The organism is Sutcliffiella sp. NPDC057660 (assembly GCF_042800035.1).
GTDB lineage: Bacteria > Bacillota > Bacilli > Bacillales > Bacillaceae_I > Sutcliffiella_A.
Window position 1 is genome coordinate 57672 of sequence record NZ_JBHVHV010000013.1, and the last position, 57671, is coordinate 115342.

The 57671-nt window shown below is 46.9% G+C and carries 58 protein-coding genes (2 of these 58 cut by a window edge); 55 read left to right on the forward strand and 3 right to left on the reverse strand.

Annotated features, from left to right (window positions below; genetic code table 11):
• The 5 genes from ACFVAD_RS15935 to ACFVAD_RS15955 form a co-directional block, all read left to right on the forward strand.
• Positions 1-866: the 3' portion of an acyl-CoA dehydrogenase gene (locus tag ACFVAD_RS15935; protein ID WP_386642092.1), read on the forward strand. It extends 274 nt beyond the left edge of the window; only the last 866 of its 1140 coding nucleotides appear in the window; the start codon falls outside the window, past its left edge; it ends in the stop codon at positions 864-866.
• A gap of 16 nt (positions 867-882) precedes the next feature.
• Positions 883-1539, forward strand: a complete 657-nt coding sequence (locus ACFVAD_RS15940) for a TetR/AcrR family transcriptional regulator (RefSeq protein WP_386642095.1) — start codon at positions 883-885, stop codon at positions 1537-1539.
• Complete coding sequence (gene icmF, locus ACFVAD_RS15945; protein ID WP_386642097.1) at positions 1517-4762, forward strand: fused isobutyryl-CoA mutase/GTPase IcmF; 3246 nt, start codon at positions 1517-1519, stop codon at positions 4760-4762. Before ACFVAD_RS15940 ends, icmF begins: the two co-directional genes overlap by 23 nt.
• 391 nt (positions 4763-5153) lie before the next feature.
• Positions 5154-5732 (forward strand): DNA-directed RNA polymerase subunit delta, encoded by a 579-nt coding sequence (gene rpoE / locus ACFVAD_RS15950; RefSeq protein ID WP_386642100.1) that lies wholly within the window; start codon positions 5154-5156, stop codon positions 5730-5732.
• Between the two features lie 584 nt (positions 5733-6316).
• Positions 6317-7933 carry a CTP synthase gene (locus tag ACFVAD_RS15955; RefSeq protein ID WP_386642103.1) on the forward strand — a complete coding sequence of 539 codons (1617 nt, stop codon included), beginning with the start codon at positions 6317-6319 and terminating at the stop codon, positions 7931-7933.
• A 30-nt stretch (positions 7934-7963) separates the two neighbouring features.
• Here ACFVAD_RS15955 and ACFVAD_RS15960 read toward each other — a convergent pair whose 3' ends face one another.
• Together ACFVAD_RS15960 and ACFVAD_RS15965 are read right to left on the reverse strand one after the other, a co-directional pair.
• Entirely contained in the window at positions 7964-8512 is a 549-nt protein-coding gene (locus ACFVAD_RS15960; RefSeq protein ID WP_386642106.1) for a GNAT family N-acetyltransferase, read from the reverse strand.
• A 62-nt stretch (positions 8513-8574) separates the two neighbouring features.
• Positions 8575-9132 (reverse strand): DUF2529 domain-containing protein, encoded by a 558-nt coding sequence (locus ACFVAD_RS15965; RefSeq protein ID WP_386642108.1) that lies wholly within the window; start codon positions 9130-9132, stop codon positions 8575-8577.
• Positions 9133-9441: 309 nt separating this feature from the next.
• On the opposite strand from ACFVAD_RS15965, the gene ACFVAD_RS15970 reads away from it, so the two are divergent.
• The 11 genes from ACFVAD_RS15970 (at position 9442) to prmC (ending at position 20956) form a co-directional block, all read left to right on the forward strand.
• Positions 9442-9819, forward strand: coding sequence for a response regulator (locus ACFVAD_RS15970; protein WP_204413068.1), 378 nt, complete (start codon positions 9442-9444; stop codon positions 9817-9819).
• A 336-nt stretch (positions 9820-10155) separates the two neighbouring features.
• Positions 10156-11013 carry a class II fructose-bisphosphate aldolase gene (locus ACFVAD_RS15975; RefSeq protein WP_204413066.1) on the forward strand — a complete coding sequence of 286 codons (858 nt, stop codon included), beginning with the start codon at positions 10156-10158 and terminating at the stop codon, positions 11011-11013.
• A gap of 154 nt (positions 11014-11167) precedes the next feature.
• Positions 11168-11812: a fructose-6-phosphate aldolase gene (gene fsa / locus ACFVAD_RS15980; protein ID WP_386642112.1), complete on the forward strand. Its 645-nt coding sequence runs from the start codon at positions 11168-11170 to the stop codon at positions 11810-11812.
• A gap of 186 nt (positions 11813-11998) precedes the next feature.
• A complete protein-coding gene (locus ACFVAD_RS15985; RefSeq protein WP_386642115.1) occupies positions 11999-13291 on the forward strand; it encodes a UDP-N-acetylglucosamine 1-carboxyvinyltransferase in 1293 nt (430 codons plus the stop codon).
• Between the two features lie 377 nt (positions 13292-13668).
• On the forward strand, positions 13669-14637 hold the full coding sequence (glpX, locus tag ACFVAD_RS15990) for a class II fructose-bisphosphatase (protein ID WP_386642119.1): 969 nt from the start codon (positions 13669-13671) through the stop codon (positions 14635-14637).
• A gap of 492 nt (positions 14638-15129) precedes the next feature.
• Positions 15130-16401: a transcription termination factor Rho gene (rho, locus tag ACFVAD_RS15995; RefSeq protein WP_386642121.1), complete on the forward strand. Its 1272-nt coding sequence runs from the start codon at positions 15130-15132 to the stop codon at positions 16399-16401.
• A 424-nt stretch (positions 16402-16825) separates the two neighbouring features.
• On the forward strand, positions 16826-17071 hold the full coding sequence (locus ACFVAD_RS16000) for a type B 50S ribosomal protein L31 (RefSeq protein WP_204413054.1): 246 nt from the start codon (positions 16826-16828) through the stop codon (positions 17069-17071).
• A gap of 318 nt (positions 17072-17389) precedes the next feature.
• Positions 17390-17995: a thymidine kinase gene (locus tag ACFVAD_RS16005; RefSeq protein WP_386642125.1), complete on the forward strand. Its 606-nt coding sequence runs from the start codon at positions 17390-17392 to the stop codon at positions 17993-17995.
• Positions 17996-18092: 97 nt separating this feature from the next.
• Complete coding sequence (locus tag ACFVAD_RS16010; RefSeq protein ID WP_386642128.1) at positions 18093-18527, forward strand: hypothetical protein; 435 nt, start codon at positions 18093-18095, stop codon at positions 18525-18527.
• Positions 18528-19019: 492 nt separating this feature from the next.
• Complete coding sequence (prfA, locus tag ACFVAD_RS16015) at positions 19020-20090, forward strand: peptide chain release factor 1 (RefSeq protein WP_386642131.1); 1071 nt, start codon at positions 19020-19022, stop codon at positions 20088-20090.
• Between the two features lie 8 nt (positions 20091-20098).
• On the forward strand, positions 20099-20956 hold the full coding sequence (prmC, locus tag ACFVAD_RS16020; protein ID WP_386642384.1) for a peptide chain release factor N(5)-glutamine methyltransferase: 858 nt from the start codon (positions 20099-20101) through the stop codon (positions 20954-20956).
• A gap of 81 nt (positions 20957-21037) precedes the next feature.
• On the opposite strand, the gene ACFVAD_RS16025 is transcribed toward prmC, so the two are convergent.
• On the reverse strand, positions 21038-21343 hold the full coding sequence (locus tag ACFVAD_RS16025; protein ID WP_386642134.1) for a hypothetical protein: 306 nt from the start codon (positions 21341-21343) through the stop codon (positions 21038-21040).
• Positions 21344-21558: 215 nt separating this feature from the next.
• Here ACFVAD_RS16025 and spoIIR point away from each other — a divergent pair, with 215 nt between their 5' ends.
• The 39 genes from spoIIR to ACFVAD_RS16220 form a co-directional block, all read left to right on the forward strand.
• The gene (spoIIR, locus tag ACFVAD_RS16030; protein WP_386642137.1) at positions 21559-22296 is read left to right on the forward strand and encodes a stage II sporulation protein R; all 738 of its coding nucleotides are present in this window, start codon (positions 21559-21561) and stop codon (positions 22294-22296) included.
• A gap of 66 nt (positions 22297-22362) precedes the next feature.
• Positions 22363-22803, forward strand: a complete 441-nt coding sequence (locus ACFVAD_RS16035) for a GNAT family N-acetyltransferase (RefSeq protein ID WP_386642140.1) — start codon at positions 22363-22365, stop codon at positions 22801-22803.
• 211 nt (positions 22804-23014) lie between these two features.
• Entirely contained in the window at positions 23015-24064 is a 1050-nt protein-coding gene (locus ACFVAD_RS16040; protein ID WP_386642143.1) for an L-threonylcarbamoyladenylate synthase, read from the forward strand.
• Positions 24065-24165: 101 nt separating this feature from the next.
• Positions 24166-24720: a manganese efflux pump MntP gene (locus ACFVAD_RS16045; protein ID WP_386642146.1), complete on the forward strand. Its 555-nt coding sequence runs from the start codon at positions 24166-24168 to the stop codon at positions 24718-24720.
• A gap of 130 nt (positions 24721-24850) precedes the next feature.
• Positions 24851-25279: a low molecular weight protein arginine phosphatase gene (locus tag ACFVAD_RS16050; RefSeq protein ID WP_386642149.1), complete on the forward strand. Its 429-nt coding sequence runs from the start codon at positions 24851-24853 to the stop codon at positions 25277-25279.
• Positions 25280-25339: 60 nt separating this feature from the next.
• A complete protein-coding gene (locus ACFVAD_RS16055) occupies positions 25340-26629 on the forward strand; it encodes a methyl-accepting chemotaxis protein (RefSeq protein WP_386642152.1) in 1290 nt (429 codons plus the stop codon).
• A 522-nt stretch (positions 26630-27151) separates the two neighbouring features.
• Positions 27152-27589 carry a ribose 5-phosphate isomerase B gene (gene rpiB / locus ACFVAD_RS16060; protein ID WP_386642155.1) on the forward strand — a complete coding sequence of 146 codons (438 nt, stop codon included), beginning with the start codon at positions 27152-27154 and terminating at the stop codon, positions 27587-27589.
• Positions 27590-27669: 80 nt separating this feature from the next.
• Positions 27670-28233: a TIGR01440 family protein gene (locus ACFVAD_RS16065; RefSeq protein ID WP_386642158.1), complete on the forward strand. Its 564-nt coding sequence runs from the start codon at positions 27670-27672 to the stop codon at positions 28231-28233.
• Positions 28234-28548: 315 nt separating this feature from the next.
• Complete coding sequence (locus ACFVAD_RS16070; protein WP_386642161.1) at positions 28549-29790, forward strand: serine hydroxymethyltransferase; 1242 nt, start codon at positions 28549-28551, stop codon at positions 29788-29790.
• Between the two features lie 163 nt (positions 29791-29953).
• Positions 29954-30583, forward strand: coding sequence for a uracil phosphoribosyltransferase (gene upp / locus ACFVAD_RS16075; RefSeq protein ID WP_386642163.1), 630 nt, complete (start codon positions 29954-29956; stop codon positions 30581-30583).
• A 389-nt stretch (positions 30584-30972) separates the two neighbouring features.
• On the forward strand, positions 30973-31380 hold the full coding sequence (locus ACFVAD_RS16080) for a hypothetical protein (protein WP_386642165.1): 408 nt from the start codon (positions 30973-30975) through the stop codon (positions 31378-31380).
• Positions 31381-31414: 34 nt separating this feature from the next.
• Positions 31415-32185 carry a hypothetical protein gene (locus ACFVAD_RS16085; protein ID WP_386642167.1) on the forward strand — a complete coding sequence of 257 codons (771 nt, stop codon included), beginning with the start codon at positions 31415-31417 and terminating at the stop codon, positions 32183-32185.
• Positions 32186-32243: 58 nt separating this feature from the next.
• The gene (locus ACFVAD_RS16090; protein WP_386642170.1) at positions 32244-32693 is read left to right on the forward strand and encodes a hypothetical protein; all 450 of its coding nucleotides are present in this window, start codon (positions 32244-32246) and stop codon (positions 32691-32693) included.
• Between the two features lie 122 nt (positions 32694-32815).
• Complete coding sequence (locus tag ACFVAD_RS16095; protein ID WP_386642172.1) at positions 32816-35131, forward strand: S8 family serine peptidase; 2316 nt, start codon at positions 32816-32818, stop codon at positions 35129-35131.
• Positions 35132-35530: 399 nt separating this feature from the next.
• Positions 35531-35752, forward strand: coding sequence for an AtpZ/AtpI family protein (locus ACFVAD_RS16100; RefSeq protein ID WP_386642175.1), 222 nt, complete (start codon positions 35531-35533; stop codon positions 35750-35752).
• Between the two features lies 1 nt (position 35753).
• Positions 35754-36137: an ATP synthase subunit I gene (locus ACFVAD_RS16105; RefSeq protein WP_386642178.1), complete on the forward strand. Its 384-nt coding sequence runs from the start codon at positions 35754-35756 to the stop codon at positions 36135-36137.
• Between the two features lie 6 nt (positions 36138-36143).
• Positions 36144-36896 carry a F0F1 ATP synthase subunit A gene (atpB, locus tag ACFVAD_RS16110; RefSeq protein WP_386642387.1) on the forward strand — a complete coding sequence of 251 codons (753 nt, stop codon included), beginning with the start codon at positions 36144-36146 and terminating at the stop codon, positions 36894-36896.
• A 58-nt stretch (positions 36897-36954) separates the two neighbouring features.
• Positions 36955-37170, forward strand: a complete 216-nt coding sequence (atpE, locus tag ACFVAD_RS16115; RefSeq protein ID WP_386642181.1) for a F0F1 ATP synthase subunit C — start codon at positions 36955-36957, stop codon at positions 37168-37170.
• A gap of 197 nt (positions 37171-37367) precedes the next feature.
• Entirely contained in the window at positions 37368-37919 is a 552-nt protein-coding gene (atpF, locus tag ACFVAD_RS16120) for a F0F1 ATP synthase subunit B (RefSeq protein ID WP_386642184.1), read from the forward strand.
• Positions 37916-38458 carry a F0F1 ATP synthase subunit delta gene (locus ACFVAD_RS16125; protein ID WP_386642186.1) on the forward strand — a complete coding sequence of 181 codons (543 nt, stop codon included), beginning with the start codon at positions 37916-37918 and terminating at the stop codon, positions 38456-38458. The genes atpF and ACFVAD_RS16125 overlap by 4 nt, the downstream gene beginning before the upstream one ends.
• Before the next feature lie 18 nt (positions 38459-38476).
• Positions 38477-39988: a F0F1 ATP synthase subunit alpha gene (atpA, locus tag ACFVAD_RS16130; RefSeq protein WP_386642189.1), complete on the forward strand. Its 1512-nt coding sequence runs from the start codon at positions 38477-38479 to the stop codon at positions 39986-39988.
• 114 nt (positions 39989-40102) lie between these two features.
• The gene (locus ACFVAD_RS16135) at positions 40103-40963 is read left to right on the forward strand and encodes a F0F1 ATP synthase subunit gamma (protein WP_204413008.1); all 861 of its coding nucleotides are present in this window, start codon (positions 40103-40105) and stop codon (positions 40961-40963) included.
• Positions 40964-41008: 45 nt separating this feature from the next.
• A complete protein-coding gene (gene atpD / locus ACFVAD_RS16140) occupies positions 41009-42427 on the forward strand; it encodes a F0F1 ATP synthase subunit beta (protein ID WP_386642192.1) in 1419 nt (472 codons plus the stop codon).
• A 25-nt stretch (positions 42428-42452) separates the two neighbouring features.
• Positions 42453-42854 (forward strand): F0F1 ATP synthase subunit epsilon, encoded by a 402-nt coding sequence (locus ACFVAD_RS16145; RefSeq protein ID WP_386642195.1) that lies wholly within the window; start codon positions 42453-42455, stop codon positions 42852-42854.
• A gap of 518 nt (positions 42855-43372) precedes the next feature.
• A complete protein-coding gene (locus tag ACFVAD_RS16150) occupies positions 43373-43693 on the forward strand; it encodes a TM2 domain-containing protein (protein ID WP_386642198.1) in 321 nt (106 codons plus the stop codon).
• A gap of 176 nt (positions 43694-43869) precedes the next feature.
• Entirely contained in the window at positions 43870-45051 is a 1182-nt protein-coding gene (locus tag ACFVAD_RS16155) for an endonuclease (RefSeq protein WP_386642201.1), read from the forward strand.
• Positions 45052-45582: 531 nt separating this feature from the next.
• The gene (locus ACFVAD_RS16160; protein WP_386642204.1) at positions 45583-45957 is read left to right on the forward strand and encodes an NADH-quinone oxidoreductase subunit A; all 375 of its coding nucleotides are present in this window, start codon (positions 45583-45585) and stop codon (positions 45955-45957) included.
• Positions 45948-46460: a NuoB/complex I 20 kDa subunit family protein gene (locus tag ACFVAD_RS16165; RefSeq protein ID WP_386642207.1), complete on the forward strand. Its 513-nt coding sequence runs from the start codon at positions 45948-45950 to the stop codon at positions 46458-46460. Before ACFVAD_RS16160 ends, ACFVAD_RS16165 begins: the two co-directional genes overlap by 10 nt.
• Positions 46461-46462: 2 nt before the next feature.
• Entirely contained in the window at positions 46463-47725 is a 1263-nt protein-coding gene (locus ACFVAD_RS16170) for an NADH-quinone oxidoreductase subunit C (protein ID WP_386642210.1), read from the forward strand.
• Between the two features lie 3 nt (positions 47726-47728).
• A complete protein-coding gene (locus tag ACFVAD_RS16175) occupies positions 47729-48829 on the forward strand; it encodes an NADH-quinone oxidoreductase subunit D (RefSeq protein WP_224839742.1) in 1101 nt (366 codons plus the stop codon).
• On the forward strand, positions 48829-49842 hold the full coding sequence (nuoH, locus tag ACFVAD_RS16180; protein WP_386642213.1) for an NADH-quinone oxidoreductase subunit NuoH: 1014 nt from the start codon (positions 48829-48831) through the stop codon (positions 49840-49842). Before ACFVAD_RS16175 ends, nuoH begins: the two co-directional genes overlap by 1 nt.
• A gap of 240 nt (positions 49843-50082) precedes the next feature.
• Positions 50083-50502, forward strand: coding sequence for an NADH-quinone oxidoreductase subunit NuoI (gene nuoI / locus ACFVAD_RS16185; RefSeq protein ID WP_204412996.1), 420 nt, complete (start codon positions 50083-50085; stop codon positions 50500-50502).
• On the forward strand, positions 50499-51020 hold the full coding sequence (locus tag ACFVAD_RS16190) for an NADH-quinone oxidoreductase subunit J (RefSeq protein ID WP_386642217.1): 522 nt from the start codon (positions 50499-50501) through the stop codon (positions 51018-51020). Before nuoI ends, ACFVAD_RS16190 begins: the two co-directional genes overlap by 4 nt.
• Positions 51017-51331 carry an NADH-quinone oxidoreductase subunit NuoK gene (nuoK, locus tag ACFVAD_RS16195; protein ID WP_386642220.1) on the forward strand — a complete coding sequence of 105 codons (315 nt, stop codon included), beginning with the start codon at positions 51017-51019 and terminating at the stop codon, positions 51329-51331. The genes ACFVAD_RS16190 and nuoK overlap by 4 nt, the downstream gene beginning before the upstream one ends.
• A gap of 220 nt (positions 51332-51551) precedes the next feature.
• On the forward strand, positions 51552-53420 hold the full coding sequence (gene nuoL / locus ACFVAD_RS16200; RefSeq protein ID WP_386642223.1) for an NADH-quinone oxidoreductase subunit L: 1869 nt from the start codon (positions 51552-51554) through the stop codon (positions 53418-53420).
• Positions 53417-54949, forward strand: coding sequence for a complex I subunit 4 family protein (locus ACFVAD_RS16205; protein ID WP_386642226.1), 1533 nt, complete (start codon positions 53417-53419; stop codon positions 54947-54949). The genes nuoL and ACFVAD_RS16205 overlap by 4 nt, the downstream gene beginning before the upstream one ends.
• 6 nt (positions 54950-54955) lie before the next feature.
• Positions 54956-56485: an NADH-quinone oxidoreductase subunit NuoN gene (nuoN, locus tag ACFVAD_RS16210; RefSeq protein WP_386642229.1), complete on the forward strand. Its 1530-nt coding sequence runs from the start codon at positions 54956-54958 to the stop codon at positions 56483-56485.
• 239 nt (positions 56486-56724) lie between these two features.
• On the forward strand, positions 56725-56955 hold the full coding sequence (locus tag ACFVAD_RS16215) for a DUF1146 family protein (RefSeq protein WP_386642231.1): 231 nt from the start codon (positions 56725-56727) through the stop codon (positions 56953-56955).
• Between the two features lie 695 nt (positions 56956-57650).
• On the forward strand, positions 57651-57671 hold the 5' end (the start) of the coding sequence (locus tag ACFVAD_RS16220; RefSeq protein ID WP_386642234.1) for a YwmB family TATA-box binding protein. It continues 783 nt past the right edge of the window; the window shows 21 of its 804 coding nt (coding positions 1-21); its start codon is at positions 57651-57653; its stop codon lies beyond the right edge, outside the window.

Here is a 57671-nt window from a genome sequence, read left to right on the forward strand (position 1 = left end):
CACTTGCGAGCTGGCCGATCTATAAATACGGAACAGAAGAGCAAAAGCAGAAATACTTGGTGCCACTTGCGCAGGGAACAAGCATCGGCGGCTACGGCCTGACTGAGCCGGGATCTGGATCTGATGCGGGCGGAATGAGAACGACTGCGAAGCTTGATGGCGATCATTATGTGCTGAACGGTTCGAAAATTTTCATCACAAATGGCGGCATTGCCGATATCTATGTGGTGTTCGCGGTAACAGACCCATCGAGCAAGCATAAGGGTACAAGTGCATTCATCATTGAAAGCGGCTTTGAAGGCTTCAGCGTCGGGAAAAAGGAAAAGAAACTCGGTATCCGCTCTTCACCGACAACAGAAATCATTTTTGAAGACTGCCGTGTGCCGGTAGAGAACATGCTCGGTGCAGAAGGGGAAGGCTTCAAGATCGCAATGATGACGCTTGACGGCGGACGTAACGGAATTGCCGCGCAAGCAGTCGGGATTGCACAAGGTGCCTTGGATGCAGCGGTTGGCTATGCAAAAGAGCGCGTGCAGTTCGGCAAGCCGATTGCCGCTCAACAGGGCGTAAGCTTCAAGCTGGCAGACATGGCGACATCGGTTGAAGCTTCCAGACTATTGACCTATCAGGCTGCATGGCGCGAGTCAGAAGGATTGAGCTACGGAAAAGAGTCCGCCATGTCGAAGCTTTTTGCAGGAGACACGGCAATGAAGGTGACAACCGAGGCGGTCCAGGTATTCGGCGGCTATGGCTACACGAAGGACTATCCGGTCGAGCGCTATATGAGGGATGCAAAAATCACGCAAATCTATGAAGGAACACAAGAAATTCAACGTCTCGTCATCTCCAGAATGCTTACCAAGTAAGTAGGTGGAATAATAGATGAAAAAACGTCAAGTACATGCATCCGTCAAAGATGAAAAGCTGATTGAAAAACGGCGCGACCAGATGATCAAGGGTGCGGTGAGCCTATTTAAGGAAAAAGGCTTCCACCGCACAACCACCCGTGAAATTGCCAAGGAAGCGGGCTTTAGCATCGGTACGCTTTACGAATATATCCGCACGAAGGAGGATGTGCTCTACCTTGTATGCGACCGCATCTATGACCAGGTGGGGGAGCGGCTTCAGGAGGAGCTTGATATGAAGCGTGGCAATCTTGAAAGCTTGAAGGCTGCCATCTCCTTCTATTTTCGTGTAATGGATGACATGCAGGATGAAGTATTGGTGATGTATCAGGAGGCAAAATCGCTATCCAAGGATGCCTTGCCATATGTTTTGAATAAAGAGCTTGAAATGGTCGCGATGTTCGAGCAGGTGATCCGCAACTGCATGGAGGCGGAGGGGATGAAGCTTCCGGAACAGGAAATCCAGCTCATGGCCCACAACATCTTTGTCCAGGGACAGATGTGGGGCTTCAGGCGCTGGGTGCTGCATAAGCATTTCAAGCTCGAGGATTATATCTCAGGCCAGATTGAACTGTTATTAAACGGACTTACAAAGGGGGAGAACGTGAAGCATGGAAGTATATCGTCCAACTAACCATATCCGATTTGTCACGGCTTCAAGTCTATTCGATGGGCACGATGCATCGATCAACATCATGAGACGCATTCTGCAGGCGAGCGGGGCAGAGGTGATCCACCTCGGCCATAACCGTTCGGTGGAGGAGATCGTCAACGCCGCAATCCAGGAGGATGTCCAAGGAATTGCGATTTCATCCTACCAGGGCGGGCATGTCGAGTATTTCAAGTACATGTTTGATCTGCTGAAAGAAAAAGGTGCTTCCCATATAAAAATCTACGGCGGTGGCGGTGGCGTTATCATCCCGAGTGAAATCAAGGAACTGCATGAGTACGGAATCGCCCGAATCTTCTCACCTGAGGACGGCCGCGAGCACGGTCTTCAAGGCATGATCAATTCGATGCTGAAGGATTGCGATTTTGTGACAGCCAAGAGTTTGGGCGATGAAGTCGAGCGCCTGACAGCAGATGACCACCAGACAATTGCGAAGCTTATCACGCTTGCCGAGCTTCAGGTAACAACGAACGAAGAAGTGGCAGCAACCGCACAGGCTGCTTTAAGCAAGGTAAAAGAAATGCAGAAAACGGTACCGGTCCTGGGGATCACCGGAACCGGGGGAGCAGGGAAAAGCTCGTTGACCGATGAACTGATCCGCCGCTTCATCAACGAAGTACCGGACAACAAGGTCGCGATTCTTTCCATCGACCCGACAAAACAGAAAACCGGCGGCGCACTGCTTGGGGACCGTATTCGCATGAACGCGATATTCAACCCACGCGTTTATATGCGTTCCCTTGCAACCCGCGGATCACGCTCTGAATTGTCCTTGGCAATCAAGGATGCGATCTCCGTTACGAAGGCGGCTGGCTTTGACCTGATTATCGTCGAAACAAGCGGTATCGGGCAAGGGGATGCAGGAATCACGGAAATCTGTGACATCTCGATGTACGTCATGACAAGCGAGTTCGGTGCTCCGTCCCAGCTTGAGAAAATCGACATGATCGACTATGCCGACCTGATTGTCATCAACAAATACGAGCGCAAGGGATCCGAGGACGCAAAACGCCAGGTGCAGAAGCAGTATCAGCGCAGCCGTCTTTTATGGGATAAAGAGCTCGATGAAATGCCGGTATTCGGCACCATCGCGAGCCAGTTCAACGATTTGGGCACCAACACGCTTTTCGCGGCGCTGCTTAACCTGATCAATGAAAAAACAGGCTCCAGCCATACAACGAATCTGCCTACATCCAAGGACGTGGAAAAGCAGAACATCATCATCCCGAACGACCGCCGCTACTATCTGCGCGAAATCAGCGACACGGTCCGCAACTACCATAAAGAAGCACAAGAGCAGGTGGAACTGGCGCGCAAGCTGTTCCAACTAGACGGTGCGATGGAGGCAGCAACAGATAAAGCGGAACTGGTCGAGGCGCTTCAGGCGATCCGCAACGAATACGAAGAAAAGCTGACCGCCGACTCCCGCAAGATTTTAGCAGGCTGGGCTGAAAAGAAAGAAAAGTACAGCGGCGACCAGTTTGTCACGGTGATCCGCGACAAGGAAATCATCACGAAATTGACGACCAAGAGCTTATCGGGCCTTGCGATTCCAAAAGTGGTTCTTCCGAAATATATGGACTACGGGGAGATTCTAAAGTGGGTCTACCGCGAGAACGTACCAGGAGAATTCCCTTACACGGCCGGCGTATTCCCGTTCAAGCGTGAAGGCGAGGATCCAAAGCGCCAGTTCGCAGGAGAGGGCACACCTGAGCGTACCAACCGCCGTTTCCATTATTTAAGTAAAGATGACGACGCAAAACGCTTAAGTACCGCATTCGATTCGGTTACCCTTTATGGAGAAGACCCTGCACCACGTCCGGACATCTACGGAAAAGTAGGGAACAGCGGAGTAAGCATTTGTACACTTGATGATATGAAAAAGCTTTATGCAGGCTTTGACCTGTGTGCACCAAGCACATCGGTATCTATGACAATCAACGGACCGGCACCGGTCATCCTGGCAATGTTCATGAACACGGCCATCGACCAGCAGGTTCAGAAGCGCGAGGAAGAGCTTGGCCGCGTCTTGACAGTGGAGGAGTTTGCCGAGGTTCGTGCGGTGACGTTGCAAACGGTGCGCGGAACCGTACAGGCAGACATTTTAAAAGAGGACCAGGGCCAGAACACCTGCATCTTCTCAACCGAATTTGCGCTTCGCGTGATGGGCGACATCCAGCAGTACTTTATCGATAAAAAGGTGCGAAACTATTATTCCGTATCGATCTCCGGCTATCATATTGCCGAAGCCGGTGCGAATCCGATCACGCAATTGGCGTTCACTCTGGCAAACGGCTTCACCTATGTCGAGTACTATTTGAGCCGCGGTATGAACATCAATGACTTTGCACCGAACCTGTCGTTCTTCTTCAGCAACGGGCTGGATGCAGAGTACACCGTGATTGGCCGTGTCGCTCGCCGTATCTGGGCAACCGTCATGAAAAATAAATACAAGGCCAATGAGCGCAGCCAAAAACTGAAGTATCATATCCAGACATCCGGCCGATCCCTGCACGCACAGGAAATCGACTTCAATGATATCCGTACGACACTTCAGGCTTTGATGGCATTGCAGGACAACTGCAACTCGCTTCACACGAATGCCTACGATGAAGCAATCACGACACCGACAGAGGAATCCGTCCGCCGCGCGATGGCCATCCAGATGATCATCACAAAAGAGCATGGCCTCGCGAAAAACGAAAATCCGCTGCAAGGATCGTTCATTGTGGAAGAGCTGACAGATCTAGTAGAGGAAGCGGTGCTCCAGGAATTCGAACGCCTGAACGACCGCGGCGGCGTCCTCGGCGCGATGGAAACACAATACCAACGCGGCAAGATCCAGGACGAATCCATGTACTACGAAATGAAAAAGCACACCGGCGAATTGCCAATCATCGGCGTGAACACATACCAGAATCCAAACCCTCCATCCGAAGACGAGCTCAACGACATCGAACTGGCCCGTTCCACGGAAGAGGAAAAAGAAACACAAATCAAAAACCTGCGCGCCTTCCAGGACCGCAACTCAGACAAAGTAGAAGAAGCCCTGAACCGCCTCAAACAAGTAGCCATCAACGGAGAAAACATCTTCGAAGAACTGATGGAGACAGTAAAAGTGGCGAGCCTAGGCCAGATTACAACCGCGCTTTACGAAGTGGGCGGGCAGTTTAGAAGGAATATGTAGTAGGTATTAAAGAAGGGCAGGAATAAAAGTTTCCTGTCCTTTTATGTAGGTTTTTGTTAGTAAGCATCAGCAATATTATTACACTCTCCCCTGTTGGTTTCAGCGCAAGGGGTGAGACTCCTGCGGGAGAAGCGTGTCAATGGGAGACCCCACAGGCGAAGCCGAGGAGGCTCCCGGACCGCCCGCGGAAAGCGAACCCCTGGAGCGGAAACCCACAGGGTGTTCAATGTGGACACCTTATTTTCCAGGTTGCCTAACAACACAACATCAAAAATTTCCCCAAAGAATTAATTTATACTGGATTAAACATAAAGGATTTGTTTATAATGAATGGTATGGATTTTTCTAGAAATCTTTAATATTATAGACCTTTTACATATACAGAAAGGATGTGCAGACATTGGCATTAAACCACTTAACGGCAGAAGAAGTAAAAGAAATGTCGCTTATCGAAATCACGTACGCATTATTCCAAGACCAGAAGCAATCTGTGACATTTGGAGAACTACTTACGGAGATTAAGAAGCTTACAGGCTTTACAGATGAAGATCTTCGCAGCAAACTATCACAATTCTACACAGACTTAAACGTGGACGGCCGTTTTATTTGTATTGGAGAAAACCAATGGGGACTTCGTGCATGGTATCCTTATGATCAAATAGAAGAGGAAACTACTCCTCAGGTTAAAACGAAGAAGAAGAAGGCGAAGAAAGCATCCGACGATGACGATCTTGATGCGGACGAGTTCGAGGAGCTGGATGAAGAAGAGCTCGAGTTCGACGACCTTGACGACTACGAAGAGGATGAAGCCGAAGAGGAAGACTTTGACGACGTCGATGAAGATGATGCGGACGACGATGACGACGAAGAATTCGAAGAGGACCTTATCGAAGACGAGGAATACGACCTTGAAGAAGATGAGGAAGAAGACGAAGAAGAATTTGATGAAGATGAAGAGGAAAAGCTGTAACAACCTCAATATAAAAAGACCTTAAAATGAAAACAGGCAGGAACGCACCGTTTCCCTGCCTGTTTATTATTTTGCCTGGACGAAAAGGAGGGGGGGTTGCTTTTTCGCACGGAAATTCACTTTTATGCACCACAATTGATGATTTGCGCACGGAAATGGAATTTTATGATTCACTTTAAGATATTTGCGCACGGAAATGAAGATTTATGCACCAACGTCATGTTTCGTCAAAATTCGCCAATCACAAAATGGCCACCCCCATCAAAAAATCCTCCTTGACTTTTCCCCTCAAACTAAGTAGAATCTTTTTTGGGCTCCTTTTAAAAGGACATGAATGATTCGGGTATATCAGATACACGCTCCCTTTGCCAGAAACACTGGCAGGAGGAGCGTTTTTTTATTTTATTGGTCAAAAACTGAAGACGGAAATTCCATGCTGTACCTAAACCCTTTTAGGAACAGCTTCATTTTTTAGTAAATGATTTTCGTGCTTTTGACTAATGATAAAAACATTAAATGCCTCTCAAGAATCAAAGTAGTTATGTAAATATCAGTAAAATACATTTAATCGAGGGGGAGACAGCATGACAAAGTATATTTTTGTAACAGGTGGGGTTGTGTCATCTCTAGGTAAAGGGATCACAGCAGCATCTTTAGGAAGATTATTGAAAAACAGAGGATTGAGTGTGACGATCCAGAAATTCGATCCATACATTAACGTGGACCCGGGTACAATGAGCCCGTATCAGCATGGGGAAGTATTCGTTACGGATGATGGCGCAGAAACGGATTTGGACCTAGGTCACTATGAGCGTTTCATCGACATCAACCTGAACAAATTCAGCAACGTGACTACTGGGAAAATCTATTCCACGGTCTTGAAAAAAGAGCGTCGTGGAGATTACTTGGGTGGAACAGTACAGGTTATTCCACATATCACGAATGAAATCAAAGAGCGTGTGTTCCGTGCCGGCAAAGAAACGAATGCCGATGTTGTCATCACGGAAATCGGTGGAACAGTAGGGGACATCGAGTCCTTGCCATACTTGGAAGCAATCCGTCAGATCAAGAGTGATATCGGTCGCGATAATGTCATGTACATCCACTGTACGCTTGTTCCTTACATCCGTGTTGCAGGTGAGCTGAAAACAAAGCCGACTCAGCACAGTGTAAAAGAACTTCGCGGTTTGGGAATTCAGCCGAACATCATCGTATTGCGTTCCGAAATGCCGATCTCCCAAGACATGAAGGACAAGATTGCATTATTCTGTGATATCGATGAGAAAGCAGTGATCGAGTCCATCGATGCGGAAACGCTATATGAGGTTCCATTGGCGTATCAGGCGCAAAACATGGACAACATCGTTTGCGAACATTTGAAGCTTGATGCAGCAGCTCCTCAAGCGGACATGACGGAGTGGACAAAGCTTGTAGACAAGGTGAAAAATCTTTCAAATAAAACAACCATCGCGTTGGTCGGTAAATATGTCGAGCTTCAGGATGCGTACCTTTCTGTGGCAGAAGCGCTTCGCCATGCAGGCTACCAGTTTGATACAGATGTAAAAATCAACTGGATCAATGCTGAGAACGTGACAGCTGAAAATGTGGACGAGCTTCTTCAAAACGCAGACGGTATCCTGGTTCCTGGTGGATTCGGAGACCGTGGTGTGGAAGGTAAAATCGAAGCGATCCGCTATGCTCGTGTCAACAAAGTGCCATTCTTCGGTATTTGCCTGGGCATGCAGCTTGCTTCTGTAGAATTTGCACGTAATGTTCTAGGAATGGAAGGGGCGCACTCTGCTGAGTTGAACCCGGAAACTCCATTCCCGATCATTGACCTATTGCCGGAGCAGAAGGATATTGAGGATCTAGGCGGTACACTTCGTCTTGGCCTGTATCCATGTAAATTGAACGACGGCTCCCTAGCACAAGCGGCATATAACGAGGGCGTAGTATACGAGCGTCACCGTCACCGCTATGAGTTCAACAATCAGTACCGCCAGCAGATGGAAGAAGCAGGATTCACCTTCTCCGGTACTAGCCCGGACGGCCGTCTGGTTGAAGTGATTGAGATCAAAGACCACCCTTGGTTCCTTGCATCCCAATTCCATCCGGAGTTTACGTCTCGACCTAACCGTCCGCAGCCGTTATTCCGTGACTTTGTGGAAGCGGCAATCAAGAACACTACAGTGTTAGCTTAATCTTTTTGATAGAAAAAAGGAGAAGCCGTCTCAATTGGGAACGGCTTCTCCTTCTTTTTGTTGTACATGCCATTCAAACAGATAATGGTCATGAACTTCTTTTTTCAGTATGAATCCATGCTTTTCGTAAAAGGGACGAAGGTAAGAGCTGTAGGCGACACAGTCCAGACGGATCGTGTCCACCTGCAGGGACTTGGCCTGATCCTTGATCCAGTGCATCACAAAATCCCCGAGATTCGCCCCTATCCTATCAACAGACACGGCAAGCTTATGCAAATAGACGATGGTCCCACCATTGCCATCATCCTTGCCCCACAGGTTCACATCCCACTCATCCTGATCACGTGAAAGAAGGAACGTGGCAACTATATGGCTGTCAGCTAAATCGACCACCTTGTAAAATAACCCGGCCTCCACATTACGGACGATCTCTTCATCCTCAAGCCCTGTCAAAAGAAAGTTCCACTGCGTTGAACCTTGTTCCTTCAGTAAGGACGCGCGATCTTTCAAAATTTTTATGATTGCGGCACTATCCGCGGTGGTTGCTTTTTTAACCTCATAGGGTATCGTCTTATTCAAAGAATCCCAACCTCCCAAAATGTTGTACGAAAAATGTTTCGATACTCGGGGAAGCTTTTCCTCTAAAGCTCGTCCTGTTCATCCAGAATTTCTTTGATGGTAAAAGCTAGACCAAAATAGACATATAGAGCCGTCATGCTGCTCGGGAATCCGAAACGTTCTCCATCATCGCCGGGAATAAGCGGCTTTTTCAGCTTCATGTCGATATGGACATCCGCAATGGAATCCAGCGTTTCGGTATCGGACCCATTTCCCTCCGTTCCGCCTGCCATCAAAGTGGAAATGCCGACAATCTCGATCCCAAGCTCCTTTAAAGCCTTCGCAGTCTCGATTGCCTCCTCATCCGTAGAAAAGCGTGACACAATCAACGCACGGTCTGTATCGGTAAGATCATGATAGCTGTCCAGGTCCGAAAGACGTGTTGCCTTTGGCAGCGGCTCCGCTCCCTCGGTCGCTTCGAACTCCACCGCCTTCATTTCCTTCACCCCATGTATGTATATACGTCCATCACCGACCGCAGCCTGTGCAAGCAACCGCGCACCATCCTCAAACGAAAAATCCTCATTACCCGCAATCCTGCCGAACACACCCTGAAGCTGCGTCGTAAAAATCTTCAACATAAAAACAACCTCCTATACTTACTACCTGCAGTATGACACAAGTGGGGAAATTCCTGTCGGGGTCTGGCCCCCAAAAGTGAAAAAAGTGAAAAAAGTAAAAAAAGTGGCCCCATAAAAATATTTTTTTATTATTCCCCATGATGGAAGTTATTAAAATCCCACATTAATAGTTAAAATACAATCCGATATAAGTTAATATGTAGTCGAGATTAAAAATTATTGTTGGGGAAAAGCAGGAAATAAGTCTATTATAGTAGAAATAGGTTGATGGGTGGAAACGGATTTACTATTTTCTAGGAATGAGGTGGAATGATGGGTCAAAAATTGCTGATTGTGGATGACCAGTATGGGATACGCATTTTGTTAAATGAAGTATTTCAGAAGGAAGGGTACCAGACGTTCCAGGCTGCAAATGGTTATCAAGCGTTAGATATCGTAGAAAAGCATTCACCTGACTTGGTCTTGCTGGACATGAAAATTCCTGGAATGGATGGAATTGAAATCTTGAAGAGGCTGAAGGCTATCAATGCAGATATACAAGTGATCATTATGACAGCGTATGGAGAACTGGACATGATCCAGGAGTCCAAGGATCTGGGTGCCATCACGCACTTTGCGAAGCCTTTTGATATTGATGAAATACGGGATGCCGTTAGAAAAAATATGCCGCAATCTACCGAAAAATAATCGGGTTTGTGACTGAAAATTAAAACATTGAGAGTGTTACCGCTTACAACGAAAAAGGGGAATGTTCGGTAGTTGTAGTTTTCTTTCAGAGTTGGTATGCTAGGTACTGGATAATATCTTCCGACAAGTTTTACAGTTTGTTTCACTCTCATACATAACTAGTTTTTCATTTGGTCAAGCTAGATTTGATATTGGTGAAACTGTTACATATAAGAAGGGGTATCCAAGAATTCGAGCGGAATTCCATGTGTTTCCTGCCTCGGAGTATGGGTTTGCCATCTTGTAAGAACGGGAAAAACTTTTCGGAGTGAGTATAATACGAAGGAGGATTTTACCATGCCTTTAGTTTCCATGACAGAAATGCTGAAAAAAGCAAATGCAGAAGGCTATGCAGTAGGTCAGTTCAACTTGAACAACCTCGAATTCACACAGGCAATTCTACAGGCGGCACAGGAAGAAAAATCACCAGTGATTCTTGGTGTTTCTGAAGGGGCAGCTCGTTATATGGGTGGCTTCAAAACAGTAGTAGCAATGGTTAAAGCGCTAATGGAAGAGTATAAAGTGACAGTTCCTGTTGCGATTCACTTAGACCACGGTTCAAGCTTTGAATCTTGTGCAAAAGCGATCCACGCTGGATTTACATCTGTTATGATCGATGCTTCCCATCATCCATTTGAGGAAAACATCGAAACAACTTCTAAAGTAGTAGAATTGGCACACTTCCACGGAGTATCTGTTGAAGCAGAGCTTGGTGTAGTCGGTGGACAAGAAGACGACGTTATCGCTGATGGCGTCATCTATGCAGACCCTGCTGAGTGTGAAGAGCTTGTAAAACGCACTGGCATTGATTGCTTGGCTCCAGCATTAGGTTCCGTACACGGCCCTTACAAAGGCGAACCGAACCTAGGCTTCAAAGAGATGGAAGACATCAACAACCGTGCAGGTGTTCCTCTAGTATTACATGGTGGTACTGGAATCCCTACGCATGACATTAAGAAAGCAATTTCTTTTGGAACTGCGAAAATCAATGTAAACACGGAAAACCAAATTGCGTCTGCGAAAGCAGTGCGAGAGACTTTAGCGGTGAAAACGGAAGAGTATGATCCACGTAAATATCTTGGACCAGCTCGTGATGCAATCAAGGCTACAGTTCAAGGCAAAATGCGCGAATTCGGCTCTTCCAACAAAGCTTAAGACAACAGAACACATTTCAACAACAACCATTCAACCAACAACAAGGCAACCATAGTGCAAAACCGCCCCTCAGGCGGTTTTGTTCATTTTTTATATGAAAGCGTGCACACTATATAAAAGGCAATGCTAAAACAGATTAAAAGGAGAGAATAACATGAAATTTTTCATCGATACAGCTAACCTGGAAGAAATTAAAGAGGCACATGCACTTGGAATCCTTTCTGGGGTTACAACCAACCCAAGTCTAGTTGCAAAAGAGAACATCACTTTCGAAGACCGCCTTCGCGAAATCACTTCTTTTGTAACAGGATCAGTTTCTGCAGAGGTTATCGCGCTTGATGCGGAAGGAATGATTGAAGAAGGCAAGGCGCTTGCTGCGATTGCTCCGAATATCACGGTGAAAGTTCCAATGACTCCGGACGGCTTGAAGGCAGTAAAAGTGTTTTCTGAGCTGAACATCAAAACAAACGTAACGCTGATTTTCAATGCAAACCAAGCACTCATGGCAGCTAGAGCGGGAGCGACTTATGTATCCCCGTTCCTTGGCAGACTTGATGATATCGGACAGAATGGTATGGACCTGGTTTCCACCATCGCTGACATTTTCGCGATCCATGACATCCCGACAGAAATCATCGCAGCATCAATCCGCCATCCGATGCATATCACGGATGCAGCATTAAAAGGTGCGCACATTGCAACAGTTCCTTACAAGGTCATCATGCAACTGTTCGGACACCCGCTGACAGACCAAGGAATCGAGAAGTTCCTGGCAGATTGGAACAACCGCCAACAATAATCCTTGTGTAAAATTTAGGAATAAAGTAGGAAATATTACGTTTCGATAAAGAATTAAGCTTTTCCATATAAGTATTCAAAAATATCGTGTAAACTAATAGATAATGAAAATTTTAAGATTGGTAATAATTGTGTATAATGAAAATAACACTTTTGGAAACCAACCTCGCCTTGAAGGGAGACCTATATGGAAAAGTTAAAAATTCTTGGTGGCAATAAATTAAATGGAACAGTACGTGTAAGTGGTGCGAAAAACAGCGCAGTTGCACTTATTCCTGCAACTATCCTGGCAGATTCACCCGTAACAATTGAGGGTTTACCGAAAATATCAGACGTAGAAATTCTAAGCAGCCTGCTTGAAGAGATTGGTGGTACAGCAACGATGGATGGAGAGGACTTAACAGTCGATCCATCCAAAATGATCGCCATGCCTTTGCCCAGCGGAAAAGTGAAAAAGCTCCGCGCTTCCTATTACTTGATGGGAGCGATGCTCGGCAGATTCAAAAAAGCGGTGGTAGGTTTACCAGGTGGATGCCATCTAGGCCCAAGACCAATTGATCAGCATATCAAAGGTTTTGAAGCATTAGGGGCAGAAGTAACGAATGAACATGGTGCAATCTATTTGCGTGCCGACGAGCTTCGCGGCGCACGCATCTATCTCGATGTCGTCAGTGTTGGTGCAACCATCAACATCATGCTTGCTGCAGTAAAAGCAAAAGGCAGAACGCTCATCGAAAATGCTGCAAAAGAGCCTGAAATCATTGATGTCGCAACCCTGCTGAGCAGCATGGGCGCGAAAATCAAGGGAGCAGGAACGGATGTGATCCGTATCGATGGAGTCGAAAGCCTTCATGGATGCAAGCACACCATCATCCCGGACCGTATCGAAGCAGGTACATATATGATTATGGCTGCTGCAACCGGTGGAGAAATGATTATCGACAACGTTATTCCAACTCACTTGGAGCCATTGATTGCCAAGCTTCGTGAAATGGGCGTACGCATTGACGTAAATGACAACCAGGATCAGCTGCTTGTCGTTCCAGGAGAAAAACTGAAGTCGGTCGACGTGAAAACGCTCGTCCACCCTGGATTCCCGACAGACCTGCAACAGCCTATGACGACCCTTTTGACAAAAGCGGAAGGGACAAGCATCGTTACCGACACGATCTATTCTGCGCGATTCAAGCACGTGGATGAACTTCGACGCATGAATGCCCAGATCAAAGTCGAAGGTCGCTCAGCCATCATCAACGGCCCTGTGCAGCTGCAAGGGGCAAAGGTAAAAGCAAGTGACCTGCGTGCAGGTGCTGCGCTTGTCATAGCCGGCCTACTGGCAGACGGCTTGACCGAAGTGACAGGCCTAGAGCATATCGACCGTGGCTACAGCCATCTCGAAGAAAAGCTCGAGGGACTTGGAGCAACAATCTGGCGTGAATCCATGACCGAAGAAGAAATAGAGCAGATGCAGAATTCTTAATATATTGTTTGCCACAATTTAATGAAAACAGTAGTGATTTTAGAATAACTAGCTGGTGATTGGAGCAATAGGCGAAGACTCCTGCGGGAGACAGCGGTAGGCTGGAGACCCCACAGGGCAAAGCCCGAGGAGGCTCCAGCACCGCCCCGCGGAAAGCGCAGCCTAATGCGGAAATCACCAGCGGGCTTAGAACCGTCTATAAAAGCAGAACCCCCACTAAACCCGGGAGTTCTGCTTTTTTCATGAAACCACTTTCTCTTTTCGTCAAATGTGATATACTATTAACGAAAAGTATATCACAATGCCATCATTTGCACATGCGAACGAGGCTTGACAATAAATTACTTGATTCATAGTGAACAGAAGGAGTGGGAAAAATGGAAAGAAGTTTATCCATGGAGTTAATTCGAGTAACAGAAGCAGCAGCTCTATCATCAGCACGTTGGATGGGTAGAGGCGATAAGGACAGTGCTGATGGAGCGGCAACCTCTGCGATGCGCGATGTATTTGACACCATTCCGATGAAAGGTACGGTTGTGATTGGTGAAGGTGAAATGGATGAAGCACCTATGCTATATATCGGCGAGAAGCTAGGAACAGGATACGGCCCGCGAGTGGACGTTGCGGTTGACCCGTTAGAGGGAACGAGTATCGTGGCATCCGGAGGCTGGAACGCGCTGGCTGTCTTAGCGGTGGCGGATCATGGCAATCTACTGCACGCACCGGATATGTACATGGACAAAATCGCAGTAGGTCCTGCGGCGGTCGGTAAAATTGACATCAATGCTTCTGTGCTGGACAATCTTAAAGCGGTAGCGGAAGCGAAAAATAAAGAGATTGAAGACGTAGTCGCAGTTATTTTAAACAGGCCTCGTCACGAAAAAATCATCTCCGAGCTGAGAGAAGCAGGAGCACGTATCAAGCTGATCGATGATGGTGATGTTGCAGCGGCGATCAACACGGCATTTGACCACACGGGTGTAGACATACTATTCGGTTCAGGCGGAGCACCGGAAGGCGTAATCGCTGCAGTTGCATTAAAATGCCTTGGCGGAGAAATCCAAGGGAAGCTATTGCCACAAAACGAAGAAGAAATGCTTCGTTGCAAGAAAATGGGTATCGAAAACATTGATGCGGTACTAAGAATGGAAGACCTTGTACGCGGGGATGACGCCATTTTTGCAGCAACTGGAGTGACAGATGGTGAGCTTCTGCGAGGTGTCCAGTTCAAAGGCACCAACGCAACGACTCATTCCGTGGTTATGAGAGCTAAGTCCGGAACGGTGCGCTTCATCGATGGGCAGCATAATATCAAGAAAAAACCGAACCTTGTATTCAAGCCATAAACATCTTAGACCGTAAACGAGTTTGCCGTTTACGGTTTTCCTCTATTTGATAGGTCAAAAAAATCCACCTCGTTACGAATTCTATAGGGCGTAGAGCTTTTATTCGACACGAATCGAGGGGATTATGGAATATTCCCCAGAAAATAATAGAATAGCACTAAGCCTGTCTATAGAAAGTTGTTGCTTAAAAGTATGAAATGTGGGTAAAATATTATATGCTACGCGTTTTATGTTAAAATCTATCCTTTTCTTCCTAGCGATTCTTCTACAATTTCTTCAAAAGGAGAGTTTATCCCACATGTAAAACGGGAGTAAGTCCTCACCCTTTATCCAATTCATCCGATTTATCTTGGTGCAGGAACTTACATTAGATCCGACTGCCGGATTTCCCATCCTTCGAACTTATTTCAGCTTGAATCTGTTCTGGAAGACAAATGAACAAACTTTTTCCCATTGATACTAAATAAAAGAATAGAGTGGTGTTTTCTTTTTATGGATTTGACTATTTCTCATTTAGAAAATTTAAAGCTAAAAGAATTATATGAATTTGCCCGTCAGCATAAAGTATCCTACTACAGCAAACTGACGAAAAAAGAACTTATTTTTGCCATTTTAAAAGCACAGGCAGAAAAAGACGGCCTTCTGTTCATGGAAGGGGTACTCGAAGTAATCCAATCGGAGGGCTTCGGATTCCTGCGCCCGATCAACTACTCCCCAAGCTCGGAGGATATTTACATTTCTGCTTCCCAGATTCGTCGTTTTGACTTGAGAAACGGGGACAAGGTATCCGGTAAGGTACGTCCTCCAAAGGAAAACGAGCGTTATTATGGACTTTTACATGTAGAAGCGGTGAATGGCGATGATCCGGAATCGGCAAAAGAGCGCGTCCATTTCCCTGCATTGACTCCTTTATATCCGGACAGACAAATTGTCCTGGAAACAAAGCCTAAAGGTCTTTCTACACGCATCATGGATCTGATCGCACCGGTCGGATTCGGTCAGCGTGGATTGATTGTTGCCCCTCCAAAAGCGGGTAAAACAATGCTGATCAAAGAGATTGCCAATAGCATTACAACCAACCATCCTGAAGCGGAACTGATTGTCCTGCTTATCGACGAGCGTCCTGAGGAAGTGACGGACATCGAACGCTCTGTAGCAGGAGATGTAGTAAGCTCCACGTTTGATGAGGTTCCGGAAAATCACATCAAGGTGGCAGAGCTAGTACTTGAACGCGCATTGCGTCTTGTTGAGCATAAACGCGATGTCATCATCCTGATGGACAGCATCACGCGTCTTGCACGTGCATACAACCTGGTCATTCCACCAAGCGGTCGTACACTTTCCGGTGGTATTGATCCGGCAGCATTCCACCGTCCGAAGCGTTTCTTCGGTGCAGCGCGTAATATAGAAGAGGGCGGCAGTTTGACCATCCTTGCGACAGCGCTTGTTGAAACAGGATCCCGTATGGATGACGTTATCTATGAAGAGTTCAAAGGGACGGGAAACATGGAATTGCATCTTGATCGCAACCTGGCAGAGCGCCGCATCTTCCCTGCAATTGATATCCGTCGCTCCGGTACCCGAAAAGAAGAACTTCTTATCCCGAAAGACCATCTGGACAAGCTATGGGCCATCCGCAAAACGATGTCCGACACACCGGACTTTGCCGAAAAGCTCCTAAGACGCCTGCGCCAATCCAAGTCCAACCAGGAATTCTTCGACATGCTCGAAGAAGACCAAAAGGCAGGAACAGCGAAGCGATAGGTATGTCACTTTGAAATATGTTCTTTTTGATTACAAAGTGTAGAATAATCTACTTTTACTTTGCCCCCTGTTGGTTGGAGCGAAGGGGGTGAGACTCCTGCGGGAGAAGCGAGTCAAAGGGAGACCCCACAGGCGCATGCGCCGAGGAGGCTCCCGGACCGCCATGGATAAGCGAACCCCTGGAGCGGAAACCAACAGGGGTGTTTAATGTTAACACCTCATTTTCAAAAGCTTAACTTTTTCATGGAAAATATTGCGTGCCGATTTGGTAAATATAAGTCCAAAAGTAAGGTTGCAAAACCAAACATTACTTGATATAATTTCATCAGTGTGTTTTTAAGATAAATGATGTCGAACTTTGTTTGGTATCATTTCATAGCTAACTCTGTTTCGAAAGACTCAGGGCAAAAAGGAGATGACAAGAATGAAAGCTGGAATTCATCCTAATTACCGTAAAGTTGTATTCATGGACATCAACACTAGTTTCAAATTCATCACTGGTTCTACGATGAAAACAAACGAAACTATCGAATGGGAAGACGGTACTACTTACCCTCTAATCAAAGTTGAGATCTCTTCTGATTCTCACCCATTCTACACTGGACGTCAGAAGCATGCTGCTGCTGATGGACGTGTTGAGCGTTTCAACAAAAAATACGGCCTTAAGTAATAAAGTAAAACAGGCAGGTTATCCTATATCTTGCCTGTTTTTTTACTTTACCTTACATAACAAAGTGCTTATGTCACTCGTGACTGAGCACTTTTTATACGCCATAAGATAAGCTCTTTTCGTAAATTTGCTTCGATCTGAGTCTTGAAAAAATCGGCATTTGGATTTTTTCCTACCATAACGTGAATATTGCTATACATGTTTGCTTCATCCTTAAGGAAAAGAGCATGATGAAACGTTAGTTACGTGAGAGCAATATTTACGAAAAGCACCGTTCAGTTCGAAAGCAGTCAATAGATAAGAAGGGGGAGGCCGTGCATGTACGTAATGAAGCATTCGGGTTGGGTAGAAGTGATTTGTGGCAGCATGTTTTCTGGAAAATCAGAAGAACTGATTCGCCGCATGCGACGCTCCCAATTTGCCAAACAGAACATTCAAGTATTCAAACCAGCAATTGACAACCGTTATGCCGATGAGGCAGTTGTTTCACATAATGGGACAAGCATCATTGCGATGCCAGTACCATCTTCAAAAGCCATCCTCGATCAGGTGGAGGAGCAGACGGAAGTGGTGGGCATTGACGAAGTGCAGTTTTTTGATGAGCATATTGTGGAAGTGATTCAGGAATTAGCAAACAGAGGCTACTGTGTAATCGCTGCTGGACTTGACCAGGACTTCCGTGGAGAGCCATTCGGTAAGATGCCGGAGCTTTTGGCGATCGCTGAAACTGTGACAAAGCTGCAAGCGGTATGTGCCGTATGCGGATCACCTGCAAGCCGTACACAACGTCTGATCAATGGAAAGCCAGCATGCTACGATGACCCAATTATTTTAGTCGGCGCTTCTGAATCTTACGAACCTCGCTGTCGTCATCATCATGAAGTTCCTCTGAATGTGTCCGTTTTGCAAGAAGTGGAAAAATAAAGCTTTTGCGAAAACTAGCTAAAAATAACAATCTTTCCTATAATTTGTCCGAAGATATTTTGAAGAAGAGGATACGCTAAAGGCAGGAGGTGTTTGCATGAAACATGCAATCCTGGCAATAGTCGTATGCTCTTTTTTTATAGCTGGATGCGGGGCGGATAAAGACCTCACCGGCCAGCGTGAAGTGGAAAATGGTACAAGGCTGATCGGCGTTACCGACGATGATGGTGCGTATGAAGAGCATCAGGATTCCAACGACTTCAATACTAACCAAAACCCTAATTTCCTTGATTTAACCGAAGACCGGCCAGATTACGGGGATGATCAGGAAAAATTCGCCGAGGTCATCACGCTGAACAGCAACCTCGAGCCTGGCCCCGTCTACATTACAGGCGACAACGCCAGGGTGACCGCCTACTCGAACGGCTCCCTTTCCAAAGAGGAAAAAGATAAGGTCGAGCGCACGCTGAAGCGCAAGTTTATCGATGTGATTCCGCGGTACCGAGTGCATTTGACGATCAAGGAGCGTTAAGGGGCCAGACCCTTGCAAGTGATCCGTCCGGATTTTTGGGCGGTTTTTTTTGTGTTGCTGTTGAAGCAGCCTAGTATGTTGAAATATGAGGGATTTTGTCGAATGGTCGATATGTGATCGGTTTTCGTGGATATAATTTTATTTTCATCGATAAATGAAAAATCTCGTTGATATGTGCCACGGTTTTGTTGATAACTTTATTTTTCGTGGATACATCCAGCATTTACCCGTACCGGTAGGGGTATACATAAGGCCGTTTGCGTCCCAGTCGCGTCCAAAACCCGCGGCCTTGGTGAAAAGCAGAAACACGCTCCATCGCGCTAAAACTCCAGCAAATTATCTTTGATTTTTCCCCACCCGATACCCAACTTCCACTTATTTGATTTTGACGCACCACCTAACCTATACTATAATTAGAATGTTATAGGTAGGGACAAAAATACAGATGCGGACCTGTTCTGGTTTGCACACATTACATAGAGGTGAATGCACGTGTTTGATCGTTTGCAGGCAGTGGAAATGCGTTACGATAAATTAACGGAGCTATTGAGTGACCCGGAAGTTATCAGTGATACGAAAAAGCTTCGCGAGTATTCGAAGGAACAGTCCGATATCCAGGAGACCGTGGAAGCGTACCGTGAATATAAGGATGTCAAAGAGCAGCTTGAAGGAGCGAAAGCGATGCTCGAGGACAAGATGGATGCGGACATGCGCGAGATGGTGAAAGAGGAGATCTCGGAGCTTGAGGAGCAGCAGGAAGCATTGGCCGAACGTCTGCATATCCTTCTTTTGCCGAAGGACCCGAACGACGACAAGAACGTTATCATGGAAATCCGCGGTGCAGCAGGTGGAGACGAGGCGGCATTGTTTGCAGGCGACCTTTACCGCATGTACAGCCGTTATGCGGAAGCGCATGGCTGGAAGACGGAAGTGATGGAGGCAGCATCAACAGGTGTTGGCGGTTATAAGGAGATCATCTTTATGATCACCGGAAAGGGCGCTTATTCCAAGCTGAAGTTCGAGAACGGCGCACACCGTGTACAGCGTGTACCGGAGACGGAATCCGGCGGGCGTATCCATACTTCCACAGCGACGGTTGCGGTATTGCCTGAAGCGGAAGAAGTGGAAATTGAGATTCATGACAAGGATATCCGTGTAGATACGTTTGCTTCCAGCGGACCAGGAGGACAGTCTGTTAATACGACGATGTCAGCGGTCCGTTTGACTCACATTCCGACAAACACAGTGGTTTCCTGTCAGGACGAAAAGTCACAGATCAAGAATAAGGAAAAAGCGATGAAGGTTCTTCGTGCACGTGTGTATGATAAGTTTCAACGTGAAATCCAGGCTGAATATGATGCCAACCGTAAGCAGGCTGTTGGTACCGGTGACCGTTCCGAGCGTATTCGTACGTACAATTTCCCGCAGAACCGTGTAACAGATCACCGCATCGGCTTGACGATCCAGAAGCTCGACCAGATCCTGCAAGGTAAGCTTCAGGAAATCGTGGATGCTTTGATCATGGAAGACCAAGCGCTGCGAATGGAACAGATGGAGAAATGATGAAGGCCATGAAGGTTTACGAAGCCCTGAACTGGGCTTCTTATTTTTTAAAAAAGAATCAGCGCGATGAGAATGCGGGAGAACTATTGTTGCGCCATCATATGAAGCTGGACCGTGCCCAGCTTTTCAGCCGGATGCAGGAAATGATGCCGATGGACACCCAAAGTTCCTTCGTTTTCAATGTCCATAAGCATGCAGCGGGAATACCGGTACAGTATCTGATGGGAAAAGAAGAGTTTTACGGCCGAAGCTTTTTTGTAAGCGAAGAGGTGCTGATTCCAAGACCGGAGACGGAAGAATTGGTGGTCGGCCTGTTGGATCGAGTGAAGAGGCATTTTCCTGACACTACGGAAAAATTGAGTGTCGTCGATGTTGGGACAGGCAGTGGCGCGATTGCTGTGACACTAGCGCTTGAAAATAGCAACCTGAACGTGATGGCCACCGATATTGCAGGAGAATCCCTGGAGGTTGCAAAAGATAATGCAGAAGCACTTGGGGCGGATGTGGAATTTTTGGAAGGGGATCTGCTCTTGCCGTTCATTGAGCAGGGCATCAAGGTGGATATCGTGGTGTCCAACCCTCCATACATTCCGGAAAAGGAATACGAAGGCCTGTCAATAGTAGTGAAGGACTTTGAGCCGTACCGTGCGTTGGTCGGCGGTGTTTCCGGATTGGAATTCTACGAGCGTTTCATGGAGGAATTGCCACAGGTGTTGAAGGAACGTGCCATTGTTGCGTTTGAAGTGGGAATGGGACAAGGGGAAGCGGTGAAAGACTTGCTGCTTGGGACTTTCCCTGAAGCGCGTGCGGAAGTGGTACTGGACATCAACGGAAAAGATCGAATGGTATTTGCGGAAATAGGATGATGCGAGTCGCCATCATTATATAAAAGGGAATAAGGAGCGGCACCTTGCAGCTTGGTGGGGCAAGGGTGTTGATAAAAGAGTTTATATGATTGCTCCTTCTTCCGTATGGGGTCTGGCGAGGGTCAGGCCCCTATTTGTCTTTTCTTCCACATAGGTGACGATGGATTGGCGGATTTCTTCCTTCTGCTCCGCTTTTGCAAAATTTATCAATTGAGATAGGTTGGAATCGTAAGAGATGCTGCGGTGATAATGATGGTAAAATGCCTTGCCATTCATCCACCGGCCGCCTACTAAGATTTCGAAATCAATAGGAATGCTGATATGGTTAAAAGCACTCTTCATTTCCCCAATGCGAAAAGATTCAATGTTGCACGTAAACGATCTCATAGTCTGTCTTCCTTTCCTTCGAGTTGTATTACTTTCGTGCTCCGGAATACGGGGTGCACGTCCTATTTCTATACCCCCTCATACATGGTACAAAACCTCCAAACCTCCAAACTAGCAAACTATCAAAAAAAAAATCTTACTCAAGAAAATAAATTTGCTAGTTTAGGATTTTCAACTTTTGACCAGACTGTTTCCTAGAGGGGAGAGGAATTGAGATGAGAACATTAAAAAAGAATGTAATCTTTTTATATATAGTATTGCTGTTTATGGGAGCGTATGTGACGGTGGCCGGTGAGCAGGCTGCAGCCGGTGCGGAAGTGAAGAACGGGGCAATGGTCATTCCGGATGAGGCGATCAGGCTTCGCATCCTGGCCAACAGTGACAGCGCAGAGGATCAGGAGTTGAAAAGAAAGATCCGCGACCGTGTGAACGAGGAGATCACGGTTTGGGTGGAAGGACTCACTTCGATGGAGAACGCCCGTGAAGTCATCCAGGGGAACATCCCCGAGATCGAGAAGATTGTAGAGGAAGTCATGGTGGAAGAAGGAATGGTTCAGGAGTATAATGTAGACTTCGGCAGAGTGGATTTCCCGACAAAAATGTACGGCAAGTTCATCTATCCTGCCGGTGACTATGAAGCGATCCTGATCACACTCGGTAAAGGGACGGGAGCCAACTGGTGGTGCGTGCTTTTCCCGCCATTATGCTTCCTTGACTTCTCCAATGGGGAAGCGACTGCGACACCTTTTGAAGAGGAAGAAACAGGAGCTGCTCCAAAAGAAAGCAAGTCCAAAAAATCAGCAAGCATCCTTGAAAATGAAACAGAAATGAGCGTAACTGCCGCATCAGCGGAACCAAAGGAATTTGTCGTCGATGAAGAGCCGGAGGAAGTGGAAGTGAAATTCTTCGTATTCGAGGCTCTATCATCTCTATGGGAAAAAATCACGGCATGATCGTTCTACTTTTTCATCCACCTCAATAGAGTAGTAGTAGAAAAAATACTAGAAGAGGTGGATGAGATGAAAAAATTGCGCACTGCAACAAAAGATGATCAATGGGCCATGCAGGTCTTTTTGAGACAAGCAAATATTAGTACAATAGGGTTGGAAGAGAAAATTGAGGATTTTATCATCTTGGAGGAAGAGGAAACAGGCATCTGCGGGACCATAGGAATTGAAAAGATAGATGGTGACGGCCTGCTGCGCTCCCTTGTCATCGGTCCTTCTGTCAAACAGATGCAACTGCTGCAGATGTTCGAGCACACCCAGCAGCATGCCCGCCGAAAAGAACTAGACCGCTTATTCCTGGTGACCAACAAGAAGGACTACATACAATTCTTCGAGCTCCTTGGCTTCTTTCCACAAGAAATCCACAACGTCCCGAAGAAAATCACCCAATCGGCCCACCTAAAAGAAACCCTAGAACAACAAACCTGTACATTTATGATGTGTAAACTTTAAAAATGAGGGGGGGCCAGACCCCATTTGCTTTAGTACGCTAATGCGGAGCGGGTCAGGCCCCTATGATATTCACAAAGTTATCCACCGAACACACATGCCTTATCCACAATTTGTGGATAAATATTGTGTTATGTAGGTAATTTGTTTATATTTGATGGAATAAATCCTTTTCTATTCACATGTTGATAGATTTTTAAATGAGGTAGATAAGATGTTGACGAAAAAGTGGACTGTGGATAACGCAGATCCTGTGAAAATGAATTATCCACAGCTGAAAGAGGCAGCCGCACTTCTTCAACAGGAAGAGGTTGTGGCTTTTCCTACTGAAACGGTATATGGTCTTGGGGCGAATGCTTTGTCAGATCAGGCCGTACTTAAGATTTTTGAAGCGAAGGGACGTCCAGGTGACAACCCGTTGATTGTGCATATTACGAAAAAAGAACAACTCACAGATCTTGTGGATAACCTGCCGGAAGTTGCGGAGGAATTGATGCAGGCTTTTTGGCCGGGGCCGCTTACGTTAGTGTTGAAAAGCAGGGATGGTGTTTCGAAGTATGTGACTGCAGGGCTCGATACGCTTGCAGTCCGGATGCCGGATCACCCGATAGCGTTAGCTCTAATGGAGGTGGCGGGACTTCCGCTTGCTGCGCCGAGTGCCAACCTTTCCGGCAAACCGAGTCCGACTACCGCTGCACATGTGGACGAGGATCTCGACGGGAAAATTGCCGGAATTGTGGATGGCGGACCAACTGGAGTCGGCCTGGAATCCACGGTGGTGGACTGCACAACGGAAATTCCGGTCATTCTGCGGCCGGGTGGCGTGACAAAAGAGCAGCTCGAAGCGGTCATCGGACAAATTGAAGTGGATCCTGCCCTGACCTCGCAAGATCAGGCGCCTAAATCCCCGGGGATGAAATATACACATTACGCGCCCGTTGCACCAGTCTTTTTAGTGGAAGGCGGGTTGGATTTTCTGAAAGAAACGGTCCTTGCAGCCCAGAAGGACGGAAAGAAGGTCGGCCTGCTCGTGACAGAGGAGACGAAAGCCGAATTGGGTGAAGCTGGCGATGTGATGATTGCCTGTGGAACAAGAAGCGATTTATCTACAGTTGCCACAAACTTATACGATGCGCTCCGAGCGTTCAATTCGACCGATGTGGATATCATTTTCAGCGAAACCTTCCCGAATACCGGGGTCGGTGCAGCAATCATGAACCGTCTGGATAAGGCGGCTGGCCATAAGATCATCAGTGAGAGGTAAGTTCCCATTTAGCGGAACTTGCCTCTTTTTTCGCCTTCTAATCGGGATTTCCCGTGCATATCTTGGAAGTAGACAAGTCCTAAGGGAGGGGTATGCGGGGGATGACAGTGATGGTTGGAGAATGGATGACACTCTTTTTAATGGCAATAGCATTAGGAATGGACGCATTTTCGGTGGGTCTCGGCATGGGTATGATCAAACTGAGAGTGCGCCAGATCTTTTACATAGGCGTTACCATCGGGGTTTTCCATGTAGTGATGCCACTAATCGGCATGAGTATCGGAAAAGTGCTGTCGGAGCAGTTCGGCTCCATCGCCACGTTGATAGGAGGGCTGCTCCTCATCATGCTTGGTGTCCAAATGATGCTATCCTCGTTCAAGAAGGAGGACGGTCCGCTGATCACCCCGGTAGGAATGGGGCTGTTCGTCTTTGCGCTCAGCGTCAGCCTCGACAGCTTTTCGGTTGGATTAAGCCTTGGCATTTATGGGGCGCGGACACTATTGACGATTCTTATGTTTGGCGCGGTCAGCATGCTGCTCACCTGGATGGGGCTATTTTTTGGAAGAAAGCTTCAAGGCTGGCTCGGTTCGTATAGCGAGGCGCTTGGCGGGAGTATTTTGCTTGGGTTTGGATTGAAGCTGTTATTTTTTACTTAAAGGAGACCTTTCACGGGTCTTTTTTCATTTTCAGGTTAAAGGTTGGAGATCATTAGCCGAAATAAAACATGTAAACTATTTTTCTTCTCCTTCCTTTTGTCTATAATGGGGTAAAAAGGAGGATTGGGTCATGAATATTTTGTTTGTGTGTACCGGAAATACGTGCCGGAGCCCGATGGCAGAGGCAATTTTGGCAAGCAAAAAGCTTCCCGGTGTGAAGGTGCGTTCTGCAGGGGTTTTTGCCATGCAGGGCAGTGCGGCGTCCCATCATGCGCAGGAAGTGCTGAAGGAAAATGGCATCACGTCCAATCATGCTTCTTCTCTCGTGACGGAAGAGTCGATCGGCTGGGCCGACTTCATTTTGACGATGACAGGCCAGCACCGGGCTTTGGTGGAAGAGCGTTATCCGCATGCTGCCGGTAAAACATTTTCGCTGAAAGAGTTTGTCGGACAAAACGGCGAGGTATCCGACCCTTTCGGGGGCAATGTCCATACATATCGAAGCACGTTTGAAGAATTGCAGGAACTGATTGAGTTGGTAATGAAAAAAATCATATAAAGAAACCTTGGTGATGCTTTCTTCCTTTTGGACTGCAGCAGCAAGGGAGGAGGAAGCATCATGGGGGAAAAGCGAAAGTATAAGTTTGGATTGCGTTATAAGCTGGTTTTATTTGCGACAATCTTGGCTGCAATTACGTACACAGTAAGTGGGATTTTTATTTATGTAGTCGTAAATTATGTGGAAAATTTCATAGATGCGAGTTTGTTTACGGTTCTTACACTCGTACTTGGTGTGGCATGGTCCGGTATTCTTGCGTTCTTCGCTGCACGATTTATAACAAAGCCGCTGCAACAGCTTGAAGAAGTGGCGCAAAAGGTTGCGAATGGCGACCTATCCGAAGATGTGCCTGTCACGAATTCACGCGATGAAATCAGTGCAGTAGGTGACGCGTTCAATCTGATGCTTCACAATCTGCGCGAAATGGTCACATCAATCGACAAGCATTTTCAGCAGACGAACCGTAAAGTGGAAGAGATTTCCGACGTATCGATGCAAGCATCCGAGCAGGCGGATAGTATCTCCTTGACCATCGAAGAAATTGCAAAAGGTGCCGAGAGCTCCGCGTCCTCGATCCAGGATACTGCTGAATCGGTGGAAGAAGTGATCAAGATTGCGGACGAGGTACATGAGAAGGCGACATCTTCCCAATCCTTATCCGAAGAAATGGTAAAAGACCTCGAACAAAGCAAGGAAGTCATCCATTCCCTTGTTTCCGGCATTCAACGTCTCGCAGGAGAAAACAAGCAATCGCTCGATTCTGTAGAACGCTTGGAAAAACATGCAAAAGAAGTGGAAAATATCATCTCCCTTGTCGGGGACATCGCTGGACAGACTAACCTTTTGGCATTGAATGCATCCATAGAAGCGGCACGTGCAGGTGAGCATGGACGCGGATTTGCAGTTGTAGCGGAGGAGGTCCGTTCCCTTGCTGATGAAAGTGCCAAGGCGGTTCAGGGCATTTCCGAACTGATCAAGAACATCCAGGAAGAAGTGAAAACTGTGGTCACGCAGATCACAAGCCAGGTAAAAGCGGCAAATGTGGAAGCGGAAAAAGGAACCGCCACCAACACGGTCATCGCCGAAATGACCAACTCCGTTCACGAAGTGGCAGCCGCGGTCAAACAGATCGCCACCCTCGTCGACCAGCAGATGGATAGCATCCGCGTAACGGCCCGACAATCCCAGGAAGTCGCAGCCATCGCAGAAGAAACTTCAGCCGGAGCCGAAGAAGTAACAGCCACCACCCAAGACCAGGCCAGCATGATCGCGAATGTGGAGAAAATTTCACAGGAGCTCGCAGCGCAGGCGAGTGAGCTGAAGCGTACGATTTCGAAGTTTCGGGTTTAGGTGCGGTGGGGACGGGTTCCTTGTCCCGCGGATTGTATGAAGATACAAGGGGGACAGGTCCGTTGTCCCACACACCTGCTGATAGATAGCATTTTGCTTGGAGTCGAAGAGAACATTCTCTTCGATTTTTTTTGTCTACATGAAGTGGGGTGGCTTTGCATTGTGTGTGAATTGTAACTTTTTGTAAAGTGGATAGATTAACAGGGAAAGTGGATATATTAAGTCTTACAGTGGATAGATTAATACAAAAAGTGGATAGATTACTGCCGAAACCGGATAGATTAAGTCTTCTTTTGGATAGATTGAGGATTTAACCTGTCTCCTTATCGCTGAAAAACTGCTAGGATCAGCCCAAAAACGGAACTGTAACCAAACATAATAAGTTAAGCACATTTAAAAGCAGGTAATTGATCTTTTTTAACAAGAATTCAGGCAGAATCCAACCACCACAATGGATTTTTTCGCTGAGCAAGGGTAAGATGTACATATACTACGATATCTTCAATATTGGAGGATGAAAAGATGAGAGTGGCAATCGCGTCAGATCATGGCGGAATCAATATTCGTGAAGAGATTAAGGGACTTTTAAAAGAGTTGAATATAGAATTTGAAGACTTTGGCTGTGAATGTGAAACGTCCGTGGATTATCCGGATTATGCATTACCGGTTGCGGAAAAAGTGGCAAGTGGCGAATTCGACCGCGGCATTCTTGTTTGCGGAACAGGGATCGGCATGTCGATTGCGGCTAACAAAGTGAAGGGCATCCGCTGTGCGTTGGTGCATGATCTGTTCAGTGCAAAAGCGACCCGTGAGCATAACGACAGCAATGTTCTGGCAATGGGCGAGCGCGTAATCGGACCAGGCCTTGCACGTGAGATCGCAAAAGTTTGGCTGACTACGGAATACGAAGGCGGCCGCCATGCGAACAGAGTACAAAAAATCCACGATATCGAAAAATAATGAGGAGCCCATGGGTGTCAGAGGATAGGGACATTCGTGGGCTGCTTTGTTTATCCCAGTCGTGAAAGGTGAGGGATCTTATGCGCAATGAGTGGAAAGAGCAGTTAAGTCAGGCGATGACTGACCTGCAGGCCCAAGCATCCTTGCGAAGTGGGCAGGTGCTTGTGATTGGGTGCAGTACGAGTGAAGTGATTGGCGAAAAAATAGGCACGGCGGGGACGGAAAATGTCGCGGAGACCATCTTTGCAGCTTTGGCAGAGTTTCGTGCCAGCACTGGCGTCGAGCTTGCCTTTCAATGCTGTGAACATTTGAATCGTGCACTTGTCGTGGAGCGGGCAACAGCCGAGCGGCTCCGCCTCGATGAAGTGACCGTCATTCCTGTTCGCCAGGCAGGCGGTGCGATGGCATCCTATGCCTATCATCAGCTGAACGAGGCGGTAATGGTCGAGCACATCAGAGCCGACGCCGGCATCGACATCGGTGACACACTGATCGGCATGCACATCAAGCATGTCGCGGTTCCGGTCAGAAGCAAAGTCAAATCCATCGGCGAAGCACACGTCACCATGGCAAAAACACGGCCAAAGCTGATCGGCGGAGCGCGTGCGGTGTATTCGGGGACAGGTCCCGTGTCCCACTCATAATCGTTCAATTCTGAAAGGCTCCCAGAAGTGGAGCCTTTTTCGATTGTTTGGCGCGGGACGCAGGACGCGGGACCTGTCCTCTCTGTTCCACGCTTCGGAACCGACCCCATGGGCAACATCGGGACAATGGACCTGTCCCAATGGCCCAAACCGAAAGTTTTTCATAGTAAGCGCTACCAATCTTCCTTTTCTGTTTCTATTGTGTGGACACCGTGATAAAATGATAGAGGTAATGGTTGAAAAACCGAATGAGAAGATTTTGTAGCAATGTAAAACTAATTAGTAGGATGTTTATTTCTAAAGGGGGATACCGGAGTGAAGTTAGCGCAACAGGATCAACAAGTGTTTCAATCGATTCAAGATGAGTTAGGAAGACAACGTACGAAGATTGAGCTGATTGCTTCTGAGAACTTTGTGAGTGAAGCGGTAATGGAGGCGCAGGGTTCTGTGCTGACCAACAAGTATGCAGAAGGATATCCAGGTCGTCGTTATTATGGTGGATGTGAGCACGTGGACGTGGCGGAGAATATCGCTCGCGACCGTGCGAAGGAAATCTTCGGAGCGGAGCACGTGAACGTACAGCCGCACTCTGGTGCCCAAGCGAACATGGCCGTTTATTTTACAATCCTTGAGCAAGGCGATACGGTTCTTGGGATGAACCTTTCCCATGGCGGTCACTTGACGCACGGTAGCCCGGTTAACTTTAGTGGAATTCAATATAATTTCGTCGAGTATGGAGTGGACAAGGATACTCATACAATCAACTATGAAGATGTGGCTGAAAAAGCAAGACAGCATAAGCCGAAACTGATCGTGGCTGGAGCGAGCGCGTACCCTCGTGTCATCGATTTCGCTAAATTCCGTGAGATCGCGGACGAAGTGGGAGCGTACCTGATGGTCGATATGGCGCATATCGCTGGCCTGGTTGCAGCAGGATTGCATCCAAACCCGGTTCCTTATGCAGATTTCGTAACGACTACTACGCATAAAACATTGCGCGGCCCTCGCGGCGGGATGATCCTTTGCAGGGAAGAATGGGCGAAAAAGATCGATAAATCGATTTTCCCAGGAATTCAAGGCGGTCCATTAATGCATGTAATCGCAGCAAAAGCTGTGGCATTCGGGGAAGCGCTACAGCCTTCATTCAAGGAATACGCACAAAAAATCATAGAGAATGCAAACCGTCTTGCAGAGGCGTTGAAAAAGGAAGGCTTGTCCCTTGTTTCTGACGGGACGGACAACCATTTGCTATTGGTGGATGTAAAATCCATGAGCATCACAGGTAAAATCGCGGAGAAAGTGCTGGACGAAGTGGGAATCACAGTGAACAAGAACACGATCCCATTTGACACGGAAAGCCCGTTTGTAACTAGCGGAATCCGTATCGGTACAGCTGCTGTAACAAGTCGCGGATTTGGCTTGGAGGATATGGACGAGATTGCGTCTTTAATTGCCTACACGCTGAAAAACCATGAAGACGAGGCGAAGCTTGAAGAAGTGAAGTCCCGTGTAGAAGCACTTTCTGGAAAATATGAATTGTATCCTTCATTAGGATAATAGCTTTAAGGAGGAGGTCTGATGTTAGACCTCTTCTTTTTGTGTAAAAAAACGAAAGATTAACTTGAATCGCCACCCCTTTTTATGTAGAATCAATGGAAGTGTGATTAGGAAGCCAGGCCACAAACCGGCTTATGAAACCAATTAAAAGGAGAGATTTCGAATGGCAAAAGTGTACGTCTTTGATCATCCATTAATTCAGCACAAACTTACATACATCCGAGACAAGAATACTGGTACGAAGGAATTTCGTGAACTGGTTGATGAAGTAGCAAGTTTAATGGCATTCGAGATTACTCGTGATCTTCCGCTTGAGGAAGTAGAAATTGAAACTCCTGTATCTATTTCAAAATCCAATGTTCTTTCCGGTAAGAAACTGGGAATTATCCCTATCCTTCGCGCAGGCCTTGGAATGGTGGAAGGGATGCTGAAGCTGATCCCGGCTGCAAAAGTTGGACATGTCGGCTTATACCGTGACCCGGAAACATTACAACCGGTTGAATACTATGTGAAATTACCTTCTGATGTGGAAGAGAGAGACTTCATCGTTGTTGATCCAATGCTTGCAACAGGCGGATCTGCAGTAGAAGCCATCAACTCCCTGAAAAAGCGCGGCGCGAAGAACATCAAGTTCATGTGCCTCATCGCATCCCCAGAAGGCGTTGAAGTTGTAAAAGAAGCTCACCCGGACGTAGACATCTACATCGCAGCCCTCGACGAAAAGCTGAACGAAAAAGGCTACATCGTACCAGGACTAGGCGATGCTGGAGATAGATTGTACGGAACGAAGTAAATTGTAGGGGCCTGACCCTCAGTACTTTAAAGTATTAAAATCAAGGGGCCTGGCCCCCACCTCTGTGTGTACGAAGACAGGGGTGGGGGTCAGTTTTTTTTTGTTGCAATGAGTGTGTTGATGATGCATAGCGTGCTTTGGGCGTGCAAAGGGTCAGAACCTGGCTTTTTGGCAGTTCTTTCTTACTGAGCAATAGTGCTTACATTTTTGTGGAATTTTAGGGAAAAATAGGGAATTATAGACAAAATGAACTGTTCTATATAAAGGATAAAATGAGTATTATGCAACTTATCTTTTTCGTATGACTCCCTTATAATATGTTCTTAATAATGAATATTTTCCGGCGGGGAGGAGGACAAGCTACAAAGTAAATCTGAAAGGGGATGTACATGAAAAAACGGATACTACTATTTTCTGCTGTATTACTAATGATCTTTTCTTCCCATAATGTCCATGCGACAGAAGGTGAGACTCTGAGGGAATGGATGACGGATAAACTCCATTCGCTATCCACCAACCTATCAATCCTATCAAATATATCCAACATCAATGAATCCCTTGAAACGGAATACACCGACCACTCCCAAGAATTAGAATCTTTCCTCATGTCCACTACCAACTCATCCAAGAAAGAAATAGAACTCCATCAAAGAGAATATCTGACACTTCTTCATGAAACAAAAGAAACATTAAAAACAGATCCACTAGCTAGGTATGTAAAAGAAAGAGAAGTAAGTATCCATTCTGAATTGGAAAAAGAAATGGAAGAATTTCTAGCTGATTTTACAAGGAAATAATTCTAATAAAAACCTATAAAAAGGAGAGATTTGGATGACATGGAGAAAAAAGCTGGTAGCAGGTACAGTAGCGATAGGTTTAGTATCGGGAGTTGGCATGACCTTTGCAAGTGCAAGTGCAGGTTCCTCACTGAAGCAATGGTATGACGGTCTGTTCAATAATACAAAAAGCTCAATATTGGCAGATACACAGGAATCGGCCGATGAAGCGTTTGAAGATTGGGTAGCCAATACTGAGCAGTTAAAAACCGGTGCCGGGCTAAAGATCGATCAGACCATGGAAACAGAACTAACTAGAGTAGGCGCGGAGATTATGAGTACAAAAGACGAGCATCTTGCTTCGCTCGACGCAGAAAAGATAGAGTTGCTCAATAATATGAACTATCAGGTCTATCAGCATATCTTCCTGGAGGGGTATTTCGCCATTCAAAGCCAAGGGGACTCAGCCATGGATGCGGTTAGCGGCAGCTTTTCCGATTTCACTACAGCCACCGGTCAGGCTGCAGTAAATGAACTGACAGTGGAATTGACAAATGCCAAGGATTCCGCTGTGTCAGAACTGGAGGATGCAATAGAACAAGCAAAGTCAGAGCTGTCCGCACAATTGGCAATGGAAGAAGAGGTCAGCAGATACAATCTTGAAAGACAAATAACCTATAAAGTAAACGACTTAAGAGAAGCGCTAACTGCTATCATAAACGGGCTGGTAAGGGAACAACAGAATATCATCACAGCAAAGGCACTACAATTGGAAGCGGAAGCAAAAGCAAGCCTGGATGAGGTAATCGGCGATATGAATGATTAATATAAGGAATAGAACCTCCGTTATGAGGTTCTATTCCTCCTTAAAGAGGTGAGGTGTCATGGATAAGGAAAAAAATCTTTTGCGTTATTGCGTCACGTTAGTATTAATCAGTGCTATCCTTCTGCTTTCAAACAGTACGAAAAGTGTCTTTGCCAATCAGGACATTCAAATGCTGCTAACCAGTTGGTTTGACAAAAAAAGCGAAAAGGCGATGGCCTCGATGGAGGAAGCCATTTCAATAGAAAGAGAAATCCAGATGACTAAGCTGAAAGAAGAAGTATCAAAAAATTTGGCTCAGGCGGATAAGGAGCTTGAGGAATTCTCCGAGAATGAAATAGAATTGCGTAAGGCGGAGCTCTATAGGTACACAACAGCATTAATTCAAGAAGCTGAATTTGATACAGAAGAACAGGAAGAGGCTTTTCTGAAAGAAGTGGATGAAATCATCCGGCAGACCAAGATGAAGCTGGAAGATGCGAGGAGTAACTTATTGAAGACCACAGAGTAAACAATATGGGCTTAAGAAGAATGAACCTTCGCATCCCATGATAAAACCAGAACCAAGCAGGCCGCGCTCCTCATGCATATTTCCGTCCCTTAAGCAAATGCTATTTGTTAGAGGTGAGGGACGTGAAAAAACGGAATTTAGTGATGGCAATTAGCTTTGCGAGCGGAATCGTTTCGACCGCTCTGCCTACATATACGATTGCTTCAGATAGATTGCAGATAGATGCATTACATAACTTTAGTCCTGCCCAGGTGGAGCAGCAGCCGCAGCCGCAATATCCGGAGCGTCCGCCGCTACCTGCAGCTGGATCAGAACAAGTGGACGAAGAGCAGACCGTCATACTCATAGTGGAAGACTCCGAGCATGAAAGAATGCGGAGGAAGATAACTACCGACTATCCGAAACTCCATATCAAGCGGACCTACACGGCGGTGTTCAAGGGATTTGCGATCAAGGGTCCCACTAAGGATCTCGAGCGGCTGCAGCAGGAGGATGGCGTGGTGGAAGTGTCCCCGGTTACCAACTATACACCGATGATTGATGAGAGTGTGCCGTTCATCGGCGGCGACCGCATGCGGAGCTTTTACGATGAGGATGGCCATAGACTTACCGGGGAAGGGGTCAAGGTCGGAATCATCGATACGGGGATTGATTATACCCATCCGGATCTGAAGCATAGTTATGGTGGAGGCTATGATTTTGTCGATGAGGACGAGGATCCGATGGAGACGAAGAAGTCACAGGGGATCCCGACGCTTCATGGGACGCATGTAGCGGGAATCATTGCGGCGAACGGCCATCTCAAGGGAGTGGCGCCGGATGCGAAGATCTATGCGTACCGGGTGCTTGGTCCTGGGGGACATGGGACGAGTGAACATGTGATTGCCGCGATTGAAAAAGCGATTCATGACAAAGTGGATGTGCTGAATCTGTCGCTTGGCAATACGATCAATGGTCCGGATTGGCCGACCAGCCTCGCCCTCGACAAAGCGGTGGAGCATGGCGTGGTGGCGGTTACTTCAAGCGGCAATTCGGGGCCGAATCTTTGGACGGTCGGCTCGCCGGGTACCTCGGCACAGGCCATCTCGGTAGGTGCCTCGACGCCGCCCTTGAACATACCGCATCTTTCAGGGTTTCTTTCCAAAAAGGAAATCGAGATGCTCCCGCTTCAAGGGTCAGCGAAATGGATTTTTAACAACAGGCCCGTCAAGATGGTATATGTCGGACTTGGGGAAGATGACGATTTGAAGGATGTCGACCTGAAAGGGAAGATTGTCCTCATGGAACGGGGGAAGATCCCTTTTTCGGAAAAAGCGTGGAATGCCAGGGAAAAGGAAGCTGCTGCGCTTGTCATCTACAATAATCTGGAGGGGAATTTTACAGGATCCCTCGAGGTGGAGATGGACTTACCGGTGGTATCGATCTCCAGGGAGGATGGCCTCTATCTGAAAAAGCAGATCAACAGGAAGTTCTCCTATGTGAGGACGACCTATAAGTGGCATAAGGACGACATTGCAAGCTTCAGTTCCCGGGGTCCGGTGACGCACAACTGGGAGATAAAGCCCGATGTGGTTGCACCAGGTGTCGCCATTGACAGCACAATCCCGAATGGCTATCTTGCCCTCCAGGGAACGAGTATGGCGGCGCCGCATGTGGCAGGTGCGAGTGCGCTGCTCAAGCAGGCACATCCTGACTGGTCGCCGAGTAAAATAAAGGCCGCGCTCATGAATACGACCAAGCCGCTTGAAAAAGAGGACGGCACCCAATATTCCGTCCTCGAACAGGGCACAGGGCGGATCCAGCTCGAGGAAGCCATGAGGACAAACAGCCTCATCTATCCTGGAACGCTCAACTTCGGCATGTTCGAAAAAAAAGATACCCGCACGGAAAAGGTGATAGAGATCCAGGTGGAGAACGTATCGGACAGCGATATAAAGTACACGTTCACCCCTCCAAGAGCGTCAAAGGGAATCCAGTGGAAGGTCCCGATCTCTTTTACACTTAAGCCAAATGAAAAAAAGAAAACAGCCATAACGCTCGATATCACCCCAAATCAGCAGAAAACTGGAATGCATGAAGGATCGGTAATGGTAAAAGCGAACCACCAGGAGTTAAGGCTGCCTTTCCTATATATAATAGAAGAACCTGATTATCCAAGAATCATGGGCTTCCAGTTCGGCTACGGCGATAAGGAAGGGGAGTACCAATATGAAGTGTATCTACCCGAGGGAGCGGAGGAACTAGGAATAGCCCTCTATGAGTCGGACACCCTTCATTTCATCAAATTCCTAGACTGGGAACGCGACCTGCCAAGAGGACTCTTCAAAAAACAGCTCTCAGCCGATAAAGTAAAAGTAAAGGGCCTCGTGAAAGCCGTCGTATTCGCTAAAAAGCTCGAAAAAGAAGACTCTGTCGAAGCGGATCTTTATTTTGAGTGAATACTTGGACATATTTCACTAACAAGGTCAAGCAACCAGGCATGAGAACCGTGAATAGTCACATAATGTTCACAAACTACAAAGTTAAACCCGACAATATCTATGTTAAAATATTGATATACAACAGCCGAATGAGGAAAATGTTCATCATTTGGCTGTTTTTTTCTGGGTAATAATAGGAGAGGTTTTGAAGCGCTTCACCTGCAAATCTTACCAAGAAAACTTTGTCGATTTTTTCCGTATAACACATTGACATTGAATTTTGGCTATTGTATGCTTACAAAGGGTATAAAATGATAGGGTTTTCATAAGCCTTATGCAACCATTTTTATACATATTTAGCATCGTTTTTGAAGCAAGACCTCAGTATTTTACCGCATGAAAAACGGGGTGTTTTCTATGAGTGATAAACGCCGCCCATTCCAAGCAATGGCCTTGATGTCCGCGATCCTTTCCTACCTTGTCGGCCCAACCTTAGTCGGATTATTTGGTGGAAGATGGCTGGATGGCAAAATAGGCACAGAACCATTGTTTCTGATCATTGGACTTCTATTAGGACTAGCAGCCGGCGTATACGGCGTGTTGTATGCAGTCCGCCAATTCTTCTCAGGAGAGTCATAATATGCCTGAATCAAAAGAAAATCTCTTAAGGCACATAAAGTACTTTTTGTTCTTATTAGCCTTGTATGTTCTCGGTTGGGGTTTTACACCTTATCAGGACTGGTTTCTGGGGTTGATCCTCGGGACCCTTGTAAGCTTCTATAACCACTGGCTTCTGTACCAGAAGGTGAAAAAGTTCACAGACGCAGTTGCATCTGGGGCGAAGGCTTACACATTAGGATCATTTTCAAGAATGGCTGCTGCAGTCCTTGCTGTAGTCATCGCTGTGAGATTTCCGGAATACCTGAATCTCTACGGTGTCATCATAGGGATCATGACATCCTATATTGTCATTATCATAGATTCATTTGTTAAACTCTTTACAAGCAGTGGGGAAGAGAGGTGAGTAGTGTTGAATCACGGTGCTCCAATACAGACGCTTGAAATATATGGCTTCGACCTTCATTTCAATATGTCTAATATTTTAATGACAACGATTGCGGCAACGATAGTGTTCCTTATAGCCGTCCTGGCGACAAGAACCCTGGCGTTGAGACCTACAGGCATGCAGAACTTCATGGAATGGCTCGTAGATTTCGCAAAAGGAATCATTAGCAGTACAATGGATTACAAAACAGGCGGAAGATTCCTTGCGCTGGCATTGACCCTATTAATGTATGTATTCGTATCAAACATGTTAGGTCTGCCATTCGCAATCATCGTGGGCGAAGAACACAATTTATGGTGGAAATCCCCTACAGCCGACCCTGTAATCACACTTAGTCTCGCGGCAATGGTTGTTGCCTTGACGCACTATTATGGGATTAAGCTGAAAGGCGTCAAAGAATACGGGAAAGACTTCTTCAAACCGATGAGTTTCCTTTTCCCACTGAAGATCATAGAAGAATTTGCAAACACCTTGACTCTTGGTCTTCGTCTATACGGTAACATCTTTGCAGGGGAAATCTTGCTCGGGTTACTGGCAGGACTAGCAGTAACAGGCTATGAAACAGGTATCCTATCCGGGGTGCTTGGTACGCTGGCAGCTTTCATACCGATGTTGGTATGGCAGGCATTCAGTATTTTCGTAGGTACCATCCAAGCATTTATCTTTACCATGTTAACAATGGTTTATATGGCACACAAAGTGAGTCATGACCATTAATTTATAAATCTTCAATAACCAAAAAACTATTTTTTTAAACATAAGGAGGAAATAATCAATGGGTCCTTTAGCAGCAGCAATTGCAATTGGTTTAGCAGCACTAGGTGCAGGTATCGGTAACGGTCTAATCGTAAGTCGTACAGTAGAGGGTATCGCTCGTCAACCTGAGCTTAAATCCGTACTACAAACTACAATGTTCATCGGGGTAGCACTAGTTGAGGCTGTTCCTATCATCGCGGTAGTAATCGCGTTCATGGTAATCGGTAGCAACTAACACCAAAATATTTCTTTTGGTTTAAAATGGCGAAGTCCGTCTCAGTAGAGAACCTTCGCCTTTCCTTTATATCACTATAAGGGAAGTTCAATTCAAAAAGTAAAAAGTAACGCCAGATAAAAGCAGAACGTTTAGCAAAAGCGCCATGTTTTGAATCTTGACAATCGCAAAACATCTAAGGTGCTTGCGCTTTTCTTATGTATTCCTTGAAGGGAGTGAAAGCATTGTATAGCTTAGATCACTTAGTTCTTGGTGCAGGAGCGGGAACCCTTAATCTGGGGGACGCACTATACCAACTGTTTGTATTTTTAATCTTACTATTCTTACTTCGTAAATTTGCTTGGGATAAGCTTATCGGAATGATGAAGCAGCGTGAAGACCACATTGCAACAGAAATCCAGGCAGCGGAACGAAGCAATGAAGAAGCTCGCGTTCTTGTAGAAGAGCAAAGAGCATTGTTGAAAGAAGCACGTCTTGAAGGCCAGGCGCTTGTTGAGAATGCGAAGAAGGTTGCAGAAGACCAGAAGGCAGACATCATCAGAGCTGCGCAAGAGGAATCTGCACGTCTTAAAGAATCTGCAAGAAAAGAAATCGTACAAGAGAAAGAGCAAGCGGTTATCGCATTACGCGAGCAAGTTGCTTCCTTGTCTGTACTGATTGCTTCTAAAGTAATCGAAAAAGAATTAAACGAAAAAGATCAGCAGAAGCTTATCGATGATTATGTGAAACAGGTAGGCGAAGCGCGATGAGCAAAAACGTAGCAGCAAAGCGTTATGCACTCGCTCTTTTCGAAATTGCAAAAGAACATAATCTTTATGGGCAATTCGATTTGGAGCTTGCGGAAGTGAAAAAGGTATTCCAAAGCAACCATGACTTGAGCATGGTGCTCTCCAATCCTAAGATCCGCAAAGATTCAAAAAAGCAGATCATCCAGGAAGCATTTGCGATCGCTTCACCATTTATCGTCAATACGTTAAAGCTTTTAATAGATCGTCACCGTCAATCCATCGTAATAGATATGATCGACGAATATCAATTGCTTTCCAACGAAGCCCGCAATGTGGCAAACGCAACAGTTTATTCTGTACGCGCGCTTACTGAAGCAGAACAAGCGACGCTTTCCTCTGTTTTTGCAAGCAAGGTTGGAAAAGCATCCTTGAACATCAGCAATATTGTAGATTCCTCATTAATCGGCGGTGTGAAGATTCGCATCGGAAACCGTATTTTTGACGGAAGTGTCAGCGGAAAATTAGAACGTCTAGGACGTCAACTTACAACGAATAGATAGTAGATAGGGGTGAAATTCATGAGCATCAAAGCTGAAGAAATTAGTGCACTGATAAAAAAGCAAATCGAAAACTATCAGTCAGAAATCGAAGTTAGCGATGTTGGTACTGTTATCCAGGTTGGGGATGGTATCGCTCGTGCTCATGGTCTCGACAACGTCATGGCTGGAGAGCTAGTTGAATTTTCTAACGGAGTTATGGGTCTTGCCCAAAACTTGGAGGAAAACAACGTCGGTATTATCATCTTAGGACCATACCGAGAAATCCGCGAAGGCGATGAAGTACGTCGTACAGGCCGTATCATGGAGGTACCGGTAGGTGAAGCACTTATCGGCCGTGTAGTAAATGCGTTAGGACAACCGGTTGACGGATTAGGTCCTATCGAAACTTCAAAAACTCGTCCAATCGAAGCACAAGCTCCTGGTGTTATGGATCGTAAATCCGTTCATGAGCCGCTTCAAACTGGTATCAAAGCGATCGATGCGCTTGTACCAATCGGACGTGGACAACGTGAGTTAATTATCGGAGACCGTCAAACAGGTAAAACATCTGTTGCGATCGATACGATCCTTAACCAAAAAGACCAGGACATGGTGTGTATCTATGTTGCAATCGGTCAAAAAGAATCTACTGTTCGTGGAGTAGTAGAAACTTTACGTAAGCATGGTGCACTTGATTACACAATCGTTGTAACTGCATCTGCTTCTGCACCAGCTCCAATGCTATACCTAGCACCTTACACTGGAGTAACTATGGGTGAAGAATTCATGTACAATGGCAAGCACGTATTGGTTATCTATGATGACTTAACGAAGCAAGCTGCTGCATACCGTGAGCTTTCCCTACTTTTAAAACGTCCTCCAGGTCGTGAAGCTTACCCTGGTGACGTATTCTATCTTCACTCCCGCCTTCTAGAGCGTGCAGCGAAGCTTAGTGATGCAAAAGGCGCTGGATCCCTGACAGCTTTACCGTTCATCGAAACACAAGCTGGTGACGTATCCGCGTACATCCCGACAAACGTTATTTCCATCACTGATGGACAAATTTTCTTACAATCAGACCTATTCTTCTCCGGTGTTCGTCCTGCGATCAACGCTGGTCTTTCCGTATCACGTGTTGGAGGATCCGCTCAAATCAAAGCGATGAAGAAGGTATCAGGTACATTACGTCTTGACCTTGCATCATACCGTGAGCTAGAAGCGTTCGCGCAATTCGGTTCTGACCTGGATAAAGCTACTCAAGCAAAATTAAACCGTGGTGCACGTACTGTAGAAGTACTGAAGCAAGGTTTGAACAAGCCGCTTAAAGTAGAAAAACAAGTTGCGATTCTTTACGCACTGACTAAAGGTTTCATCGATGATGTACCTGTACAGGACGTTACTCGTTTCGAGGACGAAATGCTGACTTGGTTGGAGCATAACCGTAAAGAAATCCTTGACGAAATCCGTACTACTAGCGGATTACCAAGCGATGAGAGCTTCAAGGAAGCGATCCTTGCATTCAAAAAGACTTTCGTACCTACTGAAAAGTAATAGATCGACATAGTGAGTTACGCACAACGTAATGGAGGAACCCGAATACCCTTCGATTCCTCCTTTACATGTGTCTGACCGCTCTGAATAGGGTTAAAAAGGTGGTGAGAACCTTTGGCATCATTACGCGACATAAAAACGAGAATTACCTCGACGAAGAAAACTAGTCAAATCACCAAAGCCATGCAAATGGTATCTGCATCGAAATTAAATCGTGCGGAAACAAATGCAAAAGCTTTTGGTCCTTATATGAATAAAATTCAAGAGGTTGTTGCAAGCATCGCACTAGGAAGCACAGATGTGACGCATCCAATGCTTCAGACCCGTCCGGTCAAGCGTACTGGGTACATCGTCATCTCTTCTGACCGTGGACTTGCAGGTGCCTACAACAGCAACATCTTACGTACGGTTCATCAAACTATTCAAAAACGTCATAAGTCTCAAGATGAGTACGCAGTAATTGCCATCGGTCGTATTGGCCGCGACTTCTTCAGAAAACGCAACATTCCTGTGTTTTCCGAAATCACAGGCCTTGGGGACCAAGTCTCTTTTGCGGAAATCAAAGACATCGCAAATCGTGCGGTAAGCATGTTTGCGGATGGGACGTTTGATGAGTTATACGTGTACTACAACCACTTTGTAAGTGCCATCTCTCAAGAGGTAACGGAAAAGAAACTCCTTCCTCTTACAGATATCGCTCCTACAACAGGGAAAATCACATCCTATGAGTTTGAGCCTTCCCAGGAGGGCATCTTGGAAGTACTACTGCCACAATATGCAGAAAGCTTAATTTACGGCGCATTATTGGACGCAAAAGCAAGTGAGCACGCTTCTCGTATGACAGCGATGCAAAGTGCAACGGACAACGCGAAAGAGCTTATCCATGGACTTACACTTTCTTACAACCGTGCCCGTCAAGCAGCGATTACGCAAGAGATCACCGAGATCACGGCAGGGGCTTCTGCTCTGGAATAGAACGTTTCGAACAAATATTGCAAAAGTAAGTTAGGAGGGAATACGATGAAAGGTCGCGTTACTCAAATCATGGGTCCGGTTGTTGACGTTAAGTTCGACAGCGGGCATCTTCCTGAAATATACAACGCTCTTCATATTAATCATACAGCTCGTAGCGCTAATGAAGTAAATATTACTTTAACGCTTGAGGTTGCTCTTCACTTAGGGGACAACACAGTGCGTACAATCGCTATGGCTTCTACTGATGGTGTCGTTCGCGGCATGGAAGTAGAAGATGCTGGTCATCCTATTTCTGTACCAGTAGGTGACGTAACACTAGGTCGTGTATTCAACGTACTTGGAGAAAACATCGACTTGGATGCTCCAATCCCGGCAGGTTCTCGTCGTGATCCGATTCACAGACAAGCTCCTACATTCGAACAATTATCCACTGCTGTTGAAATCCTTGAAACAGGTATCAAAGTAGTAGACTTGCTTGCTCCTTACATCAAGGGTGGTAAGATCGGTCTATTCGGTGGTGCCGGTGTAGGTAAAACAGTATTAATCCAGGAATTGATCAACAACATCGCACAAGAGCACGGTGGTATCTCCGTATTCGCAGGTGTTGGTGAGCGTACTCGTGAAGGAAATGACCTTTACCACGAGATGACTGATTCCGGCGTTATCAAGAAAACTGCCATGGTATTCGGACAGATGAATGAGCCGCCTGGAGCACGTATGCGTGTTGCACTAACAGGTCTTACAATGGCTGAATTCTTCCGTGATGACCAAGGTCAGGACGTTCTTTTCTTCATGGACAACATCTTCCGTTTCACACAAGCAGGTTCTGAGGTATCCGCGCTACTAGGCCGTATGCCATCTGCCGTTGGTTACCAACCGACACTTGCAACTGAAATGGGTCAATTACAAGAGCGTATCACGTCTACATCCGTAGGTTCTGTAACATCGATCCAAGCGATCTATGTACCTGCCGATGACTACACGGATCCAGCTCCAGCAACAACTTTCGCTCACTTGGATGCAACAACGAACCTTGAGCGTAAGCTTTCTGAGATGGGTATCTACCCAGCGGTTGATCCTCTAGCATCCACTTCCCGTGCATTGGCACCAGAAGTTGTTGGAAAAGACCACTATCAAGTAGCTCGTGAAGTACAGGTTACTTTACAGCGCTACAAAGAATTACAGGATATCATTGCTATCTTAGGTATGGATGAGTTAACGGACGAAGATAAATTAGTCGTTCAACGTGCTCGTCGTATCCAATTCTTCTTATCTCAAAACTTCCACGTAGCAGAGCAGTTCACTGGACAAAAAGGTTCTTACGTTCCTGTTCAAGAAACTGTGAAGGGCTTCAGGGAAATCCTTGACGGCAAATACGACCACCTACCTGAAGATGCATTCCGTCTAGTTGGACGCATCGAAGAAGTAGTGGAAAAAGCGAAGCAAATGGGTGTAGAGGTTTAATTAAAGGGACCTAGGAGGGAATGAAATGAAGACGTTAAAAGTCAGTGTAGTTACTCCCGATGGCCCGGTTTATGAATCAGACGTAGAGATGGTAGTAGCACGAGCTCAAAGCGGAGAGCTTGGCGTCCTACCTGGACATATTCCTATGGTTGCCCCACTTCAAATCGGTGGCGTCCGCATGAAAAAAGGCGGCGTTACAGAACAAGTGGCTGTCAGTGGAGGATTTCTAGAAGTGCGTCCTGATAAAGTTACGATCCTTGCCCAATCTGCAGAAGCAGCTGAGCAAATCGATCTTACTCGTGCTGAGGAAGCAAAAAAACGTGCGGAGCAAAGACTGCAATCCAAACAGGATGACGTCGACTACCGCCGCGCCGAGCTTGCACTCCAACGCGCAATCAACCGCATCAATGTAGCAAAAAGAGGGTAACTTTAAGTGACCCGCTTATAGATAGAATGAAGACCCCCACTTTGGTAGTGGGGGTTTTTTGTTTGGGTGGAGTTCATTGAGCACTGCGCACCGCGCGCGAAATTTGTAAAAATGTGTAGCTTTATGTCTATTCGTCGATATCCTGCACCGATTCGTGATAAAAGGAAATTTTCGTTGATATGTGAGTAGAAACCGTTGATATCCTTCCCAAAACCGTCGATATGTCAAAATGATACACCCTGAGCACGCTAAAAAAAATACTCAAATTCTACCCAAAATGAAAAGTCGCCGAGATTCATTGTGTAAATAGACCTCGACCAACCAAAAATCAGGTAACTTGCTCTAAAAAAGAACTTCAATTACATTATTTTAACTAAAACCAGGTCAGTTTTGTCCCCGCAAACACATAGAGTGTTTAGAATCACTCCCACTTCAAAATAGATAAATAAGTATTGCCATTTAAACAGGTCAAATCTATAATAAATTGGTAAACTAATCCATTGGGGGGATATTCTAGAATGAGCAACATTTTGGAGAAACAGAGTTTGTCAGCTCAACAATTGGCTTTGGTACAGTCGGAGATGGACAAAAAGAAAAAATCGAAGACGCTGGGATATTTATTATGGTGGTTTACAGGCACATTTGCAGGTCATCGTTTTTATGTCGGGGATACGGGCTACGCAGTTTGTATGCTATTATTCGGGATTTTTACTTTATTTATCTGGAATTTCGTAGACGTATTCTTCATTGGACGCAGAATGGAACTGAAGAATGATGAAATCGAAAGAAACATCATTCAAAAGGTTAAACTCTACTCCAATCAACCATCGGCAATTTAACTGTAGAACGAGAGGCTCTTCAAGGGCTTCTTTTTTTTGATATTCAAACGGTCTGGAAATCTCCAATCCTCCTACTCCATTAGACTCATTTTCATCCATTTACACAAAATTCATCCTATTTTTACAGTAGATGTTGTACGCTAAAAATATGAAAGACACTCAAGGAGGCGGAATACTTGAACAGGAAAATCCTCAGCATTGTTGCTCTTCTTTTCTCTTTTACCATTGCATGTGGCCAGGTTTCACCAAGTCAGATGAATGCAGATGGTTCGGGGTCCTGGACATCACCTTTGACAGTAACCCAGGCAATATCCAGTCAAAATGGTTCCACGCAGACAGTGGAAGGATATATTGTAGGTCAGCCGACTTCCACCACAACTGTCGTCACGAGCAATTTTCCAAACGATTATGCTTTCGCATTAGCCGATACATCCACGGAACTGAATACTTCAAACATGATATATGTACAGATTCCTTCATCATTCAGAACAAGCTTCGGTCTGAAAAGCAATCCGGACCTGCTTGGGGAAAAAATTAAAGTGACCGGCTCCCTTGCTGCTTATTTTTCACATCCCGGGTTGAAGTCTGCAACAGCATTCGAGTTGATAGGAGAGGAGGATCCGACAGACCCGCCTCCCACGGACCCTGAAGACCCGGTAGATCCACCTCCTGCCTACGAAGAATACTATAGCGACGCAGAAGGCAAAACGGGCTCAGCGTTGAAAACAGCACTCCATAACATCATCGATGACCATCAGACTCTCTCCTATGACGCGCTATGGGCAGCCTTGCGAGTAACAGATGAAGATCCAAACAATCCAAACAACGTCATTCTTCTTTATACAGGCCGTTCCCAATCGAAATCCTCAAATGGCGGGGGAGCAAATGATTGGAACCGCGAGCATGTCTGGGCAAAATCCCACGGTGACTTCGGAACATCGAGAGGGCCAGGCACCGATCTCCATCATTTAAGACCGACAGATGCTTCAGTTAACTCTTCTCGAAGCAATCTCGATTTCGACAACGGAGGAAGGGAACATACAGAGGCGCTTGGCAATTTTTACGACAGCGATTCCTGGGAGCCTCGTGATGAAGTGAAAGGGGACGTCGCCCGGATGCTATTCTATATGGCGGTCCGCTATGAAGGGGACAGCGGCGAACTCGACCTGGAGCTGAACAATAATGTGAACAATGGAAGTGCCCCGTATCACGGGAAAATGTCCGTCCTGTTAGAGTGGCATGAGGAAGACCCAGTTGATGCCCGTGAAATCAGACGGAATAATATCATTTATGAAGATTACCAGGGCAACCGTAACCCGTTCATAGACCACCCGGAATTTGCGGATTTGATTTGGTAGAGAAGAGACGCTTGGGAGCTGCCAAGCGTCTTTTTTCAATGGATGTTGAGAGTTTTATAGGTTATGAGACCACGATTGGTCGCCGGAAGGGATAACGTGGTCTCAAAAGGGCGGAATGAGGCCGCGATCGGGCAGAAACAAGGAAATGGCGGTCTCAAAAAGGGGGAATGAGACCGCGATCGGGCAGAAACAAGGAAATGGCGGTTTCAAAGATGTGGAATGAGACCGCGATCGGGCAGAAACAAGGAAATGGTGGTCTCAAAAAGGTGGAATGAGACCGCAATCGCACGCCAAAAGAAAATCATGGTCTCAAAAACCAAAATAGAATCATCCCTGCAAAATAATCATAAACCATACCTAATTCCTAATAAATGTGAAATAACAAACAACAAACTTCCATTCCCGAAGCAATAGTCATAATAAGGATATATGATGGTGACACAGATATTGGTATTTGGTATAATTGTTATCGGTTACAAATTTAAATATTGAGAGCAGTCTGAAAAATAGAAAGCTTCGGAGGGGGCGGGCATGAATCTACTAAACTTATATCAAAATAACTATTTGATCGTGGTTGTATTCTTGGCTCTAGGGGTTTTATTACCGGTGGTTGCGCTTGCGATAGGGAGACTGTTGCGTCCGCACAAACCGACTGCAGCTAAGCAAACGACCTATGAAAGTGGAATTGATCCTTTTCATGATTCACGTGTCCAGTTTAATGTTCGTTATTACATATTTGCTCTGTTGTTCGTCATTTTTGACGTAGAGACAGTTTTCCTTTATCCATGGGCGGTGGCATACGAGAAATTAGGAATCTTTGCATTGATTGAGATGCTGATTTTCGTCGTGATGCTGCTGATCGGATTAATCTATGCTTGGAAGAAGAAGGTGTTGAAATGGATCTAAATCTAGAGAGTGTATCACCAGAGGAAATGGAAGAGCTCAAGCAGACCGTCTTCCTTACAACATTGGAGGAGCTAAAAGCATGGGCGCGCTCAAACTCGATGTGGCCGATGACATTTGGACTTGCCTGTTGTGCGATCGAGATGATGGGGGTAGGTTCCTCTCATTACGATTTGGATCGCTTTGGGTCCTTTTTCCGTACATCTCCGCGCCAATCGGACTGTATGATCGTTTCAGGAACCGTGACGAAAAAGATGGCACCAGTCCTGAAACGCCTATATGATCAGATGCCTGAGCCGAAGTGGGTCATTGCAATGGGATCCTGTGCTACTGCAGGTGGTCCGTATATCAAATCCTATGCCGTTGTCAAAGGAGTGGACCAGATTGTACCTGTAGACGTGTACATACCGGGATGCCCGCCAAATCCAGCGGCTCTTATTTATGGAATCAATAAATTGAGAGAGAAAATTCGCCACGAAGCTAAGACAGGGAAGCAGGTGATCTAGTAGTGAGCGATGAAAAAAGCCTAGAAGAACAAAAGAGGGAAGCCGCGGCGAAAGCGAAGGCAGCAGCCCTGGCAAAATTGAAAGCGAAGCAGGAGCAGGAGACGGGCGGCGATTCAGCTGATGACGTGGACCTTGCGAAAAAGAAAGCGGCAGCGGCGGCAAAGGCCAAAGCAGCGGCACTAGCGAAGCAAAAGGCGAAAGAAATGCAGGAAGCGGCACCAGCTGAAGAAACAGCAGCACCAGCAGAGGATGATGCAAAAGAGCTTGCGAAAAAGAAAGCTGCAGCCGCAGCGAAAGCAAAGGCAGCAGCACTGGCCAAGCAAAAAGCGAAAGTGCAGGAAGCACAGGCCGAACCTGCAGAATCAGCAGGAGACGCAGACGACCTCGACCTCGCAAAAAAGAAAGCGGCAGCCGCGGCAAAAGCAAAAGCCGCAGCAGCAGCGAAGGCCAAAGCGGCCGCTCTGGCGAAGCAAAACGGTGAAAACGCCGACTCAAGCTCAAGTGACGCAGGAATCGATGAAAAAGCAAAAGCGATCGCAGCGGCAAAAGCCAAAGCAGCGGCAGCCGCCAAGGCAAAGGCAGCGGCACTCGCAAAGCAGAACCGCGAAGGTGGTGCATCAGACCAGCCTGCTGAAGGCGATGACCTAGCCAAAGAAAAAGCGAAAGCAATCGCAGCGGCGAAAGCGAAGGCAGCAGCGGCAGCCAAGGCCAAAGCAGCGGCAGCAGCAAAAGCGGGCGGCGACACGGGAGCAGCAGAGGATGCGGACGCACCACAAGCTGCGCCATCCCCGAACCAGAAGTACCTGGACAAGTACGTCAAGGTGATTAACGACCATCTCGGCGAGGACGTTTTGGAAGATTCCTATATTAATGCCCTTTCCAAAGATGTACCGACTTTGGTTGCCAAACCCGAGACCTATTTTAAAATAGCAGAATTTTTAAGATATAATGAACAGCTGACGTTTGAATATTTGTCGGAGATGCACGGATCTGATTTTGAGACGCACATGGAGATCTACAATCATTTTTACTCCTATAAGAATCGTCAGTCGGTGGCATTGAAGGTGAAAATAGATCGTGACAATCCTGTCATCCCATCCCTTGTGCCATTGTGGGAGGGAGCAAACTGGCCGGAGCGTGAAACGTATGACCTACTTGGGGTCCAGTTTACCGGACATCCTAATATGACGCGAATCATGATGCCGGATGAGTGGGTCGGTCATCCGCTTCGAAAAGATTATGAGCCGTACGATGTGGAGGTGTAGCAGATGATTCGCACGGAGGAAATGCTTTTAAATGTAGGACCGCAGCATCCGAGTACGCACGGGGTGTTCCGTCTGGTGGTCAAGATTGATGGGGAAATCATCAAGGAGGCTACACCTGTCGTCGGATACCTGCATCGCGGGACGGAGAAGCTTGCGGAAAACCTGCAGTATACACAGATCATCCCTTATACGGACCGCATGGACTACCTATCTGCGATGACAAACAACTATGTGCTCTGTCACGCAGTGGAGACGATGATGGGGCTTGAGATCCCGGATCGTGCCGAGTACCTTCGTGTGCTTGCGATGGAGCTTGGCCGTGTGGCGAGTCATCTTGTCTGGTATGGAACGTATCTCCTCGATATCGGGGCGGTCAGTCCATTCCTATATGCGTTCCGTGAGCGCGAAATGATCATCAATCTTTTGAATGAGCTGTCAGGTGCCCGATTGACCTTCAACTATATGCGTGTTGGAGGCGTGAAGTGGGATGCGCCGGAGGGCTGGATTGAAAAAGTTGCCGAGTTTGTTCCTTATATGAGGGAGCAATTGAAGGGCTATCACGACCTGGTGACAGGAAACGAGATTTTCATGAGCCGTGTAAAAGGGGTGGGCCGCTATACGAAGGAGGATGCACTTGCATACTCACTTAGTGGTGCGAACCTGCGTTGTACCGGCGTAAAATGGGACCTTCGCAAGGATGAGCCGTATTCCATCTATGACCGCTTTGACTTTGATGTTCCGACCCGTGATGGTGGGGACGCATGGGCACGTTACCATTGCCGCATGGAGGAAATCGAGGAGTCCTTGAAAATCATCGAGCAAGCGGTGGAACAGTTCCCGGCAGAGGGCGAGATCATGGCGAAGGTGCCGCGGATCATCAAGGCGCCAAAGGGTGAGGCATATGTACGCATAGAATCTCCTCGCGGGGAGATCGGCTGCTATATTGCCAGCGATGGAAAAAAAGAGCCATACCGCCTGAAGTTCCGTCGCCCATCGTTCTACAACCTGCAGATCTTGCCGAAGCTGCTTGAAGGGGAGAACATGGCGAACCTGATCACCATTTTGGGGGCAATTGATATTGTCCTTGGGGAGGTTGATGGTTAATGGTACAAAATCTGCTGGAATCATCACCTTCCTGGACGAATTTTTTCATATTCTTCGGACTGGCAACAGCCCTGTTACTTGCGGTGCTTGGCTTCGTTACATACGGAATCCTGGCTGAGCGTAAAGTAATGGGCTTCATGCAGGGACGTATGGGACCAAACCAGGTTGGGGGTTCATGGGGCCTCCTGCAAACTGTGGCAGACGTCCTGAAACTATTAATCAAGGAAGATACCATCCCCAAGGATGCGGACCGACCATTATACATTTTGGCGCCAGTCATCGCGTTTACACCGGCATTCCTGGTGCTGGCTGCGATTCCGTTCACCGACAAATTTCAATTTGCCGATATCGGGGTCGGCTTGCTGTACTACATCGCCATTTCCGGCATCACGACAGTTGGGGTTGTGGCAGCAGGCTGGGCGTCCAATAATAAATACTCACTTTTAGGAGGCATGCGTGCTGCGGCACAGATGATTTCCTATGAAGTACCGCTTGTCATGAGTGTAATCGGTGTGGTTCTTTTAGCAGGAAGCTTGAACCTCAACGAAATCGTGGCAGCGCAAGGCGATACAACCTGGTTCATCCTTCTGCAGCCAGCGGCATTCCTGATTTTCATGATTGCCTCTGTCGCAGAACTGAACCGTACACCATTCGACTTGCCTGAAGCGGAGTCGGAGCTTGTAGCAGGTTACCATGTCGAATATTCCGGCTTCCGCTGGGCATTCTTCATGCTTGCGGAGTATGTGTACCTGTTCGCAATGGCATCCTTGACAACCGTCCTTTTCCTTGGAGGCTGGTTGGCTCCATTCGGCGGATTCCTGGACTTCATTCCTGGTGCCATCTGGTTCGCGTTGAAGTTCAGCTTAGTCGTATTCTTCCTTATCTGGATTCGTGTCACGTTCCCTCGCCTCAGAGCGGATCAACTGATGGAATTCGGTTGGAAAGTACTACTGCCGGTTGCTTTGGCAAACATCTTTTTCACAGCGATCATTAAGGAAATCTTTTTTAAATAATGTTTAATTTGTTGTTTTAAAAAAATGTTTAAAACCGTGAGTTGATTGTAGCGGAAGACACTTGACTCCTGCGGGAACTTAGAGGGAAGTGGGAGACCCCACAGGCAAAGCTGAGGAGGCTCCCACCCTCCCCGGGGAATCTTGTGTCCCTCGCTGCAATCAACGGGCAAACTTTTAACAAAAACACCAATAAAAATGCCTTTCTTACTTAGCGTAACGGAAGAATAGGGGTGAAGCGAAATGCGCGGTCTTGCAAAAGGTTTGAAATATACCCTACAAAACTTATCCAAGAAAAAAGTGACATACAACTACCCGAAGGAGCCGCTTCCACTACCGGATCGGTTCCGCGGCATCCAGAAATTCTACCCGGAAAAGTGCATCGTCTGTAACCAGTGTGCCAACATCTGTCCGACAGACTGTATCCAGCTTACCGGGAAAAAGCATCCGGATCCGACGAAAAAAGGGAAAATCATCGATACGTACGATATCAACTTTGAAATCTGTATCCTGTGCGATCTTTGTACAGAGGTCTGCCCGACAGAAGCGATCATCATGACAAACAACTTCGAGCTTGCGGAATATAGCCGCGATCGACTTTTCAAGAATCTCGAGTGGCTTGATGAAAACGATACGAACATCAGAAGGGAGAATAAAGCATGAGTATATCCGGTGAATTTATTGCCTTCATAGGGCTCGCGCTTGCTGCGATTGCCGGTGGCGTGCTCATGCTGAATCTGACGAAGGTCGTGCACATGGTCGTCGCTCTTGTGTTCACCTTCATCAGCATCGCCGGCATTTATGTGATGCTTTCCGCTGAGTTCGTGGCATTTGTGCAGATTCTCATCTACTCCGGTGCCATCACGATCATCATGCTGTTCGGGATCATGCTTACGCGCCATAACGATGAAACCGAGACTGCGGGACTTCTTCGGAAAATTCTCGTGGGCCTTGGTGTCCTAGGGTTCGCCGGGCTGATGTATTTTGGCGTGTACAACCTCGATCTTGGCAGCGGTGCCGCTGACCTGCATGTGGACAACACTGAGCAGATCGGTCTTGCCATCTATGCAAAATACGTGATTCCATTCGAGCTGACATCGGTGTTGTTGCTAGTGGCACTTGTCGGAGCGATCATTTTGGCAAAACGCGATGACGTGGAAGAGGAGGCGACAAAGGAATGACAACAGTTCCATTATCGGCCTACCTGGTATTAGCGCTCATTCTATTCTGTATCGGCCTTTACGGGGCACTGACCAAAAGAAACACGGTCATCGTGCTGATCTGTATCGAGCTGATGCTGAATGCGGTGAATATAAACCTAGTTGCTTTTAGTAAATTTGGTATTAACCCGTCGATTACAGGGCAAGTGTTTTCTCTGTTTACCATAACGGTCGCAGCAGCTGAAGCAGCGGTAGGGTTAGCTATCCTGATTGCGCTATATCGCAACCGGAAGACGGTAAATATCGATGAAATGAATTCGTTGAAGAATTAAAGGAAGTTCAAAAAGTCCGGTAAAAATAGCTTCGAATTTCTGCGTCAGCTTAGTCTCTCCGCTCCTCATGTATCTCATAATACACTGCGGTGCTCGAGCCTTCGCTTCCTTGAACTTCTTTGCTCTTTTTATCCTCCTTTTTGAACCCGGAATTAACGAACTTGCTTGATAAAAGCGTGGGAACAATACAAGCCCGCGTAAGAGAAGGGGACTTGATACGATGATGGAAAATGCTTGGATCATCCCGCTTTTTCCGCTGATCTCCTTTATCCTACTCTTGTTCATTGGGAAAAAACTGAAAGAATCGAGTGCGTTTGTGGGAATGGCGCTCATCGGCTTTTCACTGATTTTTTCTATAATGGCACTATGGGAGCGGTTTTCGGCACCAACCTTCAAGGCCACATTCGAATGGCTTAAAATCGGCGATGTGACCTTGACGGCGGGATATGAAGTGAATCAATTGAATGCCTTGATGCTTGTCGTAGTATCACTTGTCAGCTTATTAGTACATATCTATTCCAAAGGGTATATGCACGGAGATGAGCGTTTCCACATCTTCTACGCCTACCTCGGGCTCTTTACCTTTGCCATGCTGGCCTTAGTGATTTCGCCTAACCTGCTCCAGCTCTATATTTTCTGGGAGCTTGTGGGACTGGGATCGTTCTTGCTCATTGGATTCTATTTCTTTAAAGAAGATGCAAAAGCTGCTGCCAAAAAAGCGTTCATCATGACGCGTATCGGGGATGTCGGATTGTTCATCGGGATCATCCTTTTATTCTGGCAGGTTGGAAGCTTTGAATATGATGCGATTTTTGCAGCTGTTAATGCAGGAGTGATTTCTGCAGGCATGCTGACCCTCATCGCGATCCTGATCTTCATCGGGGCGATGGGGAAATCCGGTCAATTCCCGCTGCACTCCTGGCTGCCGGATGCGATGGAAGGTCCGACACCGGTATCCGCCCTCATCCACGCCGCGACAATGGTTGCAGCAGGGGTCTACCTGGTAGCGAGCCTGTTCCCGCTATTCGCAGCAAGTGAAACAGCCTTGATGACAGTTGCAATCGTTGGTGCGTTCACCGCGATCTTTGCCGCATCGATCGGCCTTGTTCAAAAGGATATTAAAAGAGTACTAGCCTACTCGACTGTGAGTCAGTTAGGCTTCATGATGCTGGCGCTGGGCTCTGCTGGTTATGTGGCAGGGGTGTTCCACCTGACCACACATGCTTTCTTCAAAGCCTTGCTGTTCCTTGCAGCAGGTAGCGTCATCCATGCCGCACATACCCAGAATATCGATGAGATGGGCGGACTATGGAAAAAAATGCGTACAACCGGAATCCTGTTCTTGATCGGAACGCTCGCGATCACCGGGGTGCCATTGTTCTCCGGATTCTTCAGTAAGGAAGAGATCCTGATTGCCGCTTGGGTAAACGGGAATCCGTTCCTTTTTGCACTAGCCTTGATTGCTGCATTCTTTACTGCGTTCTACATGTTCCGCCTGTTTTTCCTGGTTTTTACCGGCGAGGCACGCGGGGACCAGCGCCATGCCCACGAATCGCCGTCCGTCATGACCATCCCGATGATGGTGCTAGGCGTCTTGGCAGTCGTGGCTGGGTACATGAATACCCCGTGGTTCGGTCATTTCCTGGGAGATTGGCTGACAGAAGGAACCGACATGTACGGCCCGTCCCATATTGAAGGCCCGGCATGGATCATGGTCGCTGCAATCCTCGTTTCCATCGTTGGAATCGGCATTGCGTACCTGATCTACTACCGCCGTTCCATCGACCGTGCGACGTTCAGCACAGGAGCACCGCATTTGTACGGAATCTTACGAAACAAATATTTTGTCGATGAGTTCTATAAAATGACATTCGTCTACGGAACCAAAGTAATCAGCCTCTTCCTGAAGTATGTCGATGAATTCCTCGTTCACGGGACGATGAAGGGCATCGCCTATGCGACCCAATCCATCGGACGCCTTGGCGCGAAAATGCAGAACGGCCAGACGCAGGTCTATAGCGCTGTCGCATTTGTCGGCCTGGCCATTCTATTGCTTATTTTTGCATTCACAGGGGGGTACATAGGATGAACAGCTTGTTCTTGTCAATCTTGATTTTCGCCCCTCTTTTAGGTGTACTGGCACTACTGTTTATACCAAAAACAAACGAGAAGCTGATCAAAATAGTCGGTTTTGCAGCAACCTTGCCTTCCTTGATTTTCGCCATCATCGCGTTCTGGCAGTACAAGGCGGGAGCGGGGCTGGAGCAATTTGCCGTAAAAGCGGAATGGTTCAGCTTCGGCAACAAGGAAGCGATGAAAGGCCTCTACGGGATCGAGCTCTACCAGCCGATTTCCTATGAGCTTGGCATCGATGGATTTTCACTTGTGATGATCCTTCTGACCGCCGTGCTTTCAACGCTTGCAGCGATTGCCTCCATCCATATCAAAAAAGAGTGGAAGGGATACTTCATCCTGTTCCTTCTATTACAGATCGGGATGCTGGGAGTCTTTGCTTCTGAAAATCTATTATTATTCTTCTTTTTCTTTGAATTGACGTTGATTCCGATGTTCTTCCTGATCGGGAAGTGGGGTTATTTTGAAAAAGAGAATGCCGCATACCGTTTCCTTATCTACAACGGACTTGGATCTGCGATATTGCTTATCGTCTTTGTCATTCTTTTTGCAAAAACAGGAACGATGAATATTGCGGATATCACGTATCTGTTCCATTCCGGCAACGATGCATTGATCGGCGGCATGACGGATGATTTCCGACTTGGCCTGTTGATCGCGCTGCTTGTTGCATTCGGGATCAAGCTGCCGATCGTGCCGCTCCACAGCTGGATGCTGAAGGTGCACGTTCAGGCTCCGCCATCGATCGTCATGCTGCATGCCGGCGTTCTGCTGAAAATCGGGGCATTCGGTCTGATCCGTTTCGGGGTGGGAATCTTCCCTGAGCAGTTCGAACAGCTTGCGCTCGTTCTTGCGATTCTTGGTGTCGTGAACCTTCTATATGGAGCGTTCCTTGCACTGATTCAAACAGATTTTAAAATGGTACTGGCATACTCCAGTATCTCGCATATGGGAATTGTGCTGATCGGACTTGCTTCCATGAACGAAGCGGGCATCCAGGGAGCCATTTTCCAAGTCGTTTCCCACGGCTTCATCGCAGCACTCCTGTTCTTCCTGATCGGCGTGATGCATGAGCGTGTTGGCACGACAACGATTGACAAGCTTGGTGGCTTGGCAAAAGTGATGCCACTTACGGCAGGGTTTTTCCTCGTCGGTGCAATGGCGTCACTAGGATTGCCGGGTATGTCCGGATTTGTCAGTGAGTTCCTCGCATTCCTTGGACTGTTCAAGGAAATGCCGGTTGTGGCGGCAGTCGGGACACTCGGAATCATCCTGACAGCGACTTACCTGCTGCGTGCGGTGATGGGCATGACCTTCGGGAAAACGGCAGCATATGGGGAAAAAGTGGTCGACATTCGCGGGGTGGAATTCATTCCTGTTGTCGCGATGCTATTCTTCATCGTGCTGATCGGTGTCTATCCAAGCATCCTGGCAGAACCGCTTCAGGCAACCATCGAAGCCATTATTTTAGGAATAGGAGGGTGATGAAAGATGGATTTAGATACGCTGCTCAGCTTTGAGTGGGGAGCAATGGCACCGGAATTCATCATCCTTGGTGTAATCACTCTTTTAACTCTGTTGGATTTATTTTTGCCAAAATACGTGGACCGACGCATTCTCGGATGGATCGGGTTTGCGGGAATATTGGCTGCGATCCTATTTGTGGTACTGTCCTACTTTGATGAGGGCGGGGTCACGAGCATCCTTTTTGAAACCTATCGATTGGACAGCTTCGCAAAAGGCTTCAAGCTTCTGTTGTTGGCAGGATCGGCATTTGTCATGCTGATGGCGGTCAGCTACGAACCGAAGGAAGGCTTGAAGGAATATCGCGGAGAATTTTACTATCTACTATTGGCAGGAACCCTTGGAACCATGTTCATGGCGTCAAGCGGAGACCTGATCACCTTGTTTGTAGGATTGGAGCTATTGTCCCTATCCTCCTACGTGCTGGCTGGACTGCGCAAAAAGAACCTGAAGTCCAACGAAGCAGCGATGAAATATGTCATCAACGGCGGAATCGCCACTGCCATCACGCTATTCGGGATGAGCTATGTGTATGGATTGACCGGCACGACCAACCTGTTGGAAATGCAGCAGATCCTGATGCAAACCCGTGCAGGTGACATGCAATTCCTGTTGATGATGGCCTTTGTAATGATGTTTGTCGGATTGTCCTTTAAACTCGCCACCGCCCCGTTCCATATGTGGGCCCCGGACGTGTACCAAGGTTCACCGACACCTGTAACGGCATTCCTGGCGGTCGTTTCCAAAACGGCGGGCTTTGTCATCATCGCACGATTGTTCATCACGCTGTTCTTGATGACACCTGCCGCTGAAGGGCAGAACTCCATGCTCTTCTCGCTAAAAGATATGATTGCAATTCTTGCGGTCGTTTCGATGGTAGTCGGGAATGCAGTCGCGCTGCGTCAGCGCAATGTCAAAAGAATGCTCGCCTACTCCGGGATCGCACACGCAGGCTACCTGCTTGTCGCGATCAGCTCGATCAACCTGTTGTTCCTCTTTGAGACAATGTGGTTCTACTTGGCGGCATACCTTCTGATGAACATCGGGGCTTTGGCTGTATTGCAGGTGCTTTCATCGAAGGACGATTCCGAAGATCTGAGCCAATTCGCCGGATTGTACCGACGCTCGCCTGTGTTGGCTGTGCTGATGAGCATCTTCCTATTATCACTTGCCGGAATTCCGGGAACCGCCGGATTCATCGGAAAGCTAGGGATATTTGTCGGCGCGATCACAGAACCGTCCAAGGCATATGTACTTGCTTCGGTGCTGATCGCAACCACCGTCATCTCGTATTTTTACTATTTTGGTATCATGACCCAAATGTTCTTCCGTCCAGCAGCAAGCCAAGAGAAAATCACCGTACCAGTGGGAATCTGGATCACGGTCATCCTCTGTGCACTCGGGACAATCGCATTTGGAATCATGCCAGGCCTGGCACTCGACTTCTACAACGGAAACCTCGACGTGCTCATGGACTTCTTCGCCCCTGGCAGATGATATAACTGGTTAAATGCATAGGCAAGCGGTTTGGAAGTAAAAAGGGGTATATGGTTTAATGGGAGGAGGAGCATGGGGATGTGCTCCTTCTCTTTTTTATAGGGGCCAATTAATAGGGGCCTGACCCGCTGTGCGTTAAAGTGCTAAAGTTACGGTTTCCTCTAAACACTTATATCATTTCAAGTGCTGATAAAAGTATACATAAATAATAATTACAAAATGGAGAAAGGAGATGCAGTATGGTTGGTATTGGCGTACAATCATTGATCAGCATCCTGTCGCATCTGCTTTTCATCAGCATCACCTGGTGGGCGCTGCAGGCCATCCATTATGAAAAATGGATGAAGCCGAATCGTGTGGTGCAGATGAGACTGCTGTTAATTCTGGTGACAATTGCAATCGGATCAGCGGTAAGCAATTTCTTTTTGGATTACCTGTTTCTGTCGCAGCGATTGCCGATGATGTGGTAAGTAGGAGTCAACCGAAAATAGGGAGCCGAGGCGAAGTGGTGTGCCTCGGCTCTTTGATTTGGTTACGTATAAAGGATTAGGAATGGAGAGTGTGCGGCCGGCAGTATAGCCAATTAGCGAATCGACGAATTGGGGAATGACGGATTGTGCCGAAGATTGGGTTTTGTGCATAAACCATTCATTTTTGAGCGCAAATCAAAAGTTTTGTGCGAATCGTCCTGATTTTTCAGCGCAAATTGAAAAAATTGTGCGAATCCTCGTCATTTTTGTGCATAAGCACGCATTTGGCATAGTCGTTCACCATTTCAACCTAAGAAAATGGAGCTAATCCTCCTGAAAACAATAAAAACAGTTACCCGAACACATTTTTAACGACATCCCATCAACCCTTAAAGATCAAAACCCACAAAACTATTGGTAATATCCTCCAATTAAATGCATACCCATGTAAAAAGTCCTGCCATTTGCTGACATCAGTCAACAAAAAATAATGAATTTAAAAAGTGTGCGCCTTTCGACATATGTCGAAAATCTCCTGCCGGGGTCTGGCCCCTAATTAAAGTTTTTTGATGTTTTTTTGGTGGTATTTTTGCTAACCCACAATGAGAAATTTGACGATTATTCCCATGTATGACGCGGCTTTAGGTGGTAAGAATGGATAGTAAGGAGAGAAGTGGGAAAGGGACGTGGGGGATATGACAAGAGATAAGGTTTGG

What these genes read in the sequence shown, in the direction of transcription:
- ACFVAD_RS15940 (WP_386642095.1), top strand. Translation starts at nt 883, where the DNA reads ATGAAAAAACGTCAAGTACATGCATCCGTCAAAGATGAAAAGCTGATT.
- icmF (WP_386642097.1), top strand. Translation starts at nt 1,517, where the DNA reads ATGGAAGTATATCGTCCAACTAACCATATCCGATTTGTCACGGCTTCA.
- ACFVAD_RS15955 (WP_386642103.1), top strand. Translation starts at nt 6,317, where the DNA reads ATGACAAAGTATATTTTTGTAACAGGTGGGGTTGTGTCATCTCTAGGT.
- ACFVAD_RS15965 (WP_386642108.1), bottom strand. Translation starts at nt 9,132, where the DNA reads ATGTTGAAGATTTTTACGACGCAGCTTCAGGGTGTGTTCGGCAGGATT.
- ACFVAD_RS15970 (WP_204413068.1), top strand. Translation starts at nt 9,442, where the DNA reads ATGATGGGTCAAAAATTGCTGATTGTGGATGACCAGTATGGGATACGC.
- ACFVAD_RS15975 (WP_204413066.1), top strand. Translation starts at nt 10,156, where the DNA reads ATGCCTTTAGTTTCCATGACAGAAATGCTGAAAAAAGCAAATGCAGAA.
- fsa (WP_386642112.1), top strand. Translation starts at nt 11,168, where the DNA reads ATGAAATTTTTCATCGATACAGCTAACCTGGAAGAAATTAAAGAGGCA.
- ACFVAD_RS15985 (WP_386642115.1), top strand. Translation starts at nt 11,999, where the DNA reads ATGGAAAAGTTAAAAATTCTTGGTGGCAATAAATTAAATGGAACAGTA.
- glpX (WP_386642119.1), top strand. Translation starts at nt 13,669, where the DNA reads ATGGAAAGAAGTTTATCCATGGAGTTAATTCGAGTAACAGAAGCAGCA.
- rho (WP_386642121.1), top strand. Translation starts at nt 15,130, where the DNA reads ATGGATTTGACTATTTCTCATTTAGAAAATTTAAAGCTAAAAGAATTA.
- ACFVAD_RS16000 (WP_204413054.1), top strand. Translation starts at nt 16,826, where the DNA reads ATGAAAGCTGGAATTCATCCTAATTACCGTAAAGTTGTATTCATGGAC.
- ACFVAD_RS16005 (WP_386642125.1), top strand. Translation starts at nt 17,390, where the DNA reads ATGTACGTAATGAAGCATTCGGGTTGGGTAGAAGTGATTTGTGGCAGC.
- ACFVAD_RS16010 (WP_386642128.1), top strand. Translation starts at nt 18,093, where the DNA reads ATGAAACATGCAATCCTGGCAATAGTCGTATGCTCTTTTTTTATAGCT.
- prmC (WP_386642384.1), top strand. Translation starts at nt 20,099, where the DNA reads ATGAAGGTTTACGAAGCCCTGAACTGGGCTTCTTATTTTTTAAAAAAG.
- ACFVAD_RS16025 (WP_386642134.1), bottom strand. Translation starts at nt 21,343, where the DNA reads ATGAGATCGTTTACGTGCAACATTGAATCTTTTCGCATTGGGGAAATG.
- spoIIR (WP_386642137.1), top strand. Translation starts at nt 21,559, where the DNA reads ATGAGAACATTAAAAAAGAATGTAATCTTTTTATATATAGTATTGCTG.
- ACFVAD_RS16035 (WP_386642140.1), top strand. Translation starts at nt 22,363, where the DNA reads ATGAAAAAATTGCGCACTGCAACAAAAGATGATCAATGGGCCATGCAG.
- ACFVAD_RS16040 (WP_386642143.1), top strand. Translation starts at nt 23,015, where the DNA reads ATGTTGACGAAAAAGTGGACTGTGGATAACGCAGATCCTGTGAAAATG.
- ACFVAD_RS16045 (WP_386642146.1), top strand. Translation starts at nt 24,166, where the DNA reads ATGACAGTGATGGTTGGAGAATGGATGACACTCTTTTTAATGGCAATA.
- ACFVAD_RS16050 (WP_386642149.1), top strand. Translation starts at nt 24,851, where the DNA reads ATGAATATTTTGTTTGTGTGTACCGGAAATACGTGCCGGAGCCCGATG.
- ACFVAD_RS16055 (WP_386642152.1), top strand. Translation starts at nt 25,340, where the DNA reads ATGGGGGAAAAGCGAAAGTATAAGTTTGGATTGCGTTATAAGCTGGTT.
- rpiB (WP_386642155.1), top strand. Translation starts at nt 27,152, where the DNA reads ATGAGAGTGGCAATCGCGTCAGATCATGGCGGAATCAATATTCGTGAA.
- ACFVAD_RS16065 (WP_386642158.1), top strand. Translation starts at nt 27,670, where the DNA reads ATGCGCAATGAGTGGAAAGAGCAGTTAAGTCAGGCGATGACTGACCTG.
- upp (WP_386642163.1), top strand. Translation starts at nt 29,954, where the DNA reads ATGGCAAAAGTGTACGTCTTTGATCATCCATTAATTCAGCACAAACTT.
- ACFVAD_RS16080 (WP_386642165.1), top strand. Translation starts at nt 30,973, where the DNA reads ATGAAAAAACGGATACTACTATTTTCTGCTGTATTACTAATGATCTTT.
- ACFVAD_RS16085 (WP_386642167.1), top strand. Translation starts at nt 31,415, where the DNA reads ATGACATGGAGAAAAAAGCTGGTAGCAGGTACAGTAGCGATAGGTTTA.
- ACFVAD_RS16090 (WP_386642170.1), top strand. Translation starts at nt 32,244, where the DNA reads ATGGATAAGGAAAAAAATCTTTTGCGTTATTGCGTCACGTTAGTATTA.
- ACFVAD_RS16100 (WP_386642175.1), top strand. Translation starts at nt 35,531, where the DNA reads ATGAGTGATAAACGCCGCCCATTCCAAGCAATGGCCTTGATGTCCGCG.
- ACFVAD_RS16105 (WP_386642178.1), top strand. Translation starts at nt 35,754, where the DNA reads ATGCCTGAATCAAAAGAAAATCTCTTAAGGCACATAAAGTACTTTTTG.
- atpE (WP_386642181.1), top strand. Translation starts at nt 36,955, where the DNA reads ATGGGTCCTTTAGCAGCAGCAATTGCAATTGGTTTAGCAGCACTAGGT.
- atpF (WP_386642184.1), top strand. Translation starts at nt 37,368, where the DNA reads ATGTATTCCTTGAAGGGAGTGAAAGCATTGTATAGCTTAGATCACTTA.
- ACFVAD_RS16125 (WP_386642186.1), top strand. Translation starts at nt 37,916, where the DNA reads ATGAGCAAAAACGTAGCAGCAAAGCGTTATGCACTCGCTCTTTTCGAA.
- atpA (WP_386642189.1), top strand. Translation starts at nt 38,477, where the DNA reads ATGAGCATCAAAGCTGAAGAAATTAGTGCACTGATAAAAAAGCAAATC.
- atpD (WP_386642192.1), top strand. Translation starts at nt 41,009, where the DNA reads ATGAAAGGTCGCGTTACTCAAATCATGGGTCCGGTTGTTGACGTTAAG.
- ACFVAD_RS16145 (WP_386642195.1), top strand. Translation starts at nt 42,453, where the DNA reads ATGAAGACGTTAAAAGTCAGTGTAGTTACTCCCGATGGCCCGGTTTAT.
- ACFVAD_RS16150 (WP_386642198.1), top strand. Translation starts at nt 43,373, where the DNA reads ATGAGCAACATTTTGGAGAAACAGAGTTTGTCAGCTCAACAATTGGCT.
- ACFVAD_RS16160 (WP_386642204.1), top strand. Translation starts at nt 45,583, where the DNA reads ATGAATCTACTAAACTTATATCAAAATAACTATTTGATCGTGGTTGTA.
- ACFVAD_RS16165 (WP_386642207.1), top strand. Translation starts at nt 45,948, where the DNA reads ATGGATCTAAATCTAGAGAGTGTATCACCAGAGGAAATGGAAGAGCTC.
- ACFVAD_RS16175 (WP_224839742.1), top strand. Translation starts at nt 47,729, where the DNA reads ATGATTCGCACGGAGGAAATGCTTTTAAATGTAGGACCGCAGCATCCG.
- nuoH (WP_386642213.1), top strand. Translation starts at nt 48,829, where the DNA reads ATGGTACAAAATCTGCTGGAATCATCACCTTCCTGGACGAATTTTTTC.
- nuoI (WP_204412996.1), top strand. Translation starts at nt 50,083, where the DNA reads ATGCGCGGTCTTGCAAAAGGTTTGAAATATACCCTACAAAACTTATCC.
- ACFVAD_RS16190 (WP_386642217.1), top strand. Translation starts at nt 50,499, where the DNA reads ATGAGTATATCCGGTGAATTTATTGCCTTCATAGGGCTCGCGCTTGCT.
- nuoK (WP_386642220.1), top strand. Translation starts at nt 51,017, where the DNA reads ATGACAACAGTTCCATTATCGGCCTACCTGGTATTAGCGCTCATTCTA.
- nuoL (WP_386642223.1), top strand. Translation starts at nt 51,552, where the DNA reads ATGATGGAAAATGCTTGGATCATCCCGCTTTTTCCGCTGATCTCCTTT.
- ACFVAD_RS16205 (WP_386642226.1), top strand. Translation starts at nt 53,417, where the DNA reads ATGAACAGCTTGTTCTTGTCAATCTTGATTTTCGCCCCTCTTTTAGGT.
- nuoN (WP_386642229.1), top strand. Translation starts at nt 54,956, where the DNA reads ATGGATTTAGATACGCTGCTCAGCTTTGAGTGGGGAGCAATGGCACCG.
- ACFVAD_RS16215 (WP_386642231.1), top strand. Translation starts at nt 56,725, where the DNA reads ATGGTTGGTATTGGCGTACAATCATTGATCAGCATCCTGTCGCATCTG.